This window comes from Brevibacillus laterosporus (assembly GCF_030489605.1).
GTDB lineage: Bacteria > Bacillota > Bacilli > Brevibacillales > Brevibacillaceae > Brevibacillus_B > Brevibacillus_B laterosporus_E.
Window position 1 is genome coordinate 1 of record NZ_JAUKFY010000015.1, and the last position, 57,671, is coordinate 57,671.

A 57,671-nucleotide genomic window follows, 5' to 3' on the forward strand; every position below is an offset into this window, starting at 1 on the left:
TGTGCGGAACATATCCCATTCAATTTCCTTTGCTTCAATGAAGTGTAACGCTGCATGCTCACCCAGCGCTTCACAGATAACACTATCTGCTTTCAAACATTCGATCGCCTCTTTTAGCGTAGATGGCAAGCTATCAATACCGTTTGCTTCGCGTTCAGCTTCGTTCATCACATAGATGTTGCGATCAACAGCAGGCTGTAATTCTAATTTGTTCTTGATTCCATCCAAACCGGCTTTCAGCATAACAGCTAGTGCCAAGTACGGATTCGCTGCCGGGTCGGGATTACGCACTTCCAAACGAGTCCCCAATCCTCGTGATGCAGGGATACGTACTAATGGAGAACGATTTTTTGCAGACCATGCCACGTAGCAAGGTGCTTCATAGCCTGGTACAAGGCGTTTGTAAGAGTTCACTAGTGGATTTGTAATTGCTGCAAATCCTCTTGCATGCTTTAATAGACCAGCTAGATAGTATTTTGCCGTTTGACTTAGACCTAGCTCATCAGATTCATCATAGAATGCATTTTCTTTGCCAATAAATAGGGATTGGTGAGCATGCATACCAGATCCGCTTACACCAAACAATGGCTTCGGCATAAAGGTTGCGTGCAAACCATGTTGACGCGCGATTGTTTTAACAACCAGTTTAAACGTGAGAATTTGATCAGCTGCATGCAGGGCATTTGCATATTTAAAATCAATTTCATGTTGTCCTGGTGCTACCTCATGATGAGAAGCTTCGATTTCAAAACCCATTTTCTCTAAAGTTAGAACGATATCACGGCGACAGTTTTCACCTAGGTCTAGTGGTGCAAAATCAAAATATCCGCCTTGGTCATTCAGATCGAGAGTAGGTTCGCCTTTTTCATCAATTTTAAACAAGAAGAATTCAGGCTCTGGACCAACGTTAAAATCCGTATAACCAAGATCTTCTGCTTCTTTCATTACCTTTTTCAAAATATAACGGGGATCACCTTCAAACGGCTTACCATCCGGCATATACACATCACAGATCAAACGAGCCACTTTTCCGAATTCAGTTCCCCACGGGAATACCACCCATGTATCTAAATCTGGGAAAAGATACATATCAGACTCTTCAATGCGCACGAAACCCTCAATGGAAGATCCGTCAAACATCATCTTGTTATCCAACGCTTTTGGCAATTGAGAAACCGGAATCTCAACATTCTTACTGATACCCATTAGATCAGTAAATTGCAAACGGATATACTTCACATTCTCTTCATCAGCAAAACGCATAATGTCTTCTTTCGTATAACGGCTCATTCTCTCTTCCTCCTTGACCAAATCCATCAATTTTTTGTACCCATCTATCTAGTGGAAGAACCTGGAAAGCTCTCCACGAATCAATGCCGATTCACTTAAGCGATTGGCACTGGGGTTTATCACTTGTTGTTTCAATAATTGCAGTAATTCCTTCTTTTCCATTTGAGGACGAGCTGCCGTTTTTCCTGGTAAAATCGGCGCTTCCACCACAGGCTCCTTCAGTTGGATTACCTGTTTAATTCCAGCAATATTTAGCCCCTTATCAATCAGCTCTTTAATTTCTAACAGACGATCTACGTCATTAAACGAAAATAACCGCTGCTTCCCGTCTGTACGAGCTGGTGTGACTAACCCGTGTTGTTCATAATACCGGATCTGTCGTGCAGTCAGATCGGTTAATTTCATAACGATGCCTATGGGAAAAAGGGCCATGTTGCGACGAATTTCATCACTCATTTTGCTTCCCCTTCCTAGCAAATCAAATCATTTCATTTTGTTATGTTCAAATTCTAACTGATAGCAGATTATCTGTCAACACATGTCAGGAAATCTGACATGACTTTTTTGCAACAAGAAAAAAGCATGCCCTCTATGATCTCTTGACTACCTTATTTAAGGTAGAACAGCGAGACGATCTGAGAACACGCTCCCTTGTGGTTCATTTCTTATTCATTTAAATTACTGCTCGATCCCATACATTTTCACATATTCCTCCAAAATTTGCTTTGCAATCACTCCAGACATATCAGCACCGTGCCCGCCACCTGGCACAACAACAGCAAATGCAATCTGTGGATTTTTAACGGGTGCATATCCGACAATTAGCGCATTGTCCGCGTTTCCTCCCGTTTGTGCTGTGCCCGTTTTAGCTGCCACGGGAAACGGAAAACCCTTGAAGTTACGATACGCTGTACCATTCGGCTGAGTTACCTTTGCCATACCTTCCTGCACTACCTTTATCCACTTTGGATCAATATCGACCTTATTTAGAACATATGGCTCCACTTTGGTCAATGTTATTCGTTCTGCTGGATTACTTGCTCCCTTCCGAATTTCTTTGACTAAATGAGGTTTGATCCGATAACCCCCATTTGCGATTGTACTGACATACTGACAAAGCTGCATTGGTGTAAAGCTATTATATTGGCCGATAAATGCATCTACTAAATTCCCTAAATACTTGTCGTTTGCTCGATATCCCGTCTTCTCACCCGGAAGATCAATTCCCGTTTTTACCCCTAGCCCGAACTGGCTGTTATAGTAATCTAACACATTAAATTGTTCGCTATAATGCTTGCCTCCACGATTCCCCTTTCTTGCTAAACGAAGCCCCATTTCGTACATATAGGTATTATTAGATACCTGTAAGGCCCTTCTTGCATCTACTGCACCATGTCCAGAGCGTAACCAGTTATTTTTAAAGCGATTTCCAACAAAGAGACCGCCTCTGTCTATGATCGTCTCAGAAGGAGTAACCAGCCCCTCCTGCAAGGCAAGCATCACGGATATAGGTTTTACGGTCGAGCCTGGCGCATAAGCTCCTCGAGTAATTTTATTATCTTCATAAGGCCAGATATCCGTTTTATACACTTTACGAAATGTTTCTCGATCATAATACAAATTCAAATCATAATCGGGATAATTTGCCAGAGCTAATATTTCCCCTGTACCTGGAGCCATCACGACCGCATGCCCCACTTTCAGATTTTTCTGCGAAAGGTTTTTATGCAGGATTTCCTCTACTTTATCTTGAAATCTCCAGTCCAAAGTAAGAATAAGATCATTTCCAGGCTCTGCAACACGCTTTATGGTTTCGTTGACAAATTCCGAATTCCGATTTACCTGTACAGTCATGGCGCCCGTTTTTCCCCGCAGCTGCGACTCGTAATAATTTTCTAAGCCGGCTACACCAACCAATTCATTCCCGGAATATTGTTTGGACTTATATTCTTTGACAAAGCGAGAATCAATGGAGTTTATATACCCCAAAATATGTGTCGCAAGCGGCCCTCCGTTTGCATCAGTCTTTACTTTTCTAAGCGGCTCCACCTCTACATAAACACCGGGCAATCGGGCTAATCGCTCCTCAATCCGAGCATCTTCAGCCGCTGTAATATTTCGCTTGATCTGTCTTGGCATGAAGGCAGGTACGCCCATGCCTACCATCCGCTCTAAAACAAGTAATTTTCGCCAGGTCTGCTCACGTTGTATCTCAGACAGACCTAGATTAACATCTAAGAAAAAGAAGCGTGCATTTTCAATTAGCTTTCGGTCGTTTTGTTTCGTAACAGGTGTTGCACGTAAAATCTCAATGGAGCTTTTTATTTTGTGAACAAGATCGTCTGATTGTTTTTTCTCCAAATGATAAGGGAACGCAATCTGCTGTTGCACCAGTTCGTTAAGCAGCGCCCGATCATTAGCCCCTTGCTCATACGATAAGGTCTTTCCTGTTTTTTTCCACAACAGCTCTAGAGCCTGAGTGCGCTCTACATCGGTAAAGGCATATTTGATTGGTATATGCACTTCTTTTGCCAGGCGGAATAATTCTACGGATGGTAAAAGATCCATTTTCTCTGGTGAAGGCAATGCATCTAATTTTGTCTGTATTTGCGTTCGCAATCTCTGACGTTCCTCTTGTGACAACATGATGGGAAAGCTAGCATGTAGCTGAATCCCTAAGTCAGCCAGCTTCTTATCATCACCTCGCTCCTCTTGCTTCCAATCAAGCAAGGCAGCCAATTCCTCCGCCACTCTCTCCTTGTTTATTTTCTCTTCTGGTCTATCCATAAATTTAACAGTGAAAACGGGCTTATTATCCACTAGAACCACTCCGTTGCGATCTAAAATATGACCTCTTGGAGCAGGAATTGGAAGTTCCTTGAGACTATATTTCTCTAATTCTTGTGCAAATAGCTCACCTTGAACAACTTGAACATATGCTAGCCGTAAAATGACAATTACAAAACAGATAAAAACAGCTAAAAACATAATATTTACACGGAATATTATTTCCGGGTCTTTTTTTCGTTGCTGCTCTGGTTCAATTTGCATGATTTCACCGCATTCCTTGTCATATATCCCTTTTTTATAAATATACCAGAACATTCCATATATTCCATTAGATAATATGATTGAAAAATTAGTACGTCCTGCCAGTTTTCACTTTTGCTTCATAATAAAAAGACAGCTATAAATGGCGGGCATTCATAGCTGTCTGCATAATTTCATTATATTTATCGTAACCTGTTATAAATCGAGTAAGCCTTTTGCAATCATGCCATCTAAAGCTGTTAAAATACCCACTTTTACATGCGAGTACGTAAGCCCTCCCTGCACAAAGCCCAAATAAGGGGCACGTAGAGGACCATCAGCAGAAAACTCAATGCTAGCCCCTTGAATAAAGGTACCTGCTGCCATGATAACCTCATCCGCATAGCCCGGCATTGGACTAGGGTAAGGTGTTACATGCGAATCGACAGGGGCTGCCTTCTGTATACCTTGGCAGAAGGTTATTAATCGTTCAGCACTTCCAAATTCTACAGACTGAATTAAATCAGTTCGGGGTTCATGCCACAACGGATCGGTGCGAAAGCCCAGTTTTTCCAGTATGGCAGACGAGAAAATCGCCCCTTTCAACGCTTCACCTACCACATGCGGAGCTAAGAAAAACCCTTGGAACATCTCCAATAAAGAGTATAATGACGCTCCGCCTTCCGCTCCGATTCCTGGAGCTGCCATACGATAAGACGCCATTGTTACCAATTCCTCGCGTCCTACAATATAGCCACCTGTTTTAACCAAGCCGCCACCTGGATTTTTAATCAGTGAACCAGCCATAATATCAGCGCCGACCTGTAGCGGTTCTTTTTCCTCTGTAAATTCCCCATAGCAATTATCCACGAACACGTATAATTCAGGGCGTATTTCCTTCACAAAAGAAATCATTTCCTCTATCTTCGCAATCGTAAACGACGGGCGATCCGCATAGCCACGCGAACGCTGAATCCCAATCACTTTCGTTTCAGGACGAATCGCTGTTCTTACAGCATTAAAGTCAATGCTTCCATCCTCTAATAATGGTACATAGTCGTAACTAATCCCATAATCCTTCAATGAGCCTTGACCTTCTCCACGCACTCCTACCACTTCTTCTAGCGTATCGTATGGTTTGCCCGTTAAATATAATAAGTGATCTCCTGGGCGCAGCATCCCAAATAAACTAATTGCAATCGCATGCGTACCAGATATAATATGCGGCCGTACGAGAGCCGCTTCTCCACCAAACACTTCTGCGTAAATAGATTCTAATGTTGCTCGGCCACTATCATCATAACCGTAGCCTGTAGATGGTGAAAAATGAAATTCATTTACTTCATGCTTTTGGAATGAGCGCAATACTTTTAATTGATTATAATCAACCAAGCGGGATACTTCCTGATGTCGCTTGGCAATCATCTCTTCTATCTCTTCAACGAGCGGACGTAATTGCGCCCCGTGCGTAAACAGTTGAAACATGTTCTTTCTCTCACCTTTCTCTTACCATTCCTCTTCATTGATAGCTGGTGGGTTCACCATATATGGAATCAAACGTCCATACATCGGTTCATCTGGCTTAATACGTATCGTAATATGATAAGCGGTGCCATCCTCGGAGAATTCCTGCTCCATTTCTAGTCCGGCTCGATGCATCATGGAGATCACATCCCCACGCTCTATCGGAATAATCAGATCGACACTTTCATATCCCGTCAGTACAATTCCTTCGACTCTATTTAATAAACGCTGCAAATCCTGTTCAGACAATGCTGATATCTGAATCGAATCTTCAAGGTGCGGCAAATACTTGTCAGTATCAAGCAGATCAGCCTTATTATATACCACTAATCGAGGGATGCCTTCAGCTTCTAAATCCTTTAAAACCTGATCTACTACCTCCATATGAACTTCAAAATCAGGATGGGAGCAGTCGACCACGTGTAAGATTAAATCTGCCTCTTGAACCCCTTCTAAAGTGGAGCGAAAAGCTGCAATCAAAGCAGTCGGCAGGTCTTGAATAAAACCAACTGTATCCGTCAACAGGACTTCCTTTCCACTGGGAAGAGCCAACTGACGTGTGGTTGGATCAAGCGTAGCAAATAATTTATCCTCTTGCAATGTATCTGCTTTTGTTAAATTATTTAATAAGGTAGATTTACCAGCATTCGTATAACCAACCAGCGCGATTTGGTAAACATGGTTCTTCTTCCTGCGCTCGCGATGAAGCTGTCTAGTCCGCACAATATCATCTAGCTGTTGCTTTAATTCACTAATTCGACGACGAATGTGACGGCGGTCTGTTTCCAATTTTGTCTCACCAGGTCCGCGTGTCCCAATACCGCCACCCAATCGGGACATCTGATTTCCCTGTCCGGCAAGCCGGGGCAGTAAGTAGCTATATTGCGCTAGCTCTACTTGAATCTTACCTTCACGGGAATTAGCCCTACTCGCGAAAATGTCCAATATCAACTGTGTGCGGTCAATTACTCGGCACTCAAATAACGCTTCCAAATTACGGTTTTGGCTAGCAGATAATTCGTCATTAAAAATGACAACATCTACATCAAGACTTACTGCTAATTCAGCAATTTCTTGAATTTTACCCGTTCCTAGATACCAAGCTGAATCGACACGCTCGCGATTTTGGGTAATAACCTCTAGCACTTCAACACCGGCCGTCCGCGCTAGCTCTCCCAGCTCTTCTAGGGATAACCGCATCCGTTCCTCATCTCGCTGATCTAATAGACAACCAACTACTATAGCCGTTTGTTGTTTATTCCACTCACTCATATATGTAACCTTCCTTCCCACGTCCCCAGACGAAAAGAACGGCATCCGTTCGCTTGTCTAGCAAACGTATGCCTTGCTTCATTCTTTTACTAGCTAGTAATCAATATACCTTCTTTTTTACCCATTTGTCATCCTTTTCATCCTTCTGCCGTTAAATCTTGAGAGATGCTGAGCATTGTTCACCAGATTTAAAAACATATGTTTCAGCCATTAAACATCGGGTTTTTTCAGTTCAAAAAAGGATTGCTTACCTGTAAGTCCTCTGCTCGTATGTTCATTAATTCTTCCTTGCTTGGATTAGAACTCTTCAACAACCGCATAGCTTGTGCTCGAATAGCCTTTTCCAGCAAATTACGTATGTAACGAGCATTGCTAAATGACTCCAAAAAAGGGTCGGATAGCAGGTGGATCAGATGCTGCTTCATTTTTTCTTTTGCCGTAGAAGTGAGGACATATTGTTTTTCCTCAACCATGATATCCGCAATTTCCATCAATTCATCTACCTCATAATCCGTAAAATGAATCTGAATGGGAAAGCGCGAGGGCAGACCTGGATTGATCTGCAAAAACTCATCCATCTCCTCTGTGTACCCGGCCAAAATGCAAATAAATTCGTTTTTGTGATCTTCCATCGCCTTCGTTAGACAATCCACTGCCTCTTTGCCAAAATCCTTTTCTCCTCCTCGCGCCAATGAATAAGCTTCATCCACAAACAAGATTCCGCCCAAAGCCTTTTTAATTAAATCTCGTGTTTTCTGCGCTGTATGTCCAATGAACTCCCCCACTAGATCGGCTCGTTCCACCTCAATTAAATGGCCCTTGCTTAAAATCCCCATCTCTTTGAGCACCTTCCCAAAAATCCGGGCCACCGTAGTCTTTCCCGTTCCTGGACTACCTTTAAACACCATATGATATACCTGTTGTTCTGTCTTTAAGTGATGCTTTGCTCGCTCACGGTTCGTTCTCAGGAGGGCATAAATCTCGTACATGACAAGCTTTGCTTCATCGAGTCCAATCATTTTTTCCAGTTCATTAATAACGGATTTGATTTGATCATTCGCGGTAGATCGTACCGTGTCTGCCAACGGCTCTGGTTCCTTTAGCGGCTGTACAACCGGATGATGAAACACAAATTGAATTCGATGTGGTGATTCCGGTGATTCTGTAACGACCGTTTTGGTCATAGTCGCAGCCTGTTTCATGTCCCATCACCTGCCTTCCGTAATCGTCTCTACAGTATACGCAGCATACTTTGAAATCCTGTACAGAAAATCCAAAATAAATAGCTTGATTTATAAAAAAATCCCGTCTCACCTGTTGCAGTGATCCGGGATGCTTCTTATCTGTCAACAAACACAGCTTTACCTGTAGTCGCATCAATAAATACGTTTTTGTCTACCTTTCTTTCCTTAACTTGATACACTAACCTAGTTTTTTACCCCCATCCACATATTCATACACCAGCTCTACCGGATTATAGCGCAGCCACTGGCTAGCGCCCATTTTTGATGACATTACGGCATTTCGGTCCGGGAGCTTGACTTGCTTAGTAGAAGGAGATACAAAAGGCTTTTCAATTGAATCTTTGATAAATAAGATGACTTCTCCTGTAGCTGAATCTACATGAACCGAATAACTGAGATATGAACTATCCGTCTGTAAAACCGGAATGCCTTGATGGCTTTTAAAGAAACGGAATATATGCTTGTATTCATTCTCGTTACTGTATGTGAGCTGTACTTCCTTGTCCCAGGGATCAAGATATTTCTCCAGAAATCGAATGGCCTTCTCTCTGGCTTTCTCTTTAGAAACTTCCCCTTTTCCTTTAAGAGTATCCTTGGCAATTTGCAGGACGCGCCCCGAGCTTAATTCCGTGTCGTTGAAAGCTTACTCCAACAATTGGGATGACCATAAACAGCGGAAAGAAGAAAATGAGCTGTTTACCAATTTGGAGAAAAGGGTGAATATACGGTTAGTGATGTCCCTTTCTCCAGATTATCGGCAAGTAATTATTTTGCTTTATTACCAATAATTAGAAATGAAAGAAATAGCATTTATTCTACAGATAAAAGAAGAGGCAGTACGGAAAAGGCTGCTTTCTTAATTCAACGGCTCGATTTTGCTTAAAAAATACGCTTTCCGTATCATCCGTTACCTTATTTTGGGCCTGCTGTTGACTTTGCAAGGTGAGCTTTGAAAAAATTGTTCGAAATGACCAGGAACGGACATACTTTTTCGTTTCATTGATAGCAATCCGATACAACCATGTTTTAGGCTCTGACTCCCCTCTAAAATAATCCCAATTCATATACACCTTCATAAAGGTTTCTTGTGTAATGTCTTCTGCAATCTTTTGGTCTTTTATCATGAGATACACCATATTTAAAATCTTTTGACCATATTCATGCATGAGAGACTCAAAGATCGTCTCTTTAGACATTGTTAAAGCGATTTCCGCTTTTTCCAATGAATTCACCTGCTTTATGTATTCTTTTTTCTTCTATCGTAAATTAGATTCTGCTAAACGATTTTTGTGACAGTGATTTTTACAGGAATACCCCTAAAGATAAAACACGAAAAACCGCCCTCATAGAGAGCGGTTCACATCGAGCTCAGTCATTTTGGGGTACTAGCGGTACTGTTCTTTAACTCATCTACCTCCTATATAGAGTTAGATCATCAAAGCGAACCGGATACCACAATCTGGGTAATCATTTCATTGTCCACGGCACATCAACCTCCTATAAAGACTGTTGCGCGTTTCTAATTTGTGACCACCGAGCTCGATAATTATAGTGTAGCCACAATGAATCTTTCTATACATGGCTTATCCATTTTTTCTAAACTCGCTCGCTGAAACACCATATTGTTGCTTCCAAGCACGTTGAAACGAGCTGAGGCTGCCAAATCCAGCTTCATATGCAATTCGCGTGATATCCCAATCCGTTGAACGCAGTAAATAGGCTGCCTCTTTTATTCGTAAATGTTGCAGGTATTGTCCGGGTGTCATTTTTTTATTCTTTTTAAACTGATGAATAAAATGATATTTGCTACTGCCAGCGATGCTTGCTATTTCTTCAAGTGTTACTGGATGTTTAAATGCTTCGTGCATATAGTCAATCGCTCTTTTGATTCCTGGATATTCATGTAAGGATGTTATCTCAAGCTCCGTGTATGTATTGTTTTTTGAATGAAGGGTAAGAAAAAGTCTAGCTATCTCCCACTCCAATTCCGTTTGAAGCAATTCATCCATCGGTTCAAACACTGATCGCTGAAAGGCACGTTGTACGGTTTGTTGAAATAAGGGGACAACCTTCGTAGATAAGCTTGTATATTCAAGTGCATGCCTTGCTCTTACGGGCTGTTCATGTTCCCATACCTGTTCGAGAAAATCACGATGTAGGTCAACTAGCATTATAGTGGCAGGGCCGTATGTAGCAAGATGACGATGTTGTTCATCCGGCTGTACTAACAGTCTTTGCTTAGCTTCCACTCTTTGATATCGTTGATTCCATTGAATCTCTACCTCATTGTCCAGCGGCATGCTGACTTGCAGGTAATCTCCATGATCATGTAATTCATCACTTTCCCCCTGTTGTAAGGTAAACAATCGAAAACCACTGTTTTTCCATTCTAGAAGCATATCCATTTATTCATATTTCCTCCACCGCAAGAGCTGATACACAATTTCTAACGTACCCCATTTTTGGATTTTATAGCGCCTTTATATAAGCAGGAATGCGACATCATCAATAGGAAAGTCAAACACATTTACACATTAGTCTAACATAATCAGAAAAATAAAAAACCGGCGATTATTTATATGTCTTAATCTATTTATTTTTTCTTTAATTTTTAACTAAATTAATTAATTATATTATTTGTTAATTATTTATCTGTTTTATACTTATAACACCCTATTCTATTTACATTTTTGTATTTTTATCCACTGGTATTTACCCTTTCCAATATATAAGTGTCACCATATAATGCAATAGTTAAATAAACTCATTAATGAAAGCGGTGATTTATTTGCCTTTTGGCAACAAAATTGTGAATGGAAATTTTGAAACAGGAAGCTTGGTCCCATGGAGTTTTTCAAATGTAACAATTAGTAACCTACGGAGTCACTCAGGTTCTTTTAGTGCACAAATGTTTGGAAATACGACTAATAGTATATTGTTTCAGGCTGTGCCTGTCACAACTGGAGATAGTTTTGAATTTTTTCTATCGATCGGAAAAATAGGAAGTTTGCCAAGCCCACAAATAAATATTGCTCTTATTTATTTAAATGCCTCTTCTACTCCTGTAAGTATCGGAATGAATATTATACTTCCAGTAGGTCATCTTCCCAATAACCTAAATAATAATTGGTCTACCATTTACGAAATATCTTCTGTTGTACCTGCAATAGCTACTCAAGCAATGGTTATTATTCATAAAATTCCTACTCCGTCAACTGCAGATATAGTAATTGATGACATTTTATTACTACAAACTTGGGCAGGGACAATAGGAGGTACCGGTCCTACTGGCGCTACGGGTACTACCGGCGCTACGGGTATTACTGGGGCTACTGGTATTACCGGCGCTACGGGTATTACTGGCGCTACTGGCTTTACCGGCGCTACTGGTATTATCGGCGCTACTGGTATTACCGGCGCTACTGGTATTACCGGCGCTACTGGTATTACTGGGGCTACTGGTATTACCGGCGCTACGGGTATTACCGGCGCTACTGGTATTACTGGGGCTACGGGTGACACTGGCGCTACTGGTATTACTGGGGCTACTGGTATTACCGGCGCTACTGGTATTACCGGCGCTACGGGTATTACTGGGGCTACTGGTATTACTGGGGCTACTGGTATTACCGGCGCTACTGGTATTACTGGGGCTACTGGTATTACCGGCGCTACGGGTATTACTGGCGCTACGGGTGACACTGGCGCTACTGGTATTACCGGCGCTACTGGTATTACCGGCGCTACGGGTATTACCGGCGCTACTGGTATTACCGGCGCTACTGGTATTACTGGGGCTACTGGTATTACCGGCGCTACTGGTATTACTGGGGCTACTGGTATTACCGGCGCTACGGGTACTACCGGCGCTACGGGTACTACCGGCGCTACTGGTATTACCGGCGCTACTGGTATTACCGGCGCTACTGGTATTACCGGCGCTACTGGTATTACCGGCGCTACTGGTATTACTGGCGCTACTGGTATTACCGGCGCTACTGGTATTACTGGCGCTACTGGTATTACTGGGGCTACTGGTATTACCGGCGCTACGGGTATTACTGGGGCTACTGGTATTACCGGCGCTACGGGTACTACCGGCGCTACGGGTACTACCGGCGCTACTGGTATTACCGGCGCTACTGGTATTACCGGCGCTACTGGTATTACTGGCGCTACTGGTATTACCGGCGCTACTGGTACTACCGGCGCTACGGGTATTACTGGGGCTACGGGTGACACTGGCGCTACTGGTATTACCGGCGCTACGGGTACTACCGGCGCTACGGGTGACACTGGCGCTACGGGTATTACTGGCGCTACGGGTACTACCGGCGCTACGGGTACTACCGGCGCTACGGGTGACACTGGCGCTACGGGTATTACTGGGGCTACTGGTATTACCGGCGCTACGGGTGACACTGGCGCTACGGGTATTACTGGGGCTACTGGTATTACCGGCGCTACGGGTGACACTGGCGCTACGGGTGACACTGGCGCTACGGGTGACACTGGCGCTACGGGTGACACTGGGGCTACTGGTATTACCGGCGCTACTGGTATTACTGGCGCTACGGGTGACACTGGGGCTACGGGTATTACCGGTGCTACGGGTATTACTGGGGCTACTGGTATTACTGGCGCTACGGGTGACACTGGTGCTACGGGTATTACTGGGGCTACGGGTATTACCGGCGCTACGGGTGACACTGGCGCCACTGGTATTACCGGCGCTACGGGTACTACCGGCGCTACTGGTACTACCGGCGCTACGGGTGACACTGGCGCTACGGGTATTACTGGGGCTACTGGTATTACCGGCGCTACGGGTGACACTGGCGCTACGGGTACTACCGGCGCTACGGGTATTACCGGCGCTACGGGTGACACTGGCGCCACGGGTATTACCGGCGCTACGGGTATTACCGGCGCTACGGGTGACACTGGCGCTACTGGTATTACCGGCGCTACGGGTATTACCGGCGCTACGGGTATTACCGGCGCTACGGGTATTACTGGCGCTACGGGTGACACTGGCGCTACTGGTATTACCGGCGCTACTGGAAATACAGGACCTACTGGCTCTTCTGGAAGCTTTTTAAATTTTCAGGTTTCCGGAAACACCCCAAATACGAGCGGTAGTTCCGCCATAGTAATTAGTAACATCCAAACCACATTAAAAACTGTCACAGTAACAGGAATTACTGCTACCAGCCGCATCTGGTTAACTGGAATAATTGGTTGGCAAAATGGAACAAGTAATCCAGTAGTGCAATTCGAAGTTCTCCGAGGAACTACTGTTATTTTTAGTATTAATGATCAAAGAACTGGAACAAATTCATTTGGTTCTACCAGTATAAATCATATTGATTTAACCCCTGGAGTCGGTAACGTCACGTACACATTAGTGGCCCAAATTATTGGTAGCGGCACAGTTACTGCTATAGGGGGAATCACTTTTACCGGCGCTTTATTATAATGTAATTTTTCGTGGTCACTCTTTCTACGTCAGAGTGACCACCTTTCGTTATAAACAAACATTTCAATACATTAGGTACGAAACATGAATCCTACCGTATTTTCATAAGTGAAAAATAAACAGTAATAATGAAACATCGCAATTTATACTACATAGCCCGCAATTTTTAGTGTGCGTAATTTCCGAATTGTTTTTATACTTGATTATGATACGCTAGAGCAAGAAATTTAGATGTAGCTAGCAGTTCTCAAAAGGAGTGAATAAATGTGCTTAGACAAACAAACGGTGCTTATGCCGCTGCAGGGCTTACGGAAGCCGAACTCATCCAAATAAAAGAGCTTCTACAGGTATGTAATACATACGATAACATTCAGATAAAATTAAATCTGGATATGCTGAGCTGTAGACCCACTGACCAAGTTCAAGATTTTTATTTTGCTATAGATAACCGAATCATTGGGTATCTTGCCTTGTACATTTTTAATACTCAAGAGGTCGAAATCAGCGGGATGGTAGATCCAGCGTATAGACGTAACGGTATATTTTCCTCGTTGCTTCGGCTAGCCTATCCTGAAATCGAACGTCGTCAATTACCCAAGCTAATATTTATGTCTCAAGAAAAATCTGATTCTGGCAAAGCATTTCTAGAATCACTGGGCAGCACTTGTTCCTTCTCCGAATACTGGATGGAATTAGAAGCCCCGCCTACGAAATTAATTACACCTTCTCTTTCACTAAGAGAAGCCACAAAAGAGGATCTTCCCCTGCTTGTCCAAATTGATATGGAAGCCTTTGGGGTAACGAAAGAGGATGCAACAAGATATGCCTCTACAAGCGTTGAAGAACCTGATCGGCATTCTATCATGGCCTTTCATAACGATGAATTTATAGGAAAAATTAATTATCAAAGAATTGAGAATATGGATTTTATTTACGGCTTTGCAGTCATGCCAGCCCAACAAGGAAAAGGTTATGGGAGAGAAATTTTGACAAGATTGGTGAACGACTTACTTAAAAAGCAATCACCTTCCATCGTCTTGGAGGTGGAAACGAAGAACAAAAGTGCGCTCACACTGTATAACCGTTGTGGTTTTAAAGAAGTAACTGCCAATGATTATTATATCCTGGCCACTTCGCAACTTGGGAGCTTATTTCGTCTTTCGGATAGAGAATTCGGTGACCAGGAAATATAAAATTTTACGAATAGTCAGGAACGGGAACAGGATAGCTTCCTTTCGCTACCGTTACCTCTAGTCCTTGTTTTTCGATTTGATCTCGTAACTCTTTTGGTGTTCCCTCATCAGTGATGAGTAAATGAAAGCTGTTGAGGGGACCTATTTTAGAAAAGGCATCATGTTCCATATTCTCATGAGACGCTAGAATAAAACGGCGTCGAGAAACCTCCAAAACAGCGCGACTAAAACTAGCTTCCTCTGGTGTTGCAGTACTAACACCTTGCAAGCTAATGGCTCCTGCTGTCATAAAACACAGATCAATTGTAAATTGTTTTACCATCTCATTAGCAATAATATCGAAAATCATACCTGTTTTTTTAACTTGTCCTCCGATAAGATAAACGTCAGTATTTTCAGATTCACGTAACTGTTCTGCGATTTTAACCGAGTTAGTCACCACTGTTATCGGCATATGTTGAGGTAAATATTTTATCATATGAAAATGCAGGTTCGTTCCACTTAAAAATATTGTATCGTGCTCTTGTATGTAGGATACGGCTGTTTTGGATATAGCAGTGATATGACTAGGTCCATCTTTAATACGTACCGCTGATGGTACAACAGGCTTGCGCACAGCAGATACAGGGATAGCTCCTCCATGAGTTTTTTTCAATAATCCCTGTTCCTCCATAATCGATAAATCTCTCCTGATGGAATCAATAGAAACATGAAATTGCTCCGCTAACTCCTTCACCAGCACTCGCTGTGCTTCATGGAGTATCTCCAGAATCTTTCCTCTTCTCTCTTCAGCAAACATCTCATCGCCTGCCTTCATCATGTAATACTTCCATTTTATTCCGTTATCCGCAAAAAAGTCAATATTTACCTGCAAAATTCTTCTTGTTTATGCTTTTTTGAGCAAAAAAATCAGGATTCCCGAAGAAACCCTGATTTTCTTTTCTGCTATTACATTTGTTGTGATTGACTTTCCGACATCAAGGATACCGGACGTTGTGGTGTAAATGTAGAGATCGCATGCTTATAGACCAATTGTTGCTTGCCTTCTGTATCAATAACGATTGTGAAGTTGTCAAACGCCTTGATATAGCCTCTCAATTGGAATCCGTTTACCAAATATATGGTAACTGCGATATTTTCTTTTCGTAAATGGTTTAAGAACGTATCTTGAATATTGATCGTCTGTTTCATGGACAATACCCCCTAAAAGGACTTGTAAGTTATATATTCGGCGTGGAATGGAACTTTCCTTCCAACGCACTGGTAATTGTTTCAACCACTTGTTCATATGACTCGGAATCAGTCATATCATACCATTCCAGCTGAGGCATCCGTTTAAACCAAGTTAACTGACGCTTAGCAAAATGCCTAGTTCTTTGCTTAATGTCAGCTATTGCCTTATCTAACGTAACCTCTCCATATAGATAAGGAACGAGCTCCTTGTAGCCCAGCCCCTGCATGGCTACCAGATCAGCAGAATAGCCTTGATCTAGCAACCCCCGGACTTCTTCTACCAATCCAGCCTCAATCATTAAATCGACTCGTTGATTTACTCTTTCATAGAGCTTCGCCCGATCCATTGTTAGGCCTATAATCTTCAAGTTGTAAGGCGAATAAGCAGCCTGATTTTGAAAATCAGACATACGTTTTCCAGTCAATTCGTATATTTCTATTGCACGTATAACTCGGCGGACATCGTTTGGATGCAGGCGGTCTGCTGTAATGGGGTCATGCTCGCGTAGGCGTCTGTGAAGAGCTTCTACTCCTTCCACATCGGCAAATCGTTGCAATCTCTCCCGCAATTCCTCGTCCTGATCCGCCTCAGAGAATTGATAAGCATGAGTAACCGATTGTATGTAAAGTCCCGTTCCACCTACGATAATAGGCAGATGATTACGCTGATTAATTTGGGTGATTAACTGCCGGGCCTGCTGCTGAAAGATAGCCACAGAGTATTCCTCATCTGGATTCATGATATCAATCAGATGATGGGGGACAATGGACCGCTCTTCCTCGGTAGCTTTAGCCGTCCCTATATCCATACCACGATAAACCTGCATAGAATCACCAGAGATGATCTCTCCATTAAATTGTTGTGCTAATCGAAGGCTAAGAGCAGTCTTGCCTACTGCCGTAGGACCTGCAATTACCACTAAATTCTCTTTTTGCCTCATCTCTCACTCCCCTCCAATGCTTCCATGTAACTATAAATCACTTGATGTTCACGTTTTCGATAAGGTGTAAAACCCAATTGCTCGTGCAAGGTGCCTGTTGTACCCTCTTTTAAAACGACTCGTCGTTTAGCTACCCGGCGAGCTTGAGCAATCGTTTCCTCTGTTAACACCTTATCATTAGCCAATTGACGCAAGGTAGAAATACCATGTGACTCGAAGACAGCTTGTTGGAACATAGGATCAAAATAAACTACATCAAACGAGTTATCGGGCAATGCTTGGAGCTTGTAAAGGTGATCAGCCTGCTCCACCTGTACACGCCGCATCGCTTCGATTAAAGCTGGTGATCCCATATTCCAATGGGTAAGACCGTCTTTGACAAGTCTTGCAATCATAGGCTCCGATTCAATTCCAACCACTTGCCCTGTTTCACCAGTGGCATAGGCAAATACGATCGCATCCGCCGCCAATCCCATCGTGGCATCAAGCACCTTATCGCCTGGTGAAATTTGGCAAACAGAAAGCATAGTATCATTATCGCCGCGTTCTAGTCTCTTTATACGGAATGACGCTGTATTTGGATGAAAAAAGAAAGCCTGTTGACCTCTCCGTTCCAACCTAGCTCCCTTAGCAGTTACAATTAAAATATCATTCGTCTGGTATTTATCTCTGAGCTTTTCAATCGAAAGCTCTCCACGCGAAACTAGTGGAGCAGAAAAGATAGTGGCCAGTTCCTGCGCATGAGCCAAAACAGACGCTTTTGGCTCATTTCCTGTTGTTACAATCATTTCATCACTCGTTTCCTACTCATACTAAATCCGATCAATTTTGATTCCTGTCTGTATGTATGTCTACCTTGGTTGCTATCCTATTATACTAACAAAAGAATGCTGACAACAGCAATGAATTTTGATTAGGAATCAGCTTAAAATCAAGGTTATTCACGATGTTGCCTCTTTTGCTCTGATCGGCTTCATTATTAATAAAAAGAAGAACATCCCGCCGTCTCGTAAGCATACGTTCGAGATGTTCCTCTATTCTCATGCCAATGGAAATATCAAATTCTCTCTACATCACGCGTTTCATTATTACTTTACACATAAGATGAATGAAGCGCAACTACGCCTGATCCAGATTTCCCACGTAGGTATGTATATGTGTTAAACGGAGTTGACGAATTAGGGAAAGAAAGTGAAATTAAGGTCGGAACTTCTAAAACCCTTCCCAAAAATACTTACTTAAAAGTTAGTGTTAAAGGGAAATATGTTAAAACATATGGGAAAGTACAAGGAACAGAGGTTCCTGAAAAGGCTAAGAAAAGACTATAAAAATAACTTAGTAATATGAGTTTACCCGTTTCTTAATACATAGGGAAACGCTAATCTTTAATTGTACTAGTTAGCCGTCCCCTCATCCCCTTTCATTTCTGAAATCCATTTAGTTATTTGGCAGAAGATTGCCACGCGGTCTAAAGACGGCACTGTGCAGTTTTTTGATACCCTCTTCCCCAAAACTACCTTCATTTCACTTTTAAAAGCTTATCTTGCCTAGTTTCTATATCTCTGTGGACGTATATTGTTTACACGTTAGAATTTCAAGTTAAAATGATCCAAATGAATCAATTGATCCGCCCTGCCATTTTCTATTTTTTCGCATCTAATAAATTATGGAAATGCTGTAGCCGCTGCACCAGAGTCATTGAGCTTGTGTCACCCCTAATCTTTAACACTATTCAACCACCGTCTCCCCTTTTTCGGTGGTTGAACCTTTTTAAAATATCATCTTAAAGAGCCTCTATCTTCTCTAGCAGTCTTTCAGTTATGACATTTCACCTTCCTTTACGGTAAATTAAAACACTATTAAGTCAAATATCCTGAAAATGGTACTCTTGCCCATGTCAATTTCCACTCCCATTCATACAGTGTAATTAACCAGGAGAATGGGGGGTTAAAATGAGAAAAATACCTGTTAAAGGGTTTCTATTCCAATCAAGTGAATCCTCAGCAGAACATTCACATGGATTTTATATTACTTCATGGAATGGTATGCCTGTACACCGACATCCGTTTTCGGGAACTACATCATTCAATGATGGACATGATCATCAATACATTGGGGTAACTGAACCAGCCCCAACAGGTGTACCTCACGTTCATCGCTATTATACGATTACTTCATTTGACGATGGTCATTCTCATGTAATTGAAGGCACAACCGGCCCTGCAATTCAACTACGGCGCGGTGGACATATTCATTACTTTGAAGGATATACAACAGTAAACGGAAGACGCCCTCACACCCATCATTACAAAGGAGCAACAGAGAATGAAATTCCTTAAACATGAGAACTTGTTTGACGAAACATCACATTGGGTATAATTCAGGAACAAGCAAAAAAGCTCACAATATTTGTGAGCTATTACATAACTTCAGCTTTTTATCTTGACTAACAATCAAATTCAGTGGTACTCCTTCTTTGTTTACCTCTTTTTTTCGACCCTTCTAACACCTCTTCAAATGCATCTAAAATTTCAAGAAAATGTGATGCTTCTCTAAAAACATGGTCTGCAAGAAGATGTGGAATAATGCTCTTGATACGACAAGCTTCGATTAAATCGCGAGCTGTCTTTTTAAAATCACGAAATTGGCTAACAGATACTCTATTCTGATCTACAAACTGCGAAAGTAATGGAAATGTTTGTGACTGGGGACGCATGGAATCTAAATCAATGGCTTGGTATAGAAGTTGATCAAAATCATGGCTAAAATCACGAGCTTGTTCGACCAACTTTCTTTCAGAAGGATCAAGTAAGTGATTAATAAATTTAGCATGATCAGCCATAATTTTAAGAAAGAAGACATTTTCATTAATGATTGCATCCGGTAAAGGGTCTAGGGTTCCGGTATTTAGTTGTTCCAAACGTTTCGCAAAGTAAGCAGCTTCTCGGCTAACATGATCAACTAATAACGGAAAGTTATTACCTCCTATTTGACAAGAAATGATAAGACCTAATACCCTTCGTTTAAAAGCCCAAATTTGATTTACATGAGGGAGAATTTGAGCATTGAACTGACCTATATATTGAGGGTCAACATCTTCTGATAAGGAAAGGGCCTCAGCCTCTATCCTTTCAAATACATGGTAAAAATAGTCTGCCTCATTTATTAACTGGGTATCGTCACAATTAAAACCTAACTTCAAAAAAAGCGAATGTTCCTTCATTATCCTAGACCAAAAACGAACTTCCTCAAGTGATCTAATTACAAATGCATCCGCCATCCAATGAGTCCTCCCCCAAATATGTATTTTCCCAGAAGTTTATGCAGTAGGTTTGTCCCAAATAACTGTCACTAAAATAATTATTTGAAAGATGATTAAATCACTTGCTTCCACATCACGTTTGTTTTAATAAAAAAATATCTATCAAAATGACCTATATATATTTATTTTTTTGTGTACTTATTGCATACATCTGCAGCAGAAACTAGGGTTACTGTTGCAAAAGTGATAGTACAAAAACCCAACTGGTTAAAATGACCATTTTCGCTAAATTTGTTATTGCAAACAAAAACCCCTATTAATGTTACAGAAAATACATTTCAAACAAAGTTATTGCGACATGATGTAAACATGAAGCAAGCATATTTTTATCAGGAGGTTTTTTGATTCCAATAAAAAATACATGATCCAAAAAGAGGATCATGTATAGTGATATCTTCTTTACAAAACCGAATTTCAACTTATTCTATGGAATTTTACATGTCCTCCATCTCTATCAAAACTACCTTGGAATCCCCAGTTAATCCATCCGCCATCCCCCTTATTCCAGAATTCACCATCTGTGAAAACCCACACTCCATAAGGAATGCTACCGTAATATACTGTATAAAATGTTTGAATGCCTTGTAGATTATGAGTATATCTTTGATTCAAATTAAAGACCATCACATTCTTTTTACCTTGACCCACTTGATAAAAAGCATGGGAAAGTGTGTCTTGAACAAAATCTCCACGCGCATCTGCTGGAAGAACATTTTTTTCAGACTTATGAATACTTGGTGGAAGTTGGTTCTGGGTGTTGGTTACATTTTCACTCGCTAATGCTCCTGTCGCTCCTGCTGATAACATCAGAGACAATCCCATTACTGAAACTAGAAACTTGCGTCCAACTTTTTTCATTTTTTACCATCCTCCATTTATCTAATCATTACCTTTTTTGTAAAAAAATTACATAAAAGGCTTGTGGATATATAATATCCCATTAATTTTGTCTTTTCAATATAACTTCTAAGTATATAAATAATTGATAAATAACTGAATTCAGCATTCTTTATTCAGACTACCGCATCTTTTTTCTCATATATTTTTTTCTAATTTTCTTATCTCATGGCTTGACATAAAAAATAGCCATCCGAAGGTGACTAACCTTTACTACCAAAAAAGCTACCCGATTGATCGAGTAGCCTGACCTTGTTTTTATTACCAGTTATCATCATATCACCTTATTAACGAACTAAAAAACCATAAAAATCTTCAGTAAGAAGATAAAAAACTGTTCGGAGAAGGCTATCAAGAGAATGACTGCATCATTGCAAAAAAGGATGAACACCGCTTAATCCTCAATATGTTCACAATCATTTAAAAGGTCAATGAAATCTCTAGAAATATCTGATATCCGATTTCATGACCTGAGACATACTCACGCTTCAATTATGTTAAAAATAGGGGAACACCTCAAAATAGTTTCAGAATGATTGGGGCATTCCAGTATTCAGATGACATTAAATGTATACAGCCAGTTACTTTTGATATGCAACAGGAATCTGCAGCACGATTTGATCAAGCTATGTCCAACCCAAAGAAACTTTAACAGGATAAAGGTTGTCAAATTTGTTGTCATTCCGTAAAAATAACTTTAGACCGCTCGGATAACTCGGGCGGTCTTCTTTATGAACTGGTATCCATCAAAAATCTTCATCATCTTATTTGATCTGCTGGAACGGGTGATCAACCTCCTCTCTCTGTGCTATAAAGAAGGACTAACATCTGGAGACGAAACTACCATTGCAATTTATGATAAAGTCAACAATGGGATAACATTAGAAGAAAAAGGAAATAAAGCTGTTAATACAACCTTTAAAGCATTTTAAGTCTAGTAAAAATGAATATAAATTAGACGCAGCAGTTTCACATATATAATCAAGGACTAGAGCCTATTTCCAAATTATAGTAAAGTGAATCACATATGATTCACTTTTATTTTTTAAGGAGGTATGGAATGGATAGTATTTTTATCATTATTTGGACGACTACACTTTTTATAGTGACTTTGATTTTGTTTAAAAATCTGTACGTTTCAATAAAAATAATCAATTTAAGATTAAAGGAAATTTCCAAAAAATTATCTATTGAAAATCAACTAGATCTAGAAGTGCGAACGTTGATTGAGCGTGGGGAAAAGGCTGATGCAGTAAAACTAGTCCAAGATAAACTTAAATTAACAGTCCAAGAGGCAAAACATTACATTGAGCTACTCTAAAACACTAAGCCTTGCATATTACTGCAAGGCTCTTCAATATTCCAATTTTTATGATAAAACAATTATTCACTCTCTACATTGACCACATCTTCTGCAGGTATCCATCAGAATCCTCATTACGTTATTACGTGTCGGCTTTATCAATGCTTTGACGAGTAAATGGATGTTTTGACGAAAAAAGCTCCCGCTTGGTCGATACTGGCGGGATTTGCTGATGTAAACCACTAGTTTACATGCATTGTTACCAATGGTTTCTTTACTAATAGTTTCTTTATATGCAATGATGATACAAAAAAGGATGAATGAAATGAGTTTAGGTCAGCAATTGAAAAAGTTCCGTGAATTTAAGTCTCTTTCACAAGAAGATATAGCTCAAAAAATTGGTGTGACTAGGCAAGCTGTCTATAAATGGGAAAATGACAAAAGCTATCCTGACATTGATAATTTGATTTTACTTAGCGAGTTATACAATGTAACACTAGATGAGTTAATAAAAGGAAACGAAAGCTTCAAAAAAAAGATAATCATCGCCGATAACAAAGATACTGGTCTGTACGTAGGATTTGTTATTATGTTTATAGGGTTGTTTATTAATGCTGGATCAATTTCAGCATTAATAACAATATTAGGAGTTCTGACAATGGTTTTTTATGACGACTTTAATAAAATAATAAAGTCCATTTTTAGTTGGTGGGATAGCCAGAAACTTAGTTAGGCTACTCGACAATAACATAAACACCCCATCATAAATCTTATTCGATGGGGTGTTTGCTGTATCCCTGTTCCCACAGGTAATATATTCTATGTAGCTGTAAGATGCACTGCTTAGCCTTCTACACTAATCACATCACATCTTCTACAGGTATCCACCAAAAATCTTCATCATTTTTTAACTTAATCTGTTTAAACGTTGAATCAAACTTTTTTACCCAGCCCCAAGCTGATTCAATTACTCCTCTACCCTCTTTCGTTTCTTTCCACCAGCTAATAGTAAGAGCGTAGTCATACTGACGTGAGTCAGATATCCTGTAGCAAAACTCGGCTAGTTCATCCTCTTCAATGATCGGTTTCTCGATCATTTTCTTATCCTCGTGATACTGACGTAATATTTCATGCTCTGGCAAAATAAATTTCATTACAAGTGGGTCAAGAATTTTCCTAGCCATCAAAACATCTCCTTGAACAGGAATGTATGTTCCTATTTTATTTATGATGAGGAGATTATGCAACGAACAATTTTTGACTATCTAAATTAAAAAAAGAAAATATTTTTTAAAAATTACAAAATACACTATGATTAATTACATATTTTTCAATTTATGTTTTGTTTTATGAAAATCAATCTCGTATAATGCAAATGTATCGGCCGACATAGCTAATATTCTTGCAACATTTTTTATTCGTTATTCTTACATACAATCATAAAGGAGGTAACCCCTTCCGTATGTAGGAAGGGGTTCTTATGTTTTTTAAGGTGACTGTGCCCATCATTCGGGTTCCAAAGTCCGTCGCGCTGTGGTAGTTCCTACCGAACTTCATAATCCCAACGATGGGCAATAAAAAAACGCTTAGTTAAGCGCCTTTAAATTTTTTATATCCTATTAGAGGTATAGCTAACATTACCCGATTATCTTAACTGCGATGTGAGAACTATTCGAATATCAATGCTTCCCACATCATTTACATGTATTCAATGTAACTATTGATTTTAATAAAGTGTAATGTCTTGTTAAATTAATAAATCGATTAGCTCAAAACCATTTTAATTTAAATATTTAATCCAAGCATGTCCTTCTGGGAATTGTTGTTTTAAAGATACTTTAAGCCATTCTTTTTCTTGTAGTGAAAGTATTGGGAGAATTGTTTGAAAATCATTATAATCCTTCTCCCTGACTTGAGAAGAGCCAGCTTTATAGAGAAGTTGGACTTCAGGTTTCAAATAAGGTATCCCTTCGGGCGTTCTTAAAAATATTTCGTTTATTGCTCTTTTAATCGATTTTTCTCTTTTATAAATCCAATAACTTTCTTCAATATCAATTAACATAATTTGAAACGCCCAAGGAGAATTATTGTTTTTACTAACCCATACATCATTTGTTGACTTTAAAAATTCTCCTTCTTCCCAAATCTTAATTTTACCATCTTTTGCCTTGTATAGCGTCCAGTCTCTTTTTAAAGATTGGTAAGCAGCTAGTTGGTCTTCTCGAATGACAATTACATCTATATCACTATGTTGCCTACTCTTATTGCCCAAATGTAAATCTAATGCCCAACCTCCAGCAATACACCACCTAATTGGAATTTCAGAGAACACTTCATATATTCTCGAAACGGTTACTGGCATCCAATTATCTATATCGGTTCTCAAATTAATCATTCCTCCTTATTTTTGCTAAAGTTACTAGGGCCATATTCTACTAAACTGCCATAATTTCGAAAAATAGTAAAGTTTTGATCCTAAAACATACGCTAATCGCATAATAAACAGCAAAGCGTCAGAAAAACCTACTCCAAGGAATTCAAGTAGGTTCTGGCGCTTCTACATTTTGACACAAATCTTCTCAGTATTTATCCAGTTTTTTATTGCTACTCACTGATTTAGATATTTACCCTTATGCGTTTCCGAATATCTGATGCAACACTTGAAGGGTCATCTATCTCAAAAATCACATACTTATACTTCTCATGCCCTTCCAACTCAATTATTAACAGAGGTTCTCTTCTCTCATAGGAGAGAAAGTACCACTCATCTGCGTATTTAAAACTCCCCTCAAAAATATTAAGTGCTGAAATGGAGGTTCCAGGCATCCGAAGCATCCATTGTGGAGCATCGAAGTAGTCAACATATACACTTTTAATTGTACTATAGGGCATTTTAAGATTGAACTTTACTGCGAAAAATCCTGTCGCTCCTGTTAATTTTAAGGTTACACCTTCATCATCAAATTGTACTTCTCGGGCCATGCTTTACCCTCCAGTGCTTTTTGTTTATCGCATTGCGTATTTCGGTGATCCGGGCTATAACCGCCCGAACATTAGGATTAGAGTAAGAAAAAACGCTAAGCTGGTCATCCCTGAAGGCTTAGCATATATTTTCGTTTAAATGTTGGCGGGCCCCCTATTATTGCACCAGCAATTAGAAATAGTTGCCACCTATATTCCATAGCAAAAGATAATATTTGTACCAAACCATCTTTGGGAATTACATTTAATTCTATCATCGTACACCTCCTAAAAATCACCTTTTTTAGTAATACGTTGTATGAAACTCGAAGTTTCAAAAATCCTATTCATCCAGAACATAATTATCAAAATGTGGAACTATTTCCCTTTCCAAGGGTTCTGGAGTAGGAGGGATCAATCTCTAACTGGGTATGGTCTGTTTTTATTGAAGCACCACCACCATCCAATTTGGTTGGTGTCTTCATCATATACAGGGTGCTTTTTCTTACATCCTTTACAGAACACAATGACAGCTGTTCCTATTGGCGGTCGATTCAATGGTAACCAGGTTATTTGCTCACTATCATGCGATTCTTTCATCGATATAACCTTATCCATACTCCATATCCCTTCCGATTGGAGGTGCAAAATGATGAGTGTAGTAGAAACGATTGAATCATGTGGTGCTCGTAAAGAAATGGTATACATTACATACGATGGAGAACAGCGTTTAGTTGAACCGTATTCTTTTCGGGATACTCGTTTTTTTGGTTGGTGTTTAATGCGTGATGAGATACGCAGCTTTACTATTTCGAAAATCACTTCGGCTCAAGCTTCTGGTAAACATTTCACACCAGGATTTGATGTTGAATTCTAGTCTAACCAAGCATCCGTTCCCTAAACGGATGCTTTTCTTAATTTATTGCTTAGATTTATCAAATAAGACCAATCCCACCACATAAAGAGCAAGAAACTATAGCCTCACAATTCGATGGAATCCCTGTAAGCTAAATGCAATAAAAAAGCACCGCGTGGTGATATTATCCCCTTCAAGTAGACAATGTAAAAAGCCCACCCACCTGACGGTGGGTGGTACACTCTACTTTAAGGGGATAATATCATTCCGACGCAAGGAAACTTTAACAGGATAAAGGTTGTCAAATTGTTGTCATTCCGTAAAAATAACTATATCCTTTTATGACAAAGCACACCAAAACCCTTGTTATTGTTAGCCTTTAAAAGCCAATATAATTTTTTATGCTTACATCACGCGTTTAAACATTTTCTCTAAATCATAGGTTGAAAAATGAATAGCGATGGGTCTGCCATGCGGACAAGTGAATGGACTCGTAGTTTGGCGAAGTTTGTTTAGAAGCGCCTCCATCTCAGCGTGGGTTAAATAGCGATTCGCTTTTATAGAAGCTTTGCATGACATCATAATCGCAGCCTTTTCCCGCATTTTACTCACGTCAACCCGTTCATTTTCGCTCGCTTCTTGTACGAACTGAATCAGTTCATTAATGACCTCCACTTCACTCCCCTGAGGGAACCACTGAGGATGAGCTCGAACAATAAACGTCCGGTTGCCAAACCATTCTATATCTAGCCCAAAGGATTGCAGCAACTCAAGTCGCTCCAACAGTTTCGCTTCCTCCTGCATTGTACATTCAACTGTATGCGGAAATAAAAGCATCTGACTCGAAACCTTTTCCTCTTGCAGTTTTTGCATGAAGTACTCATAAAAAATTCGTTCCTGAGCAGCATGCTGATCAATTAAATACATGCCGGTGTCATTCTGAGCAATGATGTACGTACCATGAACCTGGCCTACTGGGTATAAAACTGGTACAGCATTTCCAGCCTCATCGACGTGCGCTGCATCATCATGGTTGCTTGCTTTTTGTATGGATGTATTCTCGGCATCTTCCTCAACTGAGTTACTCATTTCACCTATATGCTCTGGTTGTTCTTCTCCATTTGAACTCAGCATGTTAAAAGCTTCCTCGTGTACTGTGCTATTGCCGTCCTCGATAGAATCGCTCCAGAAGTCTTCCACTGTATCGATACTCCTCAAATCGGACATATCGTCTTCAGTTGACGACTTTTCAAGCGCGTTAGCATCAATAACATTTCCAGCCTCATTTTGAGCAAAATGGTTACGAGAGCCTTCTGTGACAGACTGACTGGAATTGTGAGCAGGATAGCTAGGCTTGCTGTTACCTGTGTACATCCATTTGCTCTCGGGTTGCTGATCTGACTGTATGTGAGCCTCTGCTCTTAGCTCCCGATTTCCTTGCTGTCCAGCTCCTTTTTTTGCCGTCCATTCAGAAGATGCAGGGTCTGGTGATTGTTCTACGTAGGCTGACCGTTTTTCTCTAATCGGTCCATCAAAAGCAGTCAGTAATCGATTCATCTGCTGTTGCTGCTCGTTTGAATGCTGTTCACCTAGATTAAACTGCGGCTGATACGGTTTTTCCAGCTTAATTTTGGGCTTACTGTTCGTTTGCATCGGCTGCACGATTCGTAAGCCTGCGCGCAGTGCCTCTTTTACTGATTGTTCAACCGCTGCACATAATTCCTGTTCCTTACTAAAACGTACTTCTAATTTAGCAGGGTGAACATTTACATCAACCAAAATTGGATCCATTTCAATATGCATAGCGACTATCGGAAAACGCCCAATCGGCAAAAAGGTATGGTAGCCTCGCATAATTGCTTGTGATAATGGATAGTTGCGTACATAACGACCATTAACCAGCGTAGAGATGTACGTACGATTCGCTCTCGTAACCTCTGTCTTAGATAAAAGACCGCTCCAGCGAAAATCTAACGTCTCTCCTTCAAATGGCAATAATTGCTTGGCTACCTGAACCCCATAAATGGCGGCCATCACATGCAACAGTTTGCCATCGCCCGATGTTTGGAGCAGATTTTTTCCATTATGAGTCAGCGTAAAAGCAATTTTTGGATAGGTAATCGCTAAACGGTTTACATAATCTGATACATGTCCTACTTCTGTTGAAATGGAGCGCATATATTTTAAACGAGCTGGTGTATTAAAAAATAAGTCACGTACAACAATTTCCGTTCCTTTTACCCTAGCGAAATCCTCAACGCTTTTCATGTCTCCACCGTCGATAACGACCTTAGTTCCTACTTGTCCGCTATCTTCAGCACTCATCAATTCAATTCGAGATACCGAGGCGATAGATGCCAAGGCTTCCCCGCGAAAACCAAGAGAACGAATATGAAATAAATCACGTGCCGAACGAATCTTGCTCGTAGCGTGCCGTTCAAAAGCTCGCAAGCAATCATCCCGGTCCATTCCCGCGCCATTATCAACGATGCGGATTAGCTGTAATCCGCCCTCCTCAATATGAATCTCTACTTGAGAGGTACCTGCATCAATGGCGTTTTCCACCAGCTCCTTCACCACGGAGGCTGGGCGTTCCACCACTTCACCAGCAGCAATCATATTGCTTACCTGCTCCGTAAGCACTTGAATTTTTCCCATGTTCCTCCTCCTTTCTGTGTGAAGCAAGCTTATTTATGTTTGCGTAAACGTGCATTCCAGTCAGACAACTGAATGAGTGCCTGTAGAGGCGTCATTTGATTTAAATCGATATCACGTAATTCTGAGAGAACATCAGCCTCTGTTGGGTTTGGCAAAGGTTCTTTTTGGCTAGATGTCGCTTTGGCTTGGGCTACCTCTGCAATTTCTACTATTGTTTCGGTTTTATCCGTTTTTCCTTCTGTTACTGCCTTTGGTGTAGAAGCATCATCAGATCTATTCTTTCTTTGATGAGTCATTGTTTCCGTGTAACCTGAAAAAACCTGCTGGGAAGCCGCTGGTGCTTGTCCCCAAAGCATATCAAGCGAAAGCTGCTCTAATGGCGCTTCTCGATCCTTGCCTTCTAAGCCCTGTAAAATTTCACGTGCACGACTGATTACCTCTAGCGGCATTTCTGCTAATTCAGCGACATGAATACCGTAGCTTTTATCAGCGCGTCCCTCTTCAATCTTATGCAGGAATAAAAGCTTGCCGTCACGTTCCTCGCAGCGTGCATGAACATTTACCACTCCTGGAATTTTCTCCTCCAGATCAGTCAGTTCATGATAATGTGTAGAGAACAAGGTCTTTGCCCCGATATGCTCGTGGATATATTCAATGACAGCTTGAGCTAAGGCCATACCATCATAAGTGGACGTTCCCCGCCCAATTTCATCCAGTAATATCAAGCTGCGCGGTGTTGCCTTTACCAGCGCGTTACGAGTTTCTAGCATCTCCACCATAAAAGTAGAGAATCCCCCCACCAAATCATCGGCCGCTCCAATTCGAGTAAAAATCTGATCGACCAGGCTAATACGAGCTTCACTGGCCGGAACAAAGCAGCCGATCTGAGCCATAACCGTAATCAACGCCATTTGACGCATATATGTACTCTTACCCGCCATATTAGGGCCTGTAATGAGTAAAATATTGCGATCCTTTTGATTCATCGTCACGTCATTTGCAACATACTTCTCTTGATTTAATACAGCTTCCACAACAGCATGGCGACCGTCTTTTACATAAACCTCGCCATCTGCGGTCAAGGTAGGACGGATAAAGCCACGTTCTTCACTCACCGTAGCAAAAGCTTGCAGCACATCAATGCGGGCAATTCGTTCTGCTAAATTTTGAATCCGCGGGATATGCTTCGCTACTTCCAAGCGAATTTGGGTAAACAGCTGATATTCTAATTCCACTAGCTTCTCTTCAGCTTCCAGAATCAGGGCTTCCTTCTCTTTTAACTCTGGGGTGACATAACGCTCCGCATTCGTCAGGGTTTGCTTACGCTCGTAACGTCCCGGCGGTATGTGAGCGAGATTAGCCTTCGAAACTTCGATATAGTAACCAAAGACTTTATTGAAGCCTACCTTCAAGGAGCGGATTCCTGTTAACTCCCGCTCGCTTTTTTCGAGTTGTGCGATCCAGCCCTTTCCTTGGCGACTAGCTAATCTGAGCTTGTCTAGATATTCGTCATAACCGTCCTGAATTAAATTACCCTCACGGACACTTACAGGAGGATCTTCTACAAGGGTTTCCGCTAAAAATTGGGCAATGTCACTACAGTCATCCATATCTGAAGCAATCGCTTGCAGGGCTTCCTCTCCGCTGTTAGCCAATAGATGTATTACACTCGGGATAGCTTCAAGAGAATGGCGTAGCTGCACCAAATCCTTGGCATTTGCATTACCGTAAGAAATCCGTCCCGCTAAACGCTCCAAATCATATACGCGATCAAGCCCCTCACGTACATCAGAACGCAATAATAAATCGTGGCGAAATGCTTCTACTGTATCATAACGATTGCCAATTTCCTTAGGATTCAAAAGAGGCCGTTCAATCCAGCGACGTAACAACCGTCCCCCCATGGCCGTCTCTGTTTTATCCAGAAGCCATAATAAAGAGCCTTTTTTGGACTTGTCCCGAATCGTTTCAGTCAGCTCTAAATTTCTTCGAGAGAAATGGTCCATTTGCAGAAATTCATCTGCCACGTAATGCTGTAGGGAACGCATATGTGTTAACGCTCGCTTTTGCGTAGTCCCCACATAGTGCAAAAGTCCATTCATAGCTAGGCGGACTGCATCCTCCAGCTGCGTAGCTTCCTCTGGATAGAGCTCATCTACAGCTGTTTGCGACACTGCATTGGTAGCTAGGCAGGTAATAGACATATGGGGCGGTAATCCTTTTCCGCGAAGCTCATCCTCAGCGATATCACATAGCAGTAGCTCACTCGGCCGATATTGCATTGCTTCCTCTACTGCGGCATACATGGTTGACAACGAGGTGGTATACATTTCACCAGTACTTAAATCACACGCTGCTACCGCCGCTTTTCCTGACAAAGCGGCAATAGCAACTAGATAATTGTTCTCTTTATCGTGTAACCATTTTCCCTCAATCATGGTCCCAGGTGTGATCATTCGCGTTACTTCACGCTTTACAACACCTTTTGATGCTTTCGGATCTTCTACCTGCTCACAAATCGCTACTTTATATCCTTTTTTTAACAATTCAGCGATGTAGGTCTCTGCTGCATGATGAGGAACTCCGCACATGGGAATGCGCTCTTCAGCTCCTCCTCCGCGACCTGTTAATGTAATCTCTAGTTCGCGTGAAGCCAGGATTGCATCTTCAAAAAATAGCTCATAAAAGTCACCTAAACGGAAAAACAAAAAAGCATCGGTATACTGACGCTTTATCTCTAGATATTGTTGAATCATCGGGGTGTATTGTGCCATTATTTCTACTCCTAATACCCATAATCATTCATCTATTATAGCATGGTTCCTAGTGGTTGTTGAGATGAAATGGAGGTAACTTCCAAGTCAGTTTCATATCCTGATTGCAAGGCCACTCCCCATCCATAAAAATACTATGAAAAAAAGGGGTTATATATTTTCGATACGTTTGATATAAAGGAAGATCATTGATCTCCAAATACAAGTCCTTGACCAATGAAGCAAGTTTTTCTTTATCCCCGCGATAGTAGGCAAGCTGCATGGATATGTCTGTACTTACATCTTGCTTGAGAAGATATTGAGATTCTGCAATTACTTTTGTAAGAGCCAATACTCCTTTGGCGATTCTCGGTGAAACCAGCCAGCTGGGAAGAGTCCTGTATTCAAATCCTCCATGCTCCTGTGCACGTACATCTCCTAAAAAACCGTAGCGCGGTCTCCTTTTCATACATCCTTGATCCTCTAGTAAACATAAAGGTAATGCCAAATACGTATCTAATTTACGCACTAAATCAAAATGGAGAGCGGTCCCGCTAACATGAACATGACCGCCGATTGGATAACCATCAAAGGGCATTCCCCCTGCTAACCAAATAATCGAATCATCTGAAATCCGGCGTTGAACTAGATGGAGGGCTCTATAAATATTTTTAAAGACAGTTTCTGGTTCAGTTGAGGGTTCTGGCCGAACTTCAACTAATGGATGCTGATGCGAAATAAGCTCTGTTTTTAATCGGACTCCATCATATCCGATAACACCATTTTTCGGTAAATATTCTGAAGCAATTGCCATATTTCCAAACTGATCTCGTAAAGCAAATTCTGGATCGGCTCCTAGCATTACTTGTGGAGCTGCTACTTGATCTAAAAGAATTTGCTGTTCACATTGCTTCATAAACACCTGTAAACGTTCCCGTAGTGAAACATCTGCTGGTAGCTCGGCTTGACAGTCCAGTACCCGCATCCTTGTTGGGGAATGAACTCCAATTGTCACTTTCCCGTAATCTAATCCAAGAGCGTAAATGGTACGAATCGCCAGGGCAATGATTCGATTTTTCTCAATCTCATCCAGCTTTTGACTGACCTCTTCTTTTTGCGTTTTGCCAGTTGTTCGTGCTGCTTGTAAAATCCAAACATTCCGTTCCTCTATTCGATAAATGGCAGCAACCTGGTGCTGAAACAGATGTACCTCAAACATTTGCATAGGGATTACTCCATCGTACGTCTGAATTGGCACTCCGTGTAATTTCAGAATAGCCAACAATTTCTCTCGATGATGCGTATGTTTTATGGCACTCTCCCTATTCCACTTCTCAAACGTAGAAGCGGCGACTTTATTCATTACCATGTTAGACATACGCTTACCTCCCTTACTTCCTTCCTACACGCTATGCATGATAAAAAAGTAAGGTGCATGGCCCAGTAAGGTACCATTTTAATTAGAATATAATATTTTTTATTTTAAAAAATAGACATAAAAAGGCTGCCGGACAGACCGACAGCCTTTTTCTACAGCTTAATCTAAATCATCTAGTAAACTCGATGAGTCGAATTGATCGTACTCTTCGGTTGAGTCATCAAAGTCATGCGAGTAGGAGTCTTTATCCTCACAGTGGTGACAAATTACAACACACACCTTCGTTTCTCCAACAACTTCCACAGAATACTCTTGTTCAACTCTTACATTAACTGCATTACCGCAAATTTCTGCTCTGACGCATTTTGGTTGTTCAATGCACTGGCAAATGATTTCTAAATCACCGCGGCAATGTTTGTCAAAATAAGAAAGAGGAACATCTAAAGTATACTGTACTTCTTCTTTTTTGACTTCTGTTTGAGTATTATCCTCATAAGAATACCAGAGATTGACATCATACGTTCCACTGATAACGACCGATTCTAACACTTTTTCTGCTGAAAAGTTATTGTTTATAATCCAGCATCCTAAGATAGTAGTCGGTGTTTGAGTAGGAGTGATCGTATGTGTCGTTTGCGAGAATCTATGTCCTCTACCGCAGACAGCCTTGGCAATCAATTCTCGACACTGCAAATCTTTATCTGGACCAGACATATTGTAACCTCCTCCATACATCGTTTCTGTACATTTGTATGCAGGTGATTCGCTCAGAGTGCAAGATCGAGAGAACTGTTGCGGCAAGAATTAATCTTTTATACTTTAGTGACCACAGCCACAGCCTTCATCATCATGATGGCCGGCTTCAGGTCCACCTGTTTTACCAGTAAGAGGATTACCACCCGTATCCAAAATAATTCTATCGGACACAGTATTGGTAATAACATGGGTCACCATTTGCAAAAGATCGTTTACATCTGTTTGAGATTGCTTGAATTCTGTAACTAGCGGAATCTCATCTAATTCTTCCTGAAGAGCATCGAACTCCGCTTGTACTTTTTCTACAAGTTTCGTATTGTTCATGCTTTCATACATGACTAGTTGCTTTTGTTTTGCTTTCAGACTGGAAATCAAATCTTGAACGCGTTTGTTTTGCTTCACCTGTGATTCTGCTCGTTTGAAAAAGTCTACTTCCTTCGTCCGAGAAATCATGTTAGCTAATTCACGCGCTTTTGCTAAAATTTCTTGATCTGTGTAAACCGGTGTTTCTGCCATCTCCAATTACACCTCAACTTTAGTCACTAATTCCCCATATGTGGTAAATGTTTTTGCCTCTGTAATTGTAACATGTACCAGTGTACCAATTAAAGATTTATCAGCTTTTACATGCACTAATTTTCCAGTTCGAGTGCGTCCGGCTAATACCTCTGGATTTTTTCGACTCTCTCCTTCAATCAGCAATTCATAGGTTTTACCGACCATCTCCTGATTTTTACGCAAGGAAATCTCATTCTGCACGGCCATCAATCGTTGTAAACGATCCTTTTTCACCTCTTCTGGCACATTATCCACCATAGAAGCTGCCGGAGTACCCTCGCGTGGAGAGTAGATAAAGGTAAACGCTGAATCGTATTCCACTTCTTTCATCAAGGAAAGTGTTTCCTGGAATTGTTCCTCAGTTTCACCCGGGAATCCTACAATAATATCTGTAGTTAACGAGACATCAGGAATAGCAGCCTTTATTTTGCGAACCAACTCCATATAATGCTCGCGTGTATATTTACGTGCCATTTTTTTCAATACTTCCGAGCTACCAGACTGTGCAGGCAGATGAATTTGCTCTACCAAATTTCCGCCCTTTGCTAAGACTTCAATAAGGTGGTCGTCAAAATCCCGTGGATGACTTGTCGTAAAGCGAATACGTGGAATATCAATCTTGCGAAGTTCGTCTAACAAATCCCCAAGTCCATATTTCCGATCCTCAAAGTCTTTACCGTATGCGTTTACGTTTTGTCCCAGTACCATGATCTCTTTAAAGCCTTGACGTGCCAACTCACGCACTTCAGCAATGACATCCTCTGGTCGACGGCTGCGTTCCTTTCCACGTGTGTAAGGCACGATACAGTACGTACAGAACTTATCACAGCCATACATAATATTAACCCACGCCTTGATATCACCCGTGCGTGTTTTCGGCATGTTCTCAATGATATCGCCTTCTTTAGACCATACCTCAATCACCATTTCTTTACTAAACATGGCATCTCGCAATAATACTGGCAGACGGTGTATATTATGCGTTCCAAAAATCATATCTACTTCTGAATAGGAGCGTAATACTTTATTGACTACCTTTTCTTCTTGTGACATACAGCCACATAAACCGAGAATGAGATTAGGATTGTTACGTTTCAGATGCTTCATGTGACCAAGCTCACCGAACACCTTATCCTCTGCTCCTTCTCGGATCGCACAGGTATTGAACAGAATTACATCAGCTTCCATTGTATCTTCTGTCGCAGTGTAACCCATCGCTTCAAAAATTCCAGCCATGGTCTCCGTATCATGCTCGTTCATTTGACAGCCATACGTGCGAATCAAATAGTGAAGACCTTTTCCTATTTCTTTCATCTCTTCAGGAATACTGAAATCGTAATGCACGGTAATGTCTTCTTTTCCGCGTTTCTTGGCGTCCTTTAAGCTTGGCGCCTGGAAATATTTCGCATAATCTGCTGTGGACTTACTAGACTTTCCGGATTTTAAGTCCGTTGTCGCCTCTTTTTTATCGATCATTTTCTATATTCACCTCATAATATGCTGTTTTTTTCTGCTATCATCCAGATATTATAGCATATTTGTACTTTGAGAATAAAAGGAAAAAAGTTCTCTGGGAATAGGGTGGGCGCAGTTATTCTTGTCATACATCTCAAAGAGAAAAACCAATTACCACTATTTTTAGAAAGTGTTATCTGAAATTGTAAAACAAGTCTGATGCGAGGGTAAAATGGATACGTGAAAAAGAGCCTTTCCTGATTGATTCAAGAAAAGCTCTTACGAAATGAAATCAAACGATTTAATTTACTTGAACGTGGACAATACCATGCCCTTTTGAGGCTTGCTTTTTAAAATGATGCAGTTTTTTGGAGGAATGTCTGATCGAAGCATGCTCTTGGCAATTATGCATTCGCCCGGATGATTTCAGCCCGGTGTTTCGTTCTTCTGGCCGCCCTATCCTCTTCCTTCATGAGAGGACAGGTATAGCAATACTGGGCACCCTCGGTTCTAAAATATCTACAGCAAACATTTTTCATTCTCATTTGCTTTGTTGGATCCTCTATATGTTCGATTAATCGCACCTTCACATCAAACGGATTCTTGCTGCGTCCAAAGACACTTGGACTGAACTCATGCTGTAAAAAATGAAAGTCATCAATTACACGCTGCTTCTCTTCTGAACTCGTTGTTTGTTCCAAAAGATTTGTTATAAAATGATGGAATTTCGTTGGCAGTTGTCCCCACATTTGACCTACGTTAAATCCAGTAACAGCAGATATGCATTCCAAGAGAGGACGCAATGTTTCACCATACAGCCTAGAAAGAATATCCGTTCTCCATTCCTGCCTCTTCTCGTCACTCACTGGTGCTTTTGTTTCTGTCCAGGAGCGGAGTTGAAAAGAGATTCGATTATACGATCCCTCTGATTTTGGACTCATATGTACAATTACATTCTCTAAGGAGAAATCCAGCGCCTTATTTTGCACCGACACCATGTACTGCAGTCCTGTAGCCATCGCAAGAAACCAGCTAGCTAGGTAAGCAGCCGTAGCCGTATCATCTAATGCCTTGATCAGTGGAGCGTATTGATCAATAAAATTTCGCATATGGCTCACATTAAGTAGGTCAGTGGCAGGCATTGAACAAAAAGCCCCCTTTGGTTCTAGCAAATGAATATTAAACATCTCATCAAGATGTTGGATATATTCGTTTTTCATTATATTTCCCCTTTTCTTACTCTTCGTTATGTAGCAGAAAACGGCTCTAATGTCCGAGAATGATTTTCATTATTTGTAATTGTAAAGCACATGGCTAGAGCATTCAACTCAAAAAGGCTACCAAACGTTCTCCCATGACGTTTTGTAGCCACTTTTTATTTGACATTCCCTATAGTTCTTCATCAGCCTCTGCTCTCCTGTGCAATTTTAATCTTGCTGCCAATTTTTCAAGAATAAAACTTGAAGAAATTTCAACTCAAAGAATCTAAAAATCTATTTTTTATCTTAATAATCAAATTATATTTATATTAATTATGTACAATAGTATTGGGGTAACTAGCATCTTTTGACAAAAATCCATGGTTGATATTCTGCAATACATACGGAAATACTTGAAATAAATTCAAACCATTTATGTCGATAACTTGAATTTTCTTCATATTTCTTTTGAAGATACTTCAACTATCGTATAATTGTTAGAAAAAATGGGGTGAGAATATGTCGACATTTGGTCAACGACTACAAAAATCTAGAAAAAAAGCAAAATTAACGCAGGAACAAGTGGCCAATAAGCTCGGACTTGACTACTCCACTATCTCCAAATATGAGAACGATCACTCGCAACCCGATAATGATACTCTTATTGCGCTAGCAGATTTGTATTTGGTTACTGTAGATTATCTACTCGGCCGATCAGTCGAACAATCTGATCACGATCTCTCTTTAGTGGATGTATACCTGCCTAAGGAAAAATTAGAAAAATTAACTCCAAAACAAATGGAAAAGATTAATGATTTTTTGTCTTTACCCGAAGACATTCAGATGAATATCGGTACAATGATTGAAGCCGCTGTCGAAATCGTAAAAAACAAAAATCGTCCTGATCAGTAATCGAACTGATTATGGCGTTTTTTCGCATCTTCAATGATTTTCTCTATAAAGCAAATAATGGAATTTATACTATAGTCTTTATTTTCGATTAAGTAGAGTTCGGCTAATTCAACGGCTTTCATTTTGGTATAATCTGTGAGTTTTACCGCTTTTATCTCCATTTTTTTCACCTACTTTAAAATTCTTTGCATATAAAAATTTATCATTAAATTATAGAATTTTTTGTCGAAAAATGAAGATAAAGCCTGTCTGTTTTACCCCCTTCAATTTTTCTTTACATTTAAAATAACCTGATGTATAATTTTATGTCAAAAAAAGAGTCACCCAGTTAATCTGGATGACTCTTTCTTTTTAGATGTTTAACTAATTCATACTTAGACCTAGAAACTGTTGTATAAGAACCGTCACCGAAGTAAGCCCTGATGAACAACGCATTCTCCACTACATATGTAATATTTTCGAGATTGACAACATTTACAGCATCTAAAGAAACAAATCCATACTTCCCCCAAGATGCCCGAATTCCTTCTAATGTAGTCACTGCAAGAAATATACCTTTATTTGTATGAAAGCGTAAAATGCTGTCTGAATTCTTTTTGGGTCTAAAGAGATCTACATAATTAACCTCTTCTACTCCAAATTCTACAAAATCTGACTCATCGTACTTTCTTTCGATTCTAATTCCCGTTAGCCTAGGTTTCATTTTGCTTCACTTTGCTTTTTTAGTTCTTCTGGCACGGCAGGACTACCGATACCAGCTTTGAAAGAAACAGCAAAAGCTCTAGCTACAGCGGTAAGCATAATCGATGTAGTTTCTGCGATATGTTTTTTCATTTTATACTCACCTCCCTTCTTGGGATCAATAGTAATGATTGAACAAAGAGTGCTAGTGCTACTATGGGAGAAACGATAACAAAATTTATACTTACAATCAAAGCAGAACATAATTTTAAAATCAGAACTTTTCGAGGTACTGTTAGGTTTTCATATGTACTATTAGGTGCATGAATGAGCACTAGAATAACACTAATAGCTGTTAGTAGATATACGATAATATTGTTTACAGGAATATATGGAATCACTGCAATAATAACTGTCGTAACAATCACACAGTGGTCTAAGGATTTCATATGATATCCACCTGAAAAAAAACGTAATATCACAAAAGACATCAACGCGAAAAAGGTTTCCTGTAACCTATCTGTTAAAAGACCTATTAGGAATAAAAAGAAACAAATAAAAAAGAAATTAAGCAAAATAGAAAGAGCGTAAGATAATACAGCTATGCTATTGGTACGCTCTGGACTTGCACTTTTTATTTTGATAGAAATCGCTTCCGATAGTTTCTCAATCAATAATCTTGTCCCTCCTAATTAACCACCGAAGTAACAATAAAAGAGGGGCTAGAATAGGCAATATCAACACCCATACATCACCTTTAAAAATAAAAATCCAGTATGTAGTAGTAGAAATAGTTATAATCCCTAACACCAATCCACAAATGATTCTTATCTTTAATGAATCCAATTTTCCTTTTTGGTATAAATCGTGAGGTGGTTGCATTATAAAGGAAAACCCAAAATTAAACATACCAATTAGCCAACCTATCACCAAAACGGTTACATCAGTAATTAGCTGAATTAGAAAGGTCCCCCACTCTACAAGACTCTTACCATCACTTAGTGTTACTAGACCAAAAGACATAAGAACAGGATATATAACAAATTGTATTCCTAGATAACTTAGATACCCAATAGCAGCAATTAAAGCTGATTCATAAATTCTTATCTTAAACAAAAGTCTAAAAAACACCACAATTAAAACAAATTGTGCTCCAACATCACTTCCGTTCACCTCTAAGACAATCCTATTGACAAAGGACGTTATGGAGAGTGCTGTAGCCATTATGGTGAAGTCCCTCAAATACATTGTTACTGGCAACCTAAATGCTTTGAAGGTTAAAAATAAAATGGTAAAAGAATCAATAAATCCAAACAATACGTATAAAAAACTTTTCATAATATATCCCCTATTTAGCCAAGATCAAAACGATGTAGGTGCTCCGTATTCACGACCATACAATAAACTGTCTCATAAAGAATGTAGCTCGCTCATAACTTCTTGGTGAAAAATGATCTCCTCGCTTAATCAGCTCAAGGGAGGCTTTGTATTTTTGACAAAAAAAAATCAAGGCTAAAAAGAACAATAAAAAAATGAACATCAAAGACAACGTCTGAAGTACCTCTGCAAACCTTTATGTACTCACCTCCCTCCCTTGTGGGATAAAAGAGAGCTACTTAAGAAACCTTTACTTCGATATTATAGCACGGATTATTTTGGTATTCTATACTTTCATAAAATCTCAACACCCCTGTAAATCCTTACTATATAAAGGTTTTTATTGAAATAAAATGTAATAAATAACACCCAAAAAGACAGTGGGTTTTCTTTTCTAATCTAATAAAATACCTTGTTATATTTCAATACTACTTTTGTCCAAACCACCAACAAGCAATGCCCACATGACATATTTCGAAACGAATGATCCACCATAAATGTTAGGTGATAGGACATACTAATATGACAGTTATCTTAATGCAAAGGTAGGTACTTATGAATGTAAAAACTGGCTCATTATTTTGGGTGAATACACTGCCATCTCCTTCTAGTTATCCAAAGCTTGCGAAGGACATTCAATGTGATGTTCTCATTATTGGCGGTGGAGAAGCTGGTTCCCTCTGTAGTTTTTATTTAATAAATAGTGGCGTAGATACCGTATTGGTAGACAAACGACAGGTAGCCCATGGTAGTTCCTCTGCTAACACAGGTCTTTTGCAATTTGCCAATGATAAATCACTGACATCCATGATTAATACCTTTGGCGAAGATAGCGGAGCACGCTTCTATTGGATGTGCAAACAAGCTGTGGAGGAATTACAGCATATCACCTCACAGCTAGAACTTTCACCCGATTACATACAAAGACCAAGCCTTTACTTCGCTTCGCAACCAGAGGATGTACAGAGCCTGCAAACTGAATATAACTGGTTGTCTAAATACGGGTTCCCTGTAACCCTCCTTAACCCCGATGAAATAAAAGAGCGTTACTCTTTTAGTAAACCTGCTGCCCTGTATTCTGAAGGCGATGCGGAATTTAATCCGTTTAAGCTCGTTCACTCGCTTCTTCAGCATGCTCATAAAAAAGGAATGCCCATTTATGCTGAAACCGAAATCATACATCATACCTTAGAAGGGGATACCCTTGTTTTTTATACGTCAGAAGGCAACCGCATCCGCTGCAAAAAAGCTATCTTTGCTACTGGATATGAAACCCAGCAAATCAAACGGAATCAAACTGTAAAGCTCTCCAGTTCTTTTGCATTAGTTACTAAACCTCTCCCATCATTTACGGGGTGGTATGAGCGTTCACTTATTTGGGAAACAGCCCGTCCCTATCTTTATCTTCGTACTACTGTGGATAATCGAATTGTAGCAGGGGGCTTAGATATTGATTGCTTTGACGAGCAAGAACGCGATTCTCATTTACAGCATAAAGCCAAGCTATTGCTTCAGCAGGTTCAAAGCTTGTTTCCCAGCATACCTGATATGCGCATCGAATACTCCTGGGCTGCAACTTTTGGTGAAACAAATGATGGTCTGCCCTTAATCGGTACACAGCCTGATTTTCCTCAATGCTATTTTTTGCTTGGTTATGGCGGAAACGGAACAGTCTCCACCATGGTTGGAGCTCAAATTATTCATGACCTTATTATTAAAGGATTTCATACTGACGCCCATTTAGTAGATTTTGCCCGCACGTAATGGAATCCTTTTTGCAAAAGGAATATTTCTCAACAGGCTACACACAATGAGTGTAGGAAATTTGTCAGAGAGAGGGGCGCTTATGTTTGAACAATATTTTGCTTCCTTAGGCAAAAAAGAACACATCTCCCTTTCTGTTTACCAAGCAGAAAAACAAATAAAGGCAAAGCTGAAAAGCGATGATTTAATGATCCGTTATGTTCCAAAAAACAGTGAGCTCCTGGCACTGTTTTATCTCCCGAGCATAACGGACACTGATCTTTTGCAGAAAAAAATTCTGCCTATCCTTCAGTCCCATCTCAATGAGACAATGGACGCAGAAACCCTTGTGGATCACCTACCCGTAACTGCTGTGAAACCTAATTCAGACCTATCAATGATTGCTTCATCCCTTACCCAAGGCTGGACATACATTCATGTTCACGAACAAGCTTGTGGACTATTAATCCGCTTAGCTAAAACGGAATCTAGAAGTCTGTCACGCGCAGAGACGGAAGGCCAAATTTATGGATCGCAAGTAGGTTTTATTGAAGATAGCGATAAAAATTTATCTTTACTCCGCCATATGCTACCGACCCCAGATTTACAAGTGGAGACACTCATGCTTGGAGAACGCTCTCCTTGTCAGGTGCATATCCTTAACCTCAAAGATTTATGCTCGCAGCAGAATGTGAATACTGTCCGTCAACGTATAGAGGATTTACAAGTTGACACGATCATTGACAGCGCTACCCTTGCCCAATTGATTGATGATAATTCTTATTCTGTCTTTCCTCCATTGCTGTTAACAGAACGTCCTGATCGGACTGTATCTTCTCTGTTAGAAGGAAAACTGGTTCTGTTAGTTAGCGGCAGTCCATTTGTTATCATCGGACCCTGTAATTTTTTTGATTTTTTCCGTTCCACAGAAGATCAATATCTGCGATGGAACATGGCTTCCTTTATACGTATTCTTCGGATTTTTTCCCTGCTGATTTCTACTCTTTTCACTCCTGCTTATGTTGCTGCCCTCACTTTTCATTACGCCGTTATTCCAGCAGCTCTCCTAGTATCCATCGCCCAGTCTCGTTCCAAGGTCCCCTTTCCACCAATATTTGAAGCTCTGATGCTGGAATTGATTTTGGAATTATTAAAAGAAGCTGGGGCAAGACTTCCAACAAAAGTCGGCCAAACGATGAGTATTGTAGGCGGGATTGTCATTGGACAAGCTGCTGTACAGGCGGGATTTACGAGTAACATTCTCATTATGATTGTTGCGCTAGGAGCTATTGCCTCTTTTACTACTCCAAGTTATATGATGGGAAATGCACTTCGTCTTATTCGTTTTCCCATCATCATTTTAGCTGGTCTTTGGGGAGGAATAGGTATTATGGCTGGTATCTGTTTTCTGTTATTGCATCTCTTAAAACAACGTAGTCTTGGAGCTCCCTATCTGTATCCCGTTTTTCCTCCCCGTATTATAGGTATGAGAAACTCTCTAGTACGTCTTCCCTTCTCCTGGTTCGCTAAAAGAGCTCATTTCAATCGGGGGAATGATTCTTACAAATTTAATCCACCTGCAGACAAAAATAAGAACAAATTTGATAAGTAAGGATGATGGAAGGAAGGTTCACTATGCCTCCAGAAAAACCTCGACCCTATCTCATGTTTAACACTGTTTTATTAATCTACGCCCTGCATAGCGTACAGATTGGGATAGGTATCCTAGGCTTTCAGCGCTATGTCTATCAGCATGCAGGTCATGATTCATGGATATCCGTCATACTAGCTGGATGCCTGCTATCGTTCGTTTTATGGATCATGGTAAAAACACTTCGCATATTTGATTACTATGATCTGTTTCTGATTCATTACACGGTATTTGGCAGATGGATAGGTAGGCTTCTAAATGCTATCTATGTTGGCTACCTGCTCTTTGCCCCCTTCATCATTATCATGAATTACATCGACATGGTCCAAACCTGGATCTTTCTTGATATGCCCAATTGGGTCTTAAGTTTGCTCATCTTATTATTGGTCGCCTATGGTGTGACAGGTGGTATCCGTACGGTCGTCGGTTTTGCTTATTTGGCCGTCATTCTAACCCTCTGGCTCATTCCGCTAGTCTTTTTTGCCTCCCCTTATTTATTTTGGAATCATTTACTTCCAATCGGGGAGCATAGCCTAAACGAAATATTGCTTGGAACCAAGTCGATGTCATTTAGTTTGTTAGGCTTTGAATTACTATACTTTATGTATCCCTTTATCAAAGGGAAGAAAAAAGTAAACCGTTATGTCCAGTGGGCTTCTCTTTCCATCACCTGTATGTATCTATTAGTGATGGTAGTGACACTCGCTTTTTTTTCAGGCCCTCAGCTAATGCGAAATAACTGGGCGACCTTCGCGATGTATAAAATCGTTCAGCTTCCCTTTTTAGAACGCTTCGAGTACATTGCTGTTTGTTTGTGGCTATTGATTGTCCTTCCAAACATTATGCTGTATTTTTGGGCAGCGATTCGGGGGATGAAATGTATATTTGCCTTCACAGAAAATCAGTCACTATCGATTTGTCTAGTGCTTATCTTTAGCCTTTGCTTGCTTTTTAGGACACGAATTCAGATTGAATCGATCAGTAATATCATGGCTACCATTGGAATAATTGTTGCTTTCGCATATCCTCTATTCCTGTTTACCTGTGTCTTCATTCGAGAAAAATGGTTAAAAAAAGGCGGGAATCAACATGAAGCGAACAATTCGTAAAACCCTTTTTGTCTGTTTCGTGGCCATGCTGGCGGTAGTAGCCGGTTGCGTAACAGGACGGCCGCTTGAAAAAATGGGCTTAATTGTGGCAATGGGAGTAGATTTGTTACCTAATGAGCGAATCATGGGGACCGCTGCACTATATGGCATAGATCCCAATGCAAAAGATAAAGTAGCGGTGCTTACCAATACTGCCAACACCTTAAAAGGTATTCGAACCAAACAAAATCAGGAATTTTCTAATCGGCTGGTATCCGGTCAGCTACGTGTTGTCTTGTTTGGCTCACCACTAGCTCAGCACGGGATTATCAACCTTATAGATACACTAGCCCGTGATGCTGAGATTGGTACTGGCGTGTATTTAGCCGTGAGTCAGGATAATAGCAGTGACCTATTAAAAAATCGCTTCCCAGAAATCAGTAACATCGGGACATTTTTATATGAACAAATCCAACAAAATTCACGGCATGAGGAATTAATTTCAACCACACTCCACCAATTTTTACATGATTTCTATTCGGTAGGAAAAGACCCTGTAATGCCCCTCTTTCATTACAAAAATAACGAGGTACACATGTCTGATATCGCATTATTTTGCGATGATAAGATGGTAGGTCACTTTAATGCACAGGAAAGTTTTTATTTAAAATTGATTCGAGATAAGTACAAAGCGGGAACAAATGAAATTGCTTTGAAACGAGAGGAATTGGAGGAGCTTATCCCCAAAAAGTCTAGGTATTCTCAAAAGGATACCGTATATGTAGTAATCAGTAATTTGGAAAGTAAAGCGAAGATAAAAGTAATGCGTCAAAATCCCCCTGCTTTCCAAATAACCTTACATGCCGTGTCTCAAATACATGAAATTTCCGAGGAAATTAGCCTAAGAACAAAGGATGTGATTAAAGCGCTTGAACGATCTCTCAATCAGGAAATGAAAAAGAATATTAAAAAGCTAATTGCTCGAACCCAAAAGCTAAACACAGATCCTATTGGTTTTGGCGAGCAATATCGTAGTGCTGTCCGTAACAGTAACTTAACTCGGGATAAATGGAGAGAGCTATATCCCAAAGCCGAATTTTCAATTATCGTCCATAATACCCTGTCACGCACTGGTATTATTGATTAGTAACGGGAACAAAAGAAAAACGCCACAGCTTATATGTAAGCCTGGCGTTTTTTTGCTGAATGGATTTTGTTTTTATTTATTCCCTGACTTGATCAACTGGTCGTTTTTCGCAGTTTATTTTTATTTACCAAACGTTTTCGCGATTTCAATTGCACGCTCTTTTGCTTTTGCCTTGATATTTTCTGCCTCAGCAGGAAGTGCGTTCATACCTTCTACTGCCAATGTTTCGTAGTCAGTGATGCCGATAAAGTTCATTACTGCTTTTAAATATTTATCACCAAATTCAAAGTCAACAGCAGGACCCTCTGAGTACATACCACCACGCGCTTGAATATGGAGAACTTTTTTACCGTTTAGTAAGCCTGCTGGACCAGCTTCTGTATATTTGAAGGTTTTTCCAGCGATTAATACGTTGTCAATGTACGCTTTCACTACAGGAGGGAAGCTCAAGTTCCACATTGGTGTTACGAATACATAGCGATCTGCTTCCAAGAACTGATCCAATACTTCACCCATGCGGCCAACTTTAGCTTGAGCTTCTGGAGATAAATCACCGAACGCAGTTCCTTGACGCAATTTGTTCCATGCGTCTAATACAGTACCATCAATCATTGGAATATCTTCCTTGAATAGATCGACACGTACTACCTCATCCTGAGGATTAGCTTCACGATATGCCTCTACGAAAGTTTCTCCCACACTTAGTCCAAAGGAATCCTCGACAGAATTCGGATTTGCTGTAATATACAATACTTTTGCCATTTTTGTATCATCCCTTCTGATGTTATGTACCTTATTATTTGCTTGATAAGCTTCCGGCATGTAGTACATTAAAATTTATTTACTTACCTTATATAAGTATAGTACTTTTTGATAGAAAATTTGTCAACACATTTATTTAAAAAGTATCTTTCTATATTTTTCCTTACCCTTTTATATCCTTTGCGCATTCTTCATTTGACAAGAGTGAACTACCTGTGAGATGCTTTGACTAACGAACGTTAGGTAGGAGGTTTTGTATTATGACTGCAAACAAGATAAAAGAGGCTGCCTTGCAGTGCTTTGCTCAACACGGCTACGAGGGAACGTCGCTTGCTCAAATTGCAGACGAGGTTGGCATTAAAAAACCTTCCATCTATGCCCACTTTAAGGCAAAGGAAGATCTTTTTTTACACCTGATCCATGATGTCTTTACGATTGAGAAGGCCAAGATACAACAATTTTTGATGGTCAATCAGGGTCTGCCCCTAGCTACCTTGTTACCGGAATTGTTAAATCATTACAAAACAAATTTTACTCACGATAGTACGTTTACCTTTTGGCTTCGGATGGCTTTCTTTCCCCCATCTAGTTTGGTGAAGCCGGTTAGTGAAGTGACCAATCAATTTTTAAACGAACTGGAGGCTATGCTGGTCCCCTTGTTCAAGCAAGCAAAAGAATTAGGAGAAATTCAGGTGGATGCTCCCCAAGATGCCGCCATTGCCTTTCTTTGTTTAATGGACGGTCTATTTGCGGAATTATTGTTTGGTGGATCAGATCGATATGAGAAACGCTGGGTTTCTTCATGGAAAATTTTTGCCAAGGGAATATCCCTTCAAATACACATAGAAAGGGATTGAGAGTAAATATGATGAACCGGAACTGGACATACGTGCTTATCGCAGGCTTATTAGAAATTATTTGGGTCTCGGGGATTAAACACTCCTCTGCCTGGTATGAATGGGCTGGAACAATGACCACGATTGCTCTGAGTTTTATTGTGCTTATCCGTGCAACAACATCTCTGCCTATTGGAACGGTCTATGCGGTCTTTACAGGAATCGGTACTACAGGAACTGTTTTGACAGAAATGTTGTTATTTGGTGAACCGTTCCATTTAGCGAAAATAAGCCTTGTTGGTATATTGCTGATAGGTGTGATCGGACTGAAATTAATTACGTCTGATGATTCCAGTACGAATGAAACGAAGATGAAAGGAGCGAGCTAAGCATGGGCTGGGTTTTCTTATTTTTTGCAGGATGCTTTGAAATTGTTGGCGTGCTTGGCTTAAAAAAGGTCTCATTGAAGCAGAGTTTAGCCTCTTACCTGATTTTAACGGGGGGATTCGCTCTTAGTTTTACCTTTTTGAACCTGTCCATGCAAACTATCTCTATGGGTACAGCTTACGCAATCTGGACTGGCATCGGTACAGTTGGGAGCGCCTTATTGGGTATGCTTGTTTATAAGGAACCGAAAGAATGGAAGCGGATTTTATTTATTATGATGATTGTATCCGCTACTATTGGTTTGAAAATAATCTCATAGGTTACTGCAACAGCAAAGATGAGCAGAAAAGCACAGAAGGTTGATATTGCGAGAATGTTCGCCATTTCGCAATGACACCTCTGTGCTTTTTGTGAAGGTGAAATGACTGACTATCCCGTTTCTTTTTGTTTCATCTAGGCGTTACCAACCTCTGCGGTCACTTTGCTTGTCTCCTGTTTGAAAAACTGGGGCAGATAAGGCTTATGTGCTTCCAGCATTTCATCTAAAATCGTTTTAGCAATGGAGTCTGATGGAATTAACGGGTTAATGCTCATGGCTAACAATGCTTTATGGTAATCGCCTGTCACTGCTGCTTCGATTGTCACTCGTTCGAAGGATTTAATTTGTTGAACTAAACCGTTTACGGCGATTGGCAACTCTCCCACCGAGATTGGCACAGGTCCTTCTTTTGTGATAACGCAGTTCACTTCTACAGCCGAATCAGGGGAAATCCCTGCAATTGCACCGTTGTTACGAACATTAACCGGTTGAATATCCCGCATATCATTATAAATTGAATAAATAAGATTGCATGCCGCATCACTATAGTATGCGCCGCCTCGTTTCTCAAGCTGCGGTGGCTTGATGGCCAACTCAGGGTCTTTATACAGCTCAAACAATTCCGCTTCTACCTTCTGGACTACCTCAGCTCTCGTTCCTTCTTTTTTGGCCGCTTCTCTTTCATGTTCAAGCATCGGTCCAGTCTGATAATAATAGCGATGATAGGGACACGGCAATAAGCCTAGCGCCCGAATGAACTCTTTTTCCCACTCCCTATCTACAATATTTTTCACGGAAGGACCGGTTTCCTCATCACTTGTCAGCTTGTCAATTACTTGCTGGGTTACCTTCTTGCCATCCAGATAGACGTTCGTACCAAAAACCATATGATTTAATCCTGCAAAATCAATATGCACGCGACTGCTATCTACATCCAGCATCTTGGCAACAGCCATTTTCATACCTACGGGAACATTGCAAAGACCTACAACTTTTTTAATATTGCTGTGGCGTAGAACCGCCTCGGTCACCATTCCTGCTGGATTGGTAAAATTAATGAGCCATGCTTCCGGACATAGTTCTTCCATATCCTTGCTAATGTCTAAAATTACTGGGATTGTGCGCAAAGCCTTAAACAGACCACCTGCACCGTTCGTTTCCTGACCAATGCACCCATGCTTTAACGGTATACTTTCGTCTAATCCACGAGCCTTTAATAGACCTACACGCAATTGAGTCGTAACAAAATCTGCTCCTGGCAAGGCTTCTCTGCGATTCAACGACAAATGAATTTGCATGGGAACACCAGCCTTCTCCACCATGCGTTTTGCTAAATTGCCTACGATCTCTAACTTTTCTTTTCCTTCTAAAATATCGACCAGCCAAAGCTCACGCACAGGTAATTCCTCATACCGCTTGATAAAGCCTTCAACTAACTCTGGAGTGTAGCTGGAACCACCGCCAATGGTTACGATTTTAATTCCGCTCAACTGTAAGTCCCCCTTCGATGTTTATTTTTGCATAAAGGTCAATGAACTCGTTTGCTAAGTCTTTCACTGTGATTGCGTTCATTAAATGATCCTGTGCGTGGATCATTAATAGGGTTACCTCGGTCTTGTTCCCGCCCGCTTCTTCTTGAATTAAGGAAGTTTGAATATGGTGCGCTTGACGTAGCTCTGTAGTCGCTTCGTCCATTAGCTTGCGTGCTTCCTCTATTTCTCCTCGCTTTGCCGCTGCAATTGCCTCCATCGCGAAGCTTTTTGCGTTACCACCATGTAATATTATGTGAAATGCTACATCTGTAATTTCCATATGGTTGCCTCCTATCCCATACACCCACTGTCAGCCTAGTTGTGTAAATGTAATCAATTGTATATCTCGGCAGTTCAGTCGTTTTTTAACCTGCGGATCAGTCAAAATCGCCAATTCGTTCATACGTTGAAGCGCATAGCTGCTTCCTTGGCAAAGTGGTTGGTCGATAAAAGCTGGATGTGTCATAATCTCCAGCGATTCAATTCCAGCATGCTTATCGAGAATTTGTTCCACGGACTCAAGGGAAAGCTCATCTCCATAAAAACTCTGATCGAAAGCAGCAGTGCTTCTTATTCCTGCTGGTAACTGATTAGTCTCATCATCTGTTGGGAGAAGGCGAAGCGGCAGATGATACCGCTCCGCCAAATTCAACACAACAGGCAATATTTTTTCATGCGCATGTACATGATGATGACTATCTATGTGGGTTGGCTTCTTTCCGTATGAGAGAAATGCTTCTACTTGACGTGTAAATTCTTTTTCCACATCTTCTGTATTTATGTGATCAAATACATCCCGCAGTGAGTGAAAATGACCTGATTCATTTACTAAGGAAGGTACATCGTCACTAAGTGGTTTGCCACAGGTCATAACCAGATGAATCCCTACTCCTAACGCTGAATGCTGTTTGGCCAGCAAAAAGGCATGATCTACCTCGGGCATATTCATCATCATCGTGGTCGATGTAACAACCCCGCATGCATGAGAAGTAATAATTCCATAGTTGACTCCTTTTGAGTAACCAAAATCATCGGCGTTGATAATCAGTTTCGTAACGATTCCTCCCTTCCCGAATCTAACACCAATCGTCCTTATGCTTGTAATGTGCCGACAGCTTGATTTTTTGTTGCCTCCTGTTCTTCCTTGCATTTTTGACGATCCCACAGGCGTATGAAAGGGTAATAAATCGCAAAAGCAACGATAAAATTGATTAATTGAAGGACTAATCCGGATGCTTTGGCGCCAGTTGCTAGATAACCACTGATTAACAATGGAGTGGTCCATGGTACGGATATACCGCTTGGTCTCGCTACAAGTCCCGTGGACATTGCAAAATAAGAGACACATAAAAGAACAACGGGCGTTATGATAAATGGAATGATTAAGAGCGGGTTCATGACGATCGGTACCCCGAAGATCACCGGTTCGTTAATGTTAAATAACCCTGGTGCAAGGGACAGTCTTCCTAAGCTTTTCATCTGCTGGCTCTTTGTCAGAAAGGCCATGGCAACAACCATTGCAAGCGTTGTACCTGATCCGCCAATATAGAGCCATAAATCAAAGAATTGAGTAGTGATAACATTCGGTAATTCTGCATTAGGATTGCTCATGTAAACAGCTCGGTTTGCATCCATCAGCGTTAACCAGATTGGACTCATTACACTGCCAACCAGATTGGCTCCGTGCAAACCGCAAGCCCATAATAGGTGAATAAGAATCACAGCGATTAAAGCACCTGCAAAGCTGGAACCCAGTGCTTGCAAGGGAACTCCTAATAGTGTTTTAACAACATTGTGTACGCTTTCAAAAGTAGTTGCTTCCATAATCAAACGAACAATCCAGCAGGTGCCAAGTACAATAAAGGCTGGAATCAGTGCGACGAAGGATTTCGCAACCGCTGGTGGTACACCTGGCGGCATTTTTAAAACAATGTCCTTTTGTATAACAATACGGAAAATTTCCGTTGATAAAAGAGCCATAATCATGGCAACAAACAAGCCTTGACTTCCCATTAATGTTACAGGTATGACACCGCTAACCTGTATGGCTGTTTCTGTGCCAGCCGGAGTAAACATCGTGTTGTACGGCGTTACTAGCAAAAAGGATGCAACAGATATGGAAGCTGCCGATAAAGGGTCCACCTTATACTTTTCCGCTAATCGATACGCTACACCAAAACTAGCAATGAGTGCCATTATATCAAAGGTAACGCCTACGGGATATAGGAGCTTTGTGCGCCATAGCTCACCAAAAATCCCCTTCATAAAGTCATCATAACCCTCGATGGGAATAAACCCAATAACCAGACATAAGGACCCGACAATTAGCAGGGGAGTTGTTAAAACAATACCGTCACGAATGGCCTGTAAGTGCTTCTGCCCAGCGACTTTCCCGGCAATGGGCATCAGGGCTCTCTCGAATAATTGAACGAGTCTGTCCATCGATACCACTCCTATCTATTCTTCATGTGTAAGGCAGCTTCTAGTACCTTTTGGCCATTGACCATTCCGTAGTCAACAGGGTTTATGACATCAACGGGTATATTTCTGGCTTCGCCTTCCTTTTTAAATTCTGCTAATTTATAACGGATTTGCGGGCCGAGCAGCACGACCTCTGCTTTATCCCAGTTATCACGCATATCATCTGCAGAGATAGCCCAAATCTTTGCTTCGATTCCTTGCTCCTTTGCTGCCTCCTCCATTCGAGTTACAAGTAGGCTAGTTGACATTCCTGCTGAACAACATAGTACAATATTCATCTGTATATACCCCCTCCGGTCATGTAAGTGCTTACATTTCATTTATTTTGCAAATATTATGCCAAAACACTAATTATGTATATGTAGGCTGTCATCCTTTCATTCTTCCATTAGTGTTTTGCTCGTCCATAAGAAAAACGAAACACTAATCTATAGTGTTTCGTTCTAAATACAGTGAGTGTTTACTTATACGTAAGACTGATTTGCTTCACTCATAAGGAAAAATTTCGCGAGAAAACAAATCTCATTTTCTTCCATCATGATACCATACGTCAGCTCAATAGGCTCCATTTCTTCTTGTATAACAGTAAGCATCTCCTTAAAATGCTCTTTGTACGATTCTTTTTCTTTAAATTCCGCTACTCCTCCTCCGCCTTTTAGTCGATCAATCATACAGCACATATGCAATGTAATACCCATTAATTCGTCTTGATATAACTTCTGCTGTAGCTGTCGCTCCATGCGTTTAATAGTAGCACGCACATTTGCTAGGACTTGTTCGCCTGAGAGATATTTTAAATGAGCCTCTAGTGTTTCACCCATTTTTTTATAAATTTCTTCCTGATTGATAATTTGCTGAATCTCAGGAATAGCCTGTAAGCTTAAAACCTGCTCAATATTGTATTGAGGTGCATCTATATCCAATCGGAAATTGCTGACAATACACAAAATTTGGCGTTTAGTCTTTAGTGCCTCCAGCTCCTGTTTCGCTTTACTTTGATCCACACAGGTAATCGGTATAATTTGTAATGATTCGTTATGAAAGCGAAGATAATTTTTCAAAAGATTTTTAATCACAAGTGCGCTTCCTTCACCTGTCAAGCACGCCGTTACGATCACTTGCTTTGGCAGCTTATTACGTTCACGTTTAACAGACTGTTCTTGTATTTCATGACTTGATACCGCAAGCACGCTTTGATAAATCTCGTCTAATGCAGAGCCCGATATCGCTTTGCGGGTGGCTTCTAAAACATGCGTGGTACTAACCAAGGGAATCACTTTTACCGGTATTCCCAATTCTTTTTGCACGATTTCCCCAAAGGTGAGCAAAGAACCCATATCTACTAAAAACAGCAGTCCCTCTTCATTCCCAATCGTTTTGGCAATTTCTTTGGCTTTTTCTAATAATTCATGGGGAGGCTTTTCTAAGGGCATATCTAATGCAACAGCATGATTTGTTCCTAAGAGACGATTGGTCACCTCTACCATGGAGGTCGCACTGGAATTACCGTGCATCATGACGAGAATACCCACATAATTTTTGATCTCCTCAGGCTGTGCTTCGTCGAGTACAAAGAACATGCAGAGAAAACCTGCCTCGTCTAGCGGTATATCGAGATCAAAAGCCTCTTCTATCTTATTTACACATTCAAGAGCTACCATGAACTCAGCTTTATGCAGCTTGCTAATTTGATTCAATTGGGGATTCGAGATTGTTTTTCCCCTTCCGATCCGATCAATGAGTGTCTGAATATGCAAGGACATGCCCAGCAGAACATTGCGTGTTAATGTTCTCTTCAAAATGGTTTCAGCATATTTGACGATGTCCTCGACTAGATTGACAATATCGGGGTGAACGATTTTCAATACATCTTCCTGATTGAAGCTTTTTCGTACATTAGTCAGATAATTAGTGAAATACTTTTCAATCTCACTAGTCAAGACTGTGTACAGCTCTGTATCAGATACTCCCGCATCTCGTAGTTGTACAATCTTTTGTTCCATTCGTTCGTAGATATTATTGTCCATTACCGATGAATCTTCTAAAATATACGGTTCTTGATCTGGATGGAACAAAAAATACTTTTTTTCTCCAATAAGCTTCTCGATATTTTGTCTATTCTGCTCCACATGCAGCACGCCCTCTTTCACATGAGGGGGGAGATCAGCGGTAGTGATTTGCATTTCGGTTTTCCGCAAAGAGATAAAATCGGCATATGCCTTTGCGCAGGAGAGGCGAATATCCGTTTTCAATTGACCAATGTTGTTTGGACAGTGATACAAAAGAAGTGCACGGATAGAATTACCTGAGACATGGATATCCTTCCCTAAACGATAAGACTCTTCCTGAAAAAATTGTTTGATTAGCTGCAGCCGCTCCTCCAATCCTCTTTCTTTTAAGGAAGGCAGAGAAATCATCATAGGAATTCGCCTGGTAAAAGTCGCGAGCAATGCAGAGGTAGGATTCTCTGTTGTCGCCGCAATTAATCTTACATTAGCCTGACGCACTTTATCTGTTTCACCTACACGTCTGAAGAAGCCTTTATCAATGAAAGTAAATAACATTTCCTGCCCTTCAGACGGTAAGCGGTGAACCTCATCTAAAAACAGAATGCCGTTGTCAGCAGCTTCCATTAATCCTGGTCGATCATGATCAGCGCCAGTATAGGCCCCCTTTTTCACACCAAATAATTGACCTACCAATAATTGAGCATTGTGAGCATAATCTGCACAGTTAAATGTGATAAACGGAGCAATAGCTGCTAAGATTCCTTTTTCCACAGCATATTCGTACATAAGTCCAGCAAACATCGTTTTCCCAACACCCGTTTCACCAAAAAGTAGCGTATGCATGCCGTGGGGCGGATAGAGCAACGCTGCTTTAGCTTGTTCAATGAGTGCTGTTAAGCTTTGACAATCTCTGGCCAACTGGTCCATTACACTAGCTTGTAGCTGATTTTCGCCATGATGTATATTCCTCTTATTAAGCTCCGGCGGAAAAGAACCAGCTCTCTTACGTTCCCAAGTCTGTTTCCCTGCCGTTTTCCTTTGCTCAGACAAACCTGCATTCATCAAAGCTTTAGGTTGAGTACCAGGCAAGGAGAAGCGCACAGGCCTAGTTGTACTTTTCTCTATGCGACCTTCTCTCCAAAGCTGGTTTAAATCAGAGCTGACATTGGCTCTACTTAATGAGAGAAGCTCAGCCAACTCTTGAGCACTGCTTGCTTGTCCTTCACGTGATCTGGATACAATCTGTTGCATAATCAGCTCTATGCGTTTCATTTCATCACCTTGTGCCGATTTTTAACTGACAGCCTTCACTATGAAAACTCTTTCAACATCCATCATCTCATATTTATATCTATTCATCCATGCATCATTTTTGTGAAAGTTAGATTCGTTTGGTTCGAGCTCGATCTACCTCTGGAATTTTGATTACTAGATAACCAAGAAAGACTACAAGAAGAATACCCTGAAATAAAATAGCAAAGGAAACAGATCCACCCATATAGGCTACGGCATAGTAAATAACCGTTCCCCCTAGCATTAAGCTGTTCTCTACAAAATTTTGGACCGCAATCGTTTTGCCTGATCCAATGATTTGAAGTCCTTGCTCCTGAATGACAGTGTTCATCGGAACGATAAATACCCCGCCCATAAAGCCAACAGCAAGCAACATCAGGATAGCAATGAATGTTGAATGTATCCAAGGAAACAGCATAATACAGCCAGTCATAAGAAATCCATAGAGTATGGCTTTCGTAAACCTGGATAGAGGAATCACCTTCGGAGCAAAGAAGGCTCCTCCAATAATGCCAATGGAGGTAGTCGCTAGTATAAGTGATACTCGAAAGTCATTCTCTGCAAAACCTAAGGCCAGCGGAATCCAAGCAAGCACAGCAATCCGCAGTACCGCCGAACTCATCCAGAATGCTCCGGTTCCTATCAGTGCGTAGTGTGTAGTCGGATGACGGTACAGCAACTGAAAATTTTCAAAAAATAAGCGGACTTCTTTCCCGATTTTAATATGGCGATTGCCTCGCTGCATCGGGATGTAAAAGGTCATCGCAATCGAAGCCGCAAAGAGGAGCAAGCAGATGCTCGAAGAAACAACGACACTAGTAACGGCCGCAATTGCCCCTCCTCCTCCGATCCCTAATAAAATCGCCAGTATCGTATAGGCCTCAATCCGCGAATTAGCTTCAAATAATTCCATTTCATTTTCAGTAAGCTCTACTAATATGCCGTACTTGGCAGGTGAGTAGACAACCGCTCCTATTCCTACAGTAAAGTAACTAGCCATCAACGCTATAATGCTTTGGTGATCTACCGACATTAATAAGACGATACCTAGCAGCTTCAAAAAATTACCTACAAGTAAAACTGCTGTTTTCGAATGCTTATCTGCTATGGGCCCCACCACAGGTGCCATTACAATAAACGGCACGAAAAATGCCATGGAAACTAAGGCAAGCGCGACAGGAGAAAAGCCGTTTTGTCTTAACAGATTGGCAATCACAAATAATGCCATGTTATCAGCAAACGCAGATAAAAATTGAGTGATATATAAATACTTCAAGGCTTTATTTTTCACGAATGCCGCTCTCCTCTTCCTATCGATTAGATGGGGTCTCTTGTTCTGCCCATTGTTTTAATGTTACATAGTCAACCTTACCGCTCCCTAATAAAGGGAGTTCCTCGATCTCCACAATTTTAGAAGGAACCAATAGTGCTGAGAAGCCTTTAGCTAGCACGTATTCCTTAATCTCACGCATTGTAATAGGAGCAGAGGTGAATAGATAAATGCGCTCTCCTTTTCGCGGATCACCTGTCGTCACAGCAGCGAGCCTCGTATCTTGGACTACCTCCGAAACCAGTTGCTCAACTAAATTTAGCGAGACCATTTCACCAGCAATTTTTGCAAAACGTTTTTTCCGAGCTACAATGGAAATATACCCTTCGTCATCCACTGTTACGATATCTCCGCAATCGTAGTACCCTTCTCTTGGCTCAAACCCTTTTCCATGAAATAGATAGCCCTTCATGACATTTGCTCCATCCACCCAAAGGTTGCCGCCTTCAGCTATGCCTTCAATCTTCTCTAATTCATAACGAATACCTGGCAAAAATTGACCTACTGTTCCCTTTTTATGCTGTAGCGGAGTGTTCAGTGAAAGGATTGGAGAAGCCTCTGTTGTACCATATCCTTCCATTATCCTGATACCGAATTTATCCATCCAAAGCTGTCGAACCTCATCCTTTAATTTTTCTGCTCCCGCCACTACATGACGCATAGCGTAAAAGTCGTATGGTTTGGCAGTCCGCGCATATCCTGCAAGGAATGTAGAGGTTCCAAATAACACGGTACAATTGCGATCATAAGCAATCTCAGGAATCACCTTGTAATGAAGCGGTGAGGGGTAAAAAAACACAGGGATCCCTGTCACAATCGGC

At 40.8% G+C, this 57,671-nt stretch carries 56 protein-coding genes and 1 pseudogene (1 of these 57 running past the window's edge); 16 read left to right on the forward strand and 41 right to left on the reverse strand.

The features are described 5' to 3' along the window. The 9 genes from glnA to QZ995_RS15865 all read right to left on the reverse strand — a co-directional run. Positions 1-1,290, reverse strand: a 1,290-nt coding sequence (gene glnA, locus QZ995_RS15830) for a type I glutamate--ammonia ligase (protein ID WP_301808715.1), incomplete at its 3' end; no start/stop codon positions are given. Between the two features lie 48 nt (positions 1,291-1,338). Beyond that, positions 1,339-1,746: a MerR family transcriptional regulator gene (locus tag QZ995_RS15835; protein WP_301808716.1), complete on the reverse strand. Its 408-nt coding sequence runs from the start codon at positions 1,744-1,746 to the stop codon at positions 1,339-1,341. A gap of 222 nt (positions 1,747-1,968) precedes the next feature. Then, the gene (locus QZ995_RS15840) at positions 1,969-4,395 is read right to left on the reverse strand and encodes a peptidoglycan D,D-transpeptidase FtsI family protein (RefSeq protein ID WP_301808718.1); all 2,427 of its coding nucleotides are present in this window, start codon (positions 4,393-4,395) and stop codon (positions 1,969-1,971) included. Between the two features lie 141 nt (positions 4,396-4,536). Further along, on the reverse strand, positions 4,537-5,805 hold the full coding sequence (locus QZ995_RS15845) for an aminotransferase class I/II-fold pyridoxal phosphate-dependent enzyme (RefSeq protein WP_301808719.1): 1,269 nt from the start codon (positions 5,803-5,805) through the stop codon (positions 4,537-4,539). A 21-nt stretch (positions 5,806-5,826) separates the two neighbouring features. Beyond that, positions 5,827-7,116: a GTPase HflX gene (gene hflX, locus QZ995_RS15850; protein WP_301808722.1), complete on the reverse strand. Its 1,290-nt coding sequence runs from the start codon at positions 7,114-7,116 to the stop codon at positions 5,827-5,829. 227 nt (positions 7,117-7,343) lie between these two features. After that, positions 7,344-8,318 (reverse strand): AAA family ATPase, encoded by a 975-nt coding sequence (locus tag QZ995_RS15855; protein WP_301808723.1) that lies wholly within the window; start codon positions 8,316-8,318, stop codon positions 7,344-7,346. Positions 8,319-8,538: 220 nt separating this feature from the next. Next, positions 8,539-8,967, reverse strand: a complete 429-nt coding sequence (locus QZ995_RS23860) for a YcdB/YcdC domain-containing protein (protein ID WP_366919706.1) — start codon at positions 8,965-8,967, stop codon at positions 8,539-8,541. Positions 8,968-9,175: 208 nt separating this feature from the next. After that, positions 9,176-9,583, reverse strand: a complete 408-nt coding sequence (locus QZ995_RS15860; RefSeq protein WP_301808725.1) for a sigma factor — start codon at positions 9,581-9,583, stop codon at positions 9,176-9,178. Between the two features lie 360 nt (positions 9,584-9,943). Then, a complete protein-coding gene (locus QZ995_RS15865; protein ID WP_301808726.1) occupies positions 9,944-10,765 on the reverse strand; it encodes an AraC family transcriptional regulator in 822 nt (273 codons plus the stop codon). Positions 10,766-11,130: 365 nt separating this feature from the next. Between QZ995_RS15865 and QZ995_RS15870 the strand changes: the two genes are divergently transcribed. Both QZ995_RS15870 and QZ995_RS15875 read left to right on the forward strand, forming a co-directional pair. Then, positions 11,131-13,839, forward strand: a complete 2,709-nt coding sequence (locus QZ995_RS15870; RefSeq protein WP_301808728.1) for an NTTRR-F1 domain — start codon at positions 11,131-11,133, stop codon at positions 13,837-13,839. A 266-nt stretch (positions 13,840-14,105) separates the two neighbouring features. Beyond that, complete coding sequence (locus tag QZ995_RS15875; RefSeq protein ID WP_301808731.1) at positions 14,106-15,032, forward strand: GNAT family N-acetyltransferase; 927 nt, start codon at positions 14,106-14,108, stop codon at positions 15,030-15,032. A 4-nt stretch (positions 15,033-15,036) separates the two neighbouring features. On the opposite strand, the gene QZ995_RS15880 is transcribed toward QZ995_RS15875, so the two are convergent. From QZ995_RS15880 to QZ995_RS15895, 4 genes are all read right to left on the reverse strand, one after another. Then, positions 15,037-15,852: a DeoR/GlpR family DNA-binding transcription regulator gene (locus QZ995_RS15880; RefSeq protein ID WP_301808732.1), complete on the reverse strand. Its 816-nt coding sequence runs from the start codon at positions 15,850-15,852 to the stop codon at positions 15,037-15,039. Between the two features lie 128 nt (positions 15,853-15,980). Further along, positions 15,981-16,223, reverse strand: a complete 243-nt coding sequence (gene hfq, locus QZ995_RS15885; RefSeq protein ID WP_003337168.1) for an RNA chaperone Hfq — start codon at positions 16,221-16,223, stop codon at positions 15,981-15,983. A gap of 29 nt (positions 16,224-16,252) precedes the next feature. Then, a complete protein-coding gene (miaA, locus tag QZ995_RS15890; protein ID WP_301808741.1) occupies positions 16,253-17,206 on the reverse strand; it encodes a tRNA (adenosine(37)-N6)-dimethylallyltransferase MiaA in 954 nt (317 codons plus the stop codon). Continuing rightward, positions 17,203-17,994: a class I SAM-dependent methyltransferase gene (locus QZ995_RS15895; RefSeq protein WP_301808742.1), complete on the reverse strand. Its 792-nt coding sequence runs from the start codon at positions 17,992-17,994 to the stop codon at positions 17,203-17,205. Before QZ995_RS15895 ends, miaA begins: the two co-directional genes overlap by 4 nt. A gap of 366 nt (positions 17,995-18,360) precedes the next feature. On the opposite strand from QZ995_RS15895, the pseudogene QZ995_RS15900 reads away from it, so the two are divergent. Continuing rightward, a pseudogene (locus tag QZ995_RS15900) lies at positions 18,361-18,534 on the forward strand (YxeA family protein); the annotation flags it as partial. Positions 18,535-19,158: 624 nt separating this feature from the next. Next, the gene (locus tag QZ995_RS15905) at positions 19,159-19,545 is read left to right on the forward strand and encodes a YmaF family protein (protein WP_301808746.1); all 387 of its coding nucleotides are present in this window, start codon (positions 19,159-19,161) and stop codon (positions 19,543-19,545) included. Between the two features lie 107 nt (positions 19,546-19,652). Here the strand turns inward: QZ995_RS15905 and QZ995_RS15910 are convergent, their stop codons facing one another. Beyond that, complete coding sequence (locus QZ995_RS15910; RefSeq protein ID WP_301808750.1) at positions 19,653-20,486, reverse strand: DUF2935 domain-containing protein; 834 nt, start codon at positions 20,484-20,486, stop codon at positions 19,653-19,655. Positions 20,487-20,942: 456 nt separating this feature from the next. After that, the gene (locus QZ995_RS15915) at positions 20,943-21,386 is read right to left on the reverse strand and encodes a hypothetical protein (RefSeq protein ID WP_301808753.1); all 444 of its coding nucleotides are present in this window, start codon (positions 21,384-21,386) and stop codon (positions 20,943-20,945) included. A gap of 770 nt (positions 21,387-22,156) precedes the next feature. Between QZ995_RS15915 and QZ995_RS15920 the strand changes: the two genes are divergently transcribed. The 3 genes from QZ995_RS15920 (at position 22,157) to QZ995_RS15930 (ending at position 23,461) form a co-directional block, all read left to right on the forward strand. Continuing rightward, positions 22,157-22,357 (forward strand): hypothetical protein, encoded by a 201-nt coding sequence (locus QZ995_RS15920; RefSeq protein ID WP_301808755.1) that lies wholly within the window; start codon positions 22,157-22,159, stop codon positions 22,355-22,357. A 128-nt stretch (positions 22,358-22,485) separates the two neighbouring features. Then, the gene (locus QZ995_RS15925; RefSeq protein WP_301808757.1) at positions 22,486-22,746 is read left to right on the forward strand and encodes a hypothetical protein; all 261 of its coding nucleotides are present in this window, start codon (positions 22,486-22,488) and stop codon (positions 22,744-22,746) included. Between the two features lie 307 nt (positions 22,747-23,053). Next, positions 23,054-23,461: a helix-turn-helix domain-containing protein gene (locus QZ995_RS15930; protein WP_301808760.1), complete on the forward strand. Its 408-nt coding sequence runs from the start codon at positions 23,054-23,056 to the stop codon at positions 23,459-23,461. A 127-nt stretch (positions 23,462-23,588) separates the two neighbouring features. Here QZ995_RS15930 and QZ995_RS15935 read toward each other — a convergent pair whose 3' ends face one another. From QZ995_RS15935 to QZ995_RS15955, 5 genes are all read right to left on the reverse strand, one after another. Then, positions 23,589-23,912 (reverse strand): YolD-like family protein, encoded by a 324-nt coding sequence (locus tag QZ995_RS15935; RefSeq protein WP_301808762.1) that lies wholly within the window; start codon positions 23,910-23,912, stop codon positions 23,589-23,591. Positions 23,913-24,508: 596 nt separating this feature from the next. Next, the gene (locus QZ995_RS15940) at positions 24,509-25,123 is read right to left on the reverse strand and encodes a nucleotidyltransferase domain-containing protein (protein WP_301808765.1); all 615 of its coding nucleotides are present in this window, start codon (positions 25,121-25,123) and stop codon (positions 24,509-24,511) included. Between the two features lie 221 nt (positions 25,124-25,344). Continuing rightward, positions 25,345-25,710, reverse strand: a complete 366-nt coding sequence (locus QZ995_RS15945) for a hypothetical protein (protein WP_301808768.1) — start codon at positions 25,708-25,710, stop codon at positions 25,345-25,347. 104 nt (positions 25,711-25,814) lie between these two features. Beyond that, complete coding sequence (locus QZ995_RS15950) at positions 25,815-25,967, reverse strand: hypothetical protein (protein ID WP_301808770.1); 153 nt, start codon at positions 25,965-25,967, stop codon at positions 25,815-25,817. Between the two features lie 136 nt (positions 25,968-26,103). Then, positions 26,104-26,307 (reverse strand): hypothetical protein, encoded by a 204-nt coding sequence (locus QZ995_RS15955; protein ID WP_301808772.1) that lies wholly within the window; start codon positions 26,305-26,307, stop codon positions 26,104-26,106. A 31-nt stretch (positions 26,308-26,338) separates the two neighbouring features. Here QZ995_RS15955 and QZ995_RS15960 point away from each other — a divergent pair, with 31 nt between their 5' ends. Continuing rightward, complete coding sequence (locus QZ995_RS15960; protein ID WP_301808774.1) at positions 26,339-26,566, forward strand: WYL domain-containing protein; 228 nt, start codon at positions 26,339-26,341, stop codon at positions 26,564-26,566. 384 nt (positions 26,567-26,950) lie between these two features. Here QZ995_RS15960 and mutL read toward each other — a convergent pair whose 3' ends face one another. The 7 genes from mutL to QZ995_RS15995 form a co-directional block, all read right to left on the reverse strand. Further along, positions 26,951-29,203 (reverse strand): DNA mismatch repair endonuclease MutL, encoded by a 2,253-nt coding sequence (gene mutL, locus QZ995_RS15965; protein ID WP_301808777.1) that lies wholly within the window; start codon positions 29,201-29,203, stop codon positions 26,951-26,953. 29 nt (positions 29,204-29,232) lie between these two features. Then, positions 29,233-31,977 carry a DNA mismatch repair protein MutS gene (gene mutS / locus QZ995_RS15970; RefSeq protein WP_301808778.1) on the reverse strand — a complete coding sequence of 915 codons (2,745 nt, stop codon included), beginning with the start codon at positions 31,975-31,977 and terminating at the stop codon, positions 29,233-29,235. A 49-nt stretch (positions 31,978-32,026) separates the two neighbouring features. Beyond that, entirely contained in the window at positions 32,027-33,334 is a 1,308-nt protein-coding gene (locus tag QZ995_RS15975) for a putative amidoligase domain-containing protein (RefSeq protein ID WP_301808780.1), read from the reverse strand. A gap of 159 nt (positions 33,335-33,493) precedes the next feature. Beyond that, positions 33,494-34,048, reverse strand: a complete 555-nt coding sequence (gene cotE / locus QZ995_RS15980; RefSeq protein WP_301808781.1) for an outer spore coat protein CotE — start codon at positions 34,046-34,048, stop codon at positions 33,494-33,496. Between the two features lie 105 nt (positions 34,049-34,153). Continuing rightward, positions 34,154-34,606, reverse strand: coding sequence for a RicAFT regulatory complex protein RicA family protein (locus QZ995_RS15985; protein ID WP_003337049.1), 453 nt, complete (start codon positions 34,604-34,606; stop codon positions 34,154-34,156). A 6-nt stretch (positions 34,607-34,612) separates the two neighbouring features. Next, positions 34,613-36,124, reverse strand: coding sequence for a tRNA (N6-isopentenyl adenosine(37)-C2)-methylthiotransferase MiaB (miaB, locus tag QZ995_RS15990; RefSeq protein ID WP_301808783.1), 1,512 nt, complete (start codon positions 36,122-36,124; stop codon positions 34,613-34,615). A gap of 383 nt (positions 36,125-36,507) precedes the next feature. Further along, positions 36,508-37,323, reverse strand: coding sequence for a (2Fe-2S)-binding protein (locus tag QZ995_RS15995; RefSeq protein WP_301808786.1), 816 nt, complete (start codon positions 37,321-37,323; stop codon positions 36,508-36,510). A gap of 498 nt (positions 37,324-37,821) precedes the next feature. On the opposite strand from QZ995_RS15995, the gene QZ995_RS16000 reads away from it, so the two are divergent. Beyond that, on the forward strand, positions 37,822-38,214 hold the full coding sequence (locus tag QZ995_RS16000; RefSeq protein WP_301808787.1) for a helix-turn-helix domain-containing protein: 393 nt from the start codon (positions 37,822-37,824) through the stop codon (positions 38,212-38,214). Here QZ995_RS16000 and QZ995_RS16005 read toward each other — a convergent pair. From QZ995_RS16005 to QZ995_RS16025, 5 genes are all read right to left on the reverse strand, one after another. Continuing rightward, positions 38,208-38,375, reverse strand: a complete 168-nt coding sequence (locus QZ995_RS16005; protein WP_018674303.1) for a hypothetical protein — start codon at positions 38,373-38,375, stop codon at positions 38,208-38,210. The two genes, QZ995_RS16000 and QZ995_RS16005, sit on opposite strands and share 7 nt — an antisense overlap. Positions 38,376-38,542: 167 nt before the next feature. Next, on the reverse strand, positions 38,543-38,917 hold the full coding sequence (locus QZ995_RS16010) for a LytTR family transcriptional regulator DNA-binding domain-containing protein (protein WP_301808789.1): 375 nt from the start codon (positions 38,915-38,917) through the stop codon (positions 38,543-38,545). Beyond that, positions 38,914-39,048, reverse strand: coding sequence for a hypothetical protein (locus tag QZ995_RS16015; RefSeq protein WP_003341230.1), 135 nt, complete (start codon positions 39,046-39,048; stop codon positions 38,914-38,916). The genes QZ995_RS16010 and QZ995_RS16015 overlap by 4 nt, the downstream gene beginning before the upstream one ends. Then, entirely contained in the window at positions 39,045-39,569 is a 525-nt protein-coding gene (locus QZ995_RS16020) for an accessory gene regulator B family protein (RefSeq protein ID WP_301808792.1), read from the reverse strand. Before QZ995_RS16020 ends, QZ995_RS16015 begins: the two co-directional genes overlap by 4 nt. Then, positions 39,562-40,233, reverse strand: a complete 672-nt coding sequence (locus QZ995_RS16025) for a hypothetical protein (protein WP_301808794.1) — start codon at positions 40,231-40,233, stop codon at positions 39,562-39,564. The genes QZ995_RS16020 and QZ995_RS16025 overlap by 8 nt, the downstream gene beginning before the upstream one ends. Positions 40,234-40,827: 594 nt before the next feature. Between QZ995_RS16025 and QZ995_RS16030 the strand changes: the two genes are divergently transcribed. The 4 genes from QZ995_RS16030 (at position 40,828) to QZ995_RS16045 (ending at position 45,901) form a co-directional block, all read left to right on the forward strand. Next, positions 40,828-42,036: an NAD(P)/FAD-dependent oxidoreductase gene (locus QZ995_RS16030; protein WP_301808796.1), complete on the forward strand. Its 1,209-nt coding sequence runs from the start codon at positions 40,828-40,830 to the stop codon at positions 42,034-42,036. Positions 42,037-42,118: 82 nt separating this feature from the next. Then, positions 42,119-43,627 carry a spore germination protein gene (locus QZ995_RS16035; protein WP_301808798.1) on the forward strand — a complete coding sequence of 503 codons (1,509 nt, stop codon included), beginning with the start codon at positions 42,119-42,121 and terminating at the stop codon, positions 43,625-43,627. Positions 43,628-43,650: 23 nt separating this feature from the next. Then, positions 43,651-44,775 carry a GerAB/ArcD/ProY family transporter gene (locus QZ995_RS16040; protein ID WP_301808799.1) on the forward strand — a complete coding sequence of 375 codons (1,125 nt, stop codon included), beginning with the start codon at positions 43,651-43,653 and terminating at the stop codon, positions 44,773-44,775. After that, on the forward strand, positions 44,756-45,901 hold the full coding sequence (locus tag QZ995_RS16045; protein ID WP_301808800.1) for a Ger(x)C family spore germination protein: 1,146 nt from the start codon (positions 44,756-44,758) through the stop codon (positions 45,899-45,901). Before QZ995_RS16040 ends, QZ995_RS16045 begins: the two co-directional genes overlap by 20 nt. A 120-nt stretch (positions 45,902-46,021) precedes the next feature. On the opposite strand, the gene QZ995_RS16050 is transcribed toward QZ995_RS16045, so the two are convergent. Next, positions 46,022-46,663, reverse strand: a complete 642-nt coding sequence (locus QZ995_RS16050; RefSeq protein ID WP_301808803.1) for an FMN-dependent NADH-azoreductase — start codon at positions 46,661-46,663, stop codon at positions 46,022-46,024. 260 nt (positions 46,664-46,923) lie between these two features. On the opposite strand from QZ995_RS16050, the gene QZ995_RS16055 reads away from it, so the two are divergent. From QZ995_RS16055 to QZ995_RS16065, 3 genes are read left to right on the forward strand one after another with little or no spacing between them, the layout of a single operon-like run. Continuing rightward, positions 46,924-47,520 carry a TetR/AcrR family transcriptional regulator gene (locus QZ995_RS16055; RefSeq protein WP_301808805.1) on the forward strand — a complete coding sequence of 199 codons (597 nt, stop codon included), beginning with the start codon at positions 46,924-46,926 and terminating at the stop codon, positions 47,518-47,520. An 8-nt stretch (positions 47,521-47,528) separates the two neighbouring features. Next, complete coding sequence (locus QZ995_RS16060) at positions 47,529-47,888, forward strand: DMT family transporter (protein ID WP_437124747.1); 360 nt, start codon at positions 47,529-47,531, stop codon at positions 47,886-47,888. A 2-nt stretch (positions 47,889-47,890) separates the two neighbouring features. Next, the gene (locus QZ995_RS16065; protein WP_301808807.1) at positions 47,891-48,205 is read left to right on the forward strand and encodes a DMT family transporter; all 315 of its coding nucleotides are present in this window, start codon (positions 47,891-47,893) and stop codon (positions 48,203-48,205) included. A 134-nt stretch (positions 48,206-48,339) separates the two neighbouring features. Here the strand turns inward: QZ995_RS16065 and QZ995_RS16070 are convergent, their stop codons facing one another. From QZ995_RS16070 to QZ995_RS16105, 8 genes are all read right to left on the reverse strand, one after another. Then, complete coding sequence (locus QZ995_RS16070) at positions 48,340-49,695, reverse strand: 6-phospho-beta-glucosidase (RefSeq protein WP_301808808.1); 1,356 nt, start codon at positions 49,693-49,695, stop codon at positions 48,340-48,342. Further along, on the reverse strand, positions 49,682-50,017 hold the full coding sequence (locus QZ995_RS16075; protein WP_301808810.1) for a PTS lactose/cellobiose transporter subunit IIA: 336 nt from the start codon (positions 50,015-50,017) through the stop codon (positions 49,682-49,684). Before QZ995_RS16075 ends, QZ995_RS16070 begins: the two co-directional genes overlap by 14 nt. 30 nt (positions 50,018-50,047) lie before the next feature. Beyond that, positions 50,048-50,887: a chitin disaccharide deacetylase gene (gene chbG / locus QZ995_RS16080; protein ID WP_301808813.1), complete on the reverse strand. Its 840-nt coding sequence runs from the start codon at positions 50,885-50,887 to the stop codon at positions 50,048-50,050. Continuing rightward, positions 50,830-52,179 (reverse strand): PTS cellobiose transporter subunit IIC, encoded by a 1,350-nt coding sequence (gene celB, locus QZ995_RS16085; protein WP_301808815.1) that lies wholly within the window; start codon positions 52,177-52,179, stop codon positions 50,830-50,832. Before celB ends, chbG begins: the two co-directional genes overlap by 58 nt. Before the next feature lie 11 nt (positions 52,180-52,190). Continuing rightward, a complete protein-coding gene (locus QZ995_RS16090) occupies positions 52,191-52,496 on the reverse strand; it encodes a PTS sugar transporter subunit IIB (RefSeq protein WP_301808817.1) in 306 nt (101 codons plus the stop codon). Between the two features lie 186 nt (positions 52,497-52,682). Next, positions 52,683-55,499 carry a sigma 54-interacting transcriptional regulator gene (locus tag QZ995_RS16095; RefSeq protein WP_301808820.1) on the reverse strand — a complete coding sequence of 939 codons (2,817 nt, stop codon included), beginning with the start codon at positions 55,497-55,499 and terminating at the stop codon, positions 52,683-52,685. Positions 55,500-55,608: 109 nt separating this feature from the next. Beyond that, positions 55,609-56,811, reverse strand: a complete 1,203-nt coding sequence (gene lplT / locus QZ995_RS16100; protein WP_301808821.1) for a lysophospholipid transporter LplT — start codon at positions 56,809-56,811, stop codon at positions 55,609-55,611. A 19-nt stretch (positions 56,812-56,830) separates the two neighbouring features. Continuing rightward, positions 56,831-57,671: the 3' end of an AMP-binding protein gene (locus QZ995_RS16105; RefSeq protein WP_301808823.1), read on the reverse strand. The gene runs 1,286 nt beyond the window's last position; 841 of the gene's 2,127 nt are visible here — the last part of the coding sequence; its start codon lies beyond the right edge, outside the window — the gene reads right to left on this strand; its stop codon occupies positions 56,831-56,833.

Excerpts from the sequence above, each read along its gene's own strand:
- QZ995_RS16010 (WP_301808789.1), bottom strand. The coding sequence starts at position 38,917 with ATGAAACCTAGGCTAACGGGAATTAGAATCGAAAGAAAGTACGATGAG.
- QZ995_RS16075 (WP_301808810.1), bottom strand. The coding sequence starts at position 50,017 with ATGGAAATTACAGATGTAGCATTTCACATAATATTACATGGTGGTAAC.
- mutS (WP_301808778.1), bottom strand. The coding sequence starts at position 31,977 with ATGGCACAATACACCCCGATGATTCAACAATATCTAGAGATAAAGCGT.
- QZ995_RS15955 (WP_301808772.1), bottom strand. The coding sequence starts at position 26,307 with ATGGATAAGGTTATATCGATGAAAGAATCGCATGATAGTGAGCAAATA.
- QZ995_RS15960 (WP_301808774.1), top strand. The coding sequence starts at position 26,339 with ATGATGAGTGTAGTAGAAACGATTGAATCATGTGGTGCTCGTAAAGAA.
- QZ995_RS16090 (WP_301808817.1), bottom strand. The coding sequence starts at position 52,496 with ATGAATATTGTACTATGTTGTTCAGCAGGAATGTCAACTAGCCTACTT.
- QZ995_RS15915 (WP_301808753.1), bottom strand. The coding sequence starts at position 21,386 with ATGAAAAAAGTTGGACGCAAGTTTCTAGTTTCAGTAATGGGATTGTCT.
- QZ995_RS16005 (WP_018674303.1), bottom strand. The coding sequence starts at position 38,375 with ATGGAGATAAAAGCGGTAAAACTCACAGATTATACCAAAATGAAAGCC.
- QZ995_RS16050 (WP_301808803.1), bottom strand. The coding sequence starts at position 46,663 with ATGGCAAAAGTATTGTATATTACAGCAAATCCGAATTCTGTCGAGGAT.
- QZ995_RS16035 (WP_301808798.1), top strand. The coding sequence starts at position 42,119 with ATGTTTGAACAATATTTTGCTTCCTTAGGCAAAAAAGAACACATCTCC.
- QZ995_RS15940 (WP_301808765.1), bottom strand. The coding sequence starts at position 25,123 with ATGATTAATTTGAGAACCGATATAGATAATTGGATGCCAGTAACCGTT.
- QZ995_RS15840 (WP_301808718.1), bottom strand. The coding sequence starts at position 4,395 with ATGTTCTGGTATATTTATAAAAAAGGGATATATGACAAGGAATGCGGT.
- hfq (WP_003337168.1), bottom strand. The coding sequence starts at position 16,223 with ATGAAACAGACGATCAATATTCAAGATACGTTCTTAAACCATTTACGA.
- QZ995_RS16040 (WP_301808799.1), top strand. The coding sequence starts at position 43,651 with ATGCCTCCAGAAAAACCTCGACCCTATCTCATGTTTAACACTGTTTTA.
- hflX (WP_301808722.1), bottom strand. The coding sequence starts at position 7,116 with ATGAGTGAGTGGAATAAACAACAAACGGCTATAGTAGTTGGTTGTCTA.
- miaB (WP_301808783.1), bottom strand. The coding sequence starts at position 36,124 with ATGATCGATAAAAAAGAGGCGACAACGGACTTAAAATCCGGAAAGTCT.
- QZ995_RS15995 (WP_301808786.1), bottom strand. The coding sequence starts at position 37,323 with ATGAAAAACGAATATATCCAACATCTTGATGAGATGTTTAATATTCAT.
- QZ995_RS16015 (WP_003341230.1), bottom strand. The coding sequence starts at position 39,048 with ATGAAAAAACATATCGCAGAAACTACATCGATTATGCTTACCGCTGTA.
- QZ995_RS15845 (WP_301808719.1), bottom strand. The coding sequence starts at position 5,805 with ATGTTTCAACTGTTTACGCACGGGGCGCAATTACGTCCGCTCGTTGAA.
- QZ995_RS16000 (WP_301808787.1), top strand. The coding sequence starts at position 37,822 with ATGTCGACATTTGGTCAACGACTACAAAAATCTAGAAAAAAAGCAAAA.
- QZ995_RS15985 (WP_003337049.1), bottom strand. The coding sequence starts at position 34,606 with ATGGCAGAAACACCGGTTTACACAGATCAAGAAATTTTAGCAAAAGCG.
- mutL (WP_301808777.1), bottom strand. The coding sequence starts at position 29,203 with ATGGGAAAAATTCAAGTGCTTACGGAGCAGGTAAGCAATATGATTGCT.
- cotE (WP_301808781.1), bottom strand. The coding sequence starts at position 34,048 with ATGTCTGGTCCAGATAAAGATTTGCAGTGTCGAGAATTGATTGCCAAG.
- QZ995_RS15920 (WP_301808755.1), top strand. The coding sequence starts at position 22,157 with ATGAACTGGTATCCATCAAAAATCTTCATCATCTTATTTGATCTGCTG.
- chbG (WP_301808813.1), bottom strand. The coding sequence starts at position 50,887 with ATGCAAGGAAGAACAGGAGGCAACAAAAAATCAAGCTGTCGGCACATT.
- QZ995_RS15975 (WP_301808780.1), bottom strand. The coding sequence starts at position 33,334 with ATGTCTAACATGGTAATGAATAAAGTCGCCGCTTCTACGTTTGAGAAG.
- QZ995_RS15880 (WP_301808732.1), bottom strand. The coding sequence starts at position 15,852 with ATGATGAAGGCAGGCGATGAGATGTTTGCTGAAGAGAGAAGAGGAAAG.
- QZ995_RS16065 (WP_301808807.1), top strand. The coding sequence starts at position 47,891 with ATGGGCTGGGTTTTCTTATTTTTTGCAGGATGCTTTGAAATTGTTGGC.
- QZ995_RS16045 (WP_301808800.1), top strand. The coding sequence starts at position 44,756 with ATGAAGCGAACAATTCGTAAAACCCTTTTTGTCTGTTTCGTGGCCATG.
- QZ995_RS15905 (WP_301808746.1), top strand. The coding sequence starts at position 19,159 with ATGAGAAAAATACCTGTTAAAGGGTTTCTATTCCAATCAAGTGAATCC.
- QZ995_RS16030 (WP_301808796.1), top strand. The coding sequence starts at position 40,828 with ATGAATGTAAAAACTGGCTCATTATTTTGGGTGAATACACTGCCATCT.
- QZ995_RS16025 (WP_301808794.1), bottom strand. The coding sequence starts at position 40,233 with ATGAAAAGTTTTTTATACGTATTGTTTGGATTTATTGATTCTTTTACC.
- QZ995_RS16055 (WP_301808805.1), top strand. The coding sequence starts at position 46,924 with ATGACTGCAAACAAGATAAAAGAGGCTGCCTTGCAGTGCTTTGCTCAA.
- QZ995_RS15950 (WP_301808770.1), bottom strand. The coding sequence starts at position 25,967 with ATGATAGAATTAAATGTAATTCCCAAAGATGGTTTGGTACAAATATTA.
- QZ995_RS16095 (WP_301808820.1), bottom strand. The coding sequence starts at position 55,499 with ATGAAACGCATAGAGCTGATTATGCAACAGATTGTATCCAGATCACGT.
- QZ995_RS15935 (WP_301808762.1), bottom strand. The coding sequence starts at position 23,912 with ATGGCTAGGAAAATTCTTGACCCACTTGTAATGAAATTTATTTTGCCA.
- QZ995_RS15945 (WP_301808768.1), bottom strand. The coding sequence starts at position 25,710 with ATGGCCCGAGAAGTACAATTTGATGATGAAGGTGTAACCTTAAAATTA.
- QZ995_RS15925 (WP_301808757.1), top strand. The coding sequence starts at position 22,486 with ATGGATAGTATTTTTATCATTATTTGGACGACTACACTTTTTATAGTG.
- QZ995_RS15930 (WP_301808760.1), top strand. The coding sequence starts at position 23,054 with ATGAGTTTAGGTCAGCAATTGAAAAAGTTCCGTGAATTTAAGTCTCTT.
- celB (WP_301808815.1), bottom strand. The coding sequence starts at position 52,179 with ATGGACAGACTCGTTCAATTATTCGAGAGAGCCCTGATGCCCATTGCC.
- QZ995_RS15895 (WP_301808742.1), bottom strand. The coding sequence starts at position 17,994 with ATGATTGTAACAACAGGAAATGAGCCAAAAGCGTCTGTTTTGGCTCAT.
- QZ995_RS15835 (WP_301808716.1), bottom strand. The coding sequence starts at position 1,746 with ATGAGTGATGAAATTCGTCGCAACATGGCCCTTTTTCCCATAGGCATC.
- miaA (WP_301808741.1), bottom strand. The coding sequence starts at position 17,206 with ATGAGGCAAAAAGAGAATTTAGTGGTAATTGCAGGTCCTACGGCAGTA.
- QZ995_RS15870 (WP_301808728.1), top strand. The coding sequence starts at position 11,131 with ATGAAAGCGGTGATTTATTTGCCTTTTGGCAACAAAATTGTGAATGGA.
- QZ995_RS15910 (WP_301808750.1), bottom strand. The coding sequence starts at position 20,486 with ATGGCGGATGCATTTGTAATTAGATCACTTGAGGAAGTTCGTTTTTGG.
- QZ995_RS16060 (WP_437124747.1), top strand. The coding sequence starts at position 47,529 with ATGATGAACCGGAACTGGACATACGTGCTTATCGCAGGCTTATTAGAA.
- QZ995_RS15865 (WP_301808726.1), bottom strand. The coding sequence starts at position 10,765 with ATGGATATGCTTCTAGAATGGAAAAACAGTGGTTTTCGATTGTTTACC.
- QZ995_RS15855 (WP_301808723.1), bottom strand. The coding sequence starts at position 8,318 with ATGAAACAGGCTGCGACTATGACCAAAACGGTCGTTACAGAATCACCG.